We start from the raw sequence: 55,337 nt of genomic DNA, 5'->3' as shown, positions 1-55,337 counted from the left end.
TGCATCAGCAAGGGTATAGCTGGGCAGTCAGCACCTTGACCCGAGAGCTGCACCATCTTTTCGCCCGGATGGGCTTGGCCCATCAACCCATCTCGGCGGCCACGGCGCATCACCTGGACGAGAAAACGCGCAGCGACTGGGGCAGCTACTATGCGCACGCGCCCCAGGTCTTTGCCGGCCGCCTGCACACCATCGTCGAACGGTTCCAGGAGATCGAGGCATGAACGCGCAGGAATTTCTGTCTCTCCTGCGCGAACCCGGCAGGTCGGGCCGCCTTGCGGTGCAGGACGCGTCGCAATCCTTGAGCTACGCGGACCTGGCGCGCAAGGTGGATGCGTGCGCGGAACGCCTCGCGGCTCGCCCGGCGCGCCCGGCCCGTGTCCTGGCCTCGGTCATGGATAACGGCGCAGACTGGATCATTCTTGATCTTGCGTGCCTGCAACTGGGAATCGTGCACGTGCCGCTGCCCTTGTTCTTCACGCCGGCGCAATGGATTGCCACGATCGATGCCGCGGGCGCGGACGTCGTTGCGGGACCGGACTCCCTGGCGCCCATCCTGCGCGAACGGGGTTTCGAGGCGAACAGCGGGCGGCCGGACAGCCCGTCGTTGTTCCATCGTCCGGCGGACGCGGTGACGTTGCCGGACCGTACGGTAAAGATCACCTTCACGTCCGGTTCGACGGGCGCGCCCAAGGGCGTATGCCTGGGCGCCGAGGAAATGCTCGGCGTCGCCAGCGGTCTGGCGGCGGCCACCCGCCCGCTGAACGTGCGCCGTCATCTCACCGCCTTGCCGCTGCCTGTCCTGCTGGAAAACATCGCGGGGGTCTATGCCGCCCTGATCGAAGGCGCGGCAATGATCACGCAGCCCTTGGCCCGGATCGGACTGCAAGGGTCGTCGCGTTTTGACCCCGCCATGTTCCACGCCGCGCTGGGCGCGTCCGACGCGCAAAGCGCCATCGTCCTGCCCCAGATGCTCAGGGCATATACCGGATGGCTGCGCACAACGGACGCTCGCGCGCCGAGCGGTCTGCGGCTGTTGGCGGTGGGCGGTGCGGCGGTGGGGCGCGAACTGTTGGCCGCTGCCCGCGCACAGGGGCTGCCGGCGTATGAAGGGTATGGCCTGTCCGAGGCCTGTTCGGTGCAGACCCTGAACCTGCCGGGCGACGATAGCCCGGGCTCCGCTGGCCGCCCCTTGCCGCACGCGCAAGTGCGGATCGCGCCCGATGGCGAAATCGAGGTCGCCGGCAGCCCCGCGCTCGGCTACCTCGGACATGACACGGCGCTTCCTCGCTGGCTGCCGACCGGCGACCTGGGCCGCCTGGACGACGCGGGCTTCCTGCACGTCCAGGGGCGCAAGAAGAACCTGCTGATCACCGGCTTTGGCCGCAACGTGTCGCCGGAGTGGATAGAAGTCCTGCTGACGAGCCAGGCTTGCATTGCGCAGGCCGTGGTGTTGGGCGAGGGCCAGGCCGAACTGGGCGCCGTGATCTGGCCGCAGCCCGGCTTCGGCGAGGCGCAGCTGCACGCGGCCATCGAACGCACGAACGGCGCGCTGCCTGACTACGCGCGCATCGGTCCCTGGATGCTGGCGCGGGACGAGTTCACGGTGGCGAGCGGCCTGTCCACGGCGAATGGACGCCCGCGCCGCGACGCCATTTCCGCCTTGCACGCAGATCAACTTTTTCCGCGGAAAGCCGCGCAACCCATCCTGTAGAGACGACATGACCTTTTTCGAACAATTGCTGGACGGCACACGGCAGAGCCGCGAGTCGCTGGTGACGATACCCATCATCCAGGACTGCCTGCAGGGCAAGGTCACCTTGCCCGCCTATGCCGCGTTCCTGCGCGAGGCCTATCACCATGTCAGCCACACCGTGCCGTTGATGCATGCCTGCCGGGCGCGGATTCCCGAGCGCCTGGCCTGGATGCGGGCGGAGATCGATGAATACATCGAAGAGGAAACCGGGCACGACGCCTGGATCCTGAACGACCTGCGCGCGCTGGGCGACGACCCCGATGCCGTCCGCCGCGCCGGGCCCGGTCCCCAGACGGAAGTCATGGTGGCCTACGCCTACGACACGATCTCGCGGCGCAATCCCGTCGGATTCTTCGGCATGGTGCACGTGCTGGAGGGCACCAGCGTGACGCTCGCGCTGAACGCGGCCGACCAGATCCAGCGCGCCCTGGGGTTGCCTGCCTCGGCGTTCAGCTACCTGCGCTCGCACGGCACCCTGGACCAGGCGCACACGGCGCACTTCGCCGAGTTGATGAACCGGCTGGACAGCGCCGAAGACCAGTCCGCCGTCATTCACGCCGCCAACATGTTCTATCGCCTGTACGGCGCGATTTTCCGCGCCTTGCCGCGCGCCCAGCCGCAAGAGGAGGCCGCATGAGCCCCAGGGATGCTTCCGTCGTGCTGACCGGGGCCGCCGGCGGCCTGGGCAGCGCCATCGCCCAGCGGCTGTTCGAGGAGGGCGCCCGCCTGCTGCTGGTCGGCCGCACGCCCGGCCCCTTGCTGTCGCTGGCCCGGGCATTGAATGGCGGCGCGGGGGACCGGTCTCGCGTGGATGCCCTGGTCGTGGACGTGACCACCGACGAGGGCCGGCGCGCGATCATCGACGCCGCCGCGGCCCGGCGGGTCAATGTCCTGATCAACAACGCGGCCATTTCTGCGTTTGGCCCCGCGCAAGACCTGAATCCCGAGGTGGCGCGCCGCATCGCCGAGACCAACATCGTGGCGCCGATGTTGTTGACCGCCGGCATGTTGCCGCTTCTGCACAGCCGCGAACGGGCGCAGATACTGAACATCGGCTCGACATTGGGCAGCCTGGGTGTCCCCGGATTTGCGGTCTACGGCGCGAGCAAGGCGGCGTTGCGCCTCTACACCGAAGCGTTGCGCCGCGAACTTGCCGATTCCGCGATCCGCGTCCAGTACTACGCGCCGCGCGCCATCGACACCAGCTTCAACACGCCGCAGGTGCAGGCGTTCAACAGCGCGACCGGTTCGGCCAGCGACTCGCCGCAAGCCGTGGCCCGCTGCGTGGCGCGCATGCTGCAAAGCGAGTCGCGCCAGCGGTATGCGGGCACGCTGGAGGCGATTGCCGCCCGCCTCAACGGCATATGCCCCGAATGGCTTGACGGGGCGTTTGCCAAGCACCGCCGGGCGCTGACGTCCTCGAAATTTCCTTCCGGAGCCTCTTCATGATCCAGAACACCCTTGCACGCCAAGGCCTTGCGGGCATGCTCGCCAGCCTGGCGATCTCATTTTCCGCCGGCGCCGCCTCGCCCGCGCCCGATCTCGACGAGGGAATCCGGGCGCTGCAGACGGACTGGGCCACGATCCAGTACGCCGTCCCCGCAGACAAGCGCGCCGCGCGCTTCGAAGCGCTATCGAAGCAGGCGCACGAACTGACTGCCCAATTCTCCGGGCGTGCGGAACCGCACATCTGGGAGGGCATCGTCCTCAGCTCCTGGGCAGGCGCCAAGGGCGGGCTTGGAGCGCTTGGCCTGGCCAAGCAGGCCAAGGCCGAATACGAAACCGCCATTGCGATCGACAGCAAGGCCCTGGGCGGATCCGCGCTGAACAGCCTGGGCGTCCTGTACTACAAGGTGCCCGGCTGGCCGGTGGGGTTTGGCGACAACAAGAAGGCCGAGGCGCTGCTGAAACAGGCCCTGGCCGTGAATCCGGACGGCATCGACGCCAATTACTTCTATGCCGACTACCTGATGTACCGGAATCGCAAGGCCGAGGCGATCCCCTATCTGGAAAAGGCCTTGAAGGCGCCGCCGCGACCGGGCCGGGAAACGGCCGATGAGGGCCGCAGGGCCGAAGCGCGGGCCCTGCTGGACCAGGCCAGGTAGGCCGTCGATGCGACGCGCCGCCTCGGGCGGTCAGCCCTGGCGGACGTAGCTGCCCGGGGCAGCCATCAGCGCGTCCGAATCGGCGTCCGGCTCGCCCAGCCTCGGATTGGCGGGGCGGGGCGCTCCCGATCGGTGGGCCAGCCATTCCACCCACGTCGGCCACCATGATCCGCCGCACAAGGTCGTCGCGGCCAGCCAGTCATCGGGCCCGGCGCGCAGTCCGTTCTTCGGCCGCGGGCACAGCCGGTGCCAGCGTCCGGGATGCCCCGGTTCGCTGACCACGCCGGCATTGTGGCCGCCGCTGGTCAGGACGAAGCGGATGTCGGCATCGGTCAGGTAGTGGAGCTTGAACACGGAACGCCACGGCGCAATGTGATCATTGACCGTGCCCAGGGCGAATATGGGCGTGCGGATGTTGCGCAGGGCGATCGTGCGGCCGTCGACCTCGTAGCAGCCGGCGGCCAGCTCGTTCTCCAGGAACAGCTTGCGCAGGTACTCGGCGTGCATTCTGTAGGGCATGTGCGTCGAATCCGCGTTCCAGGCGACCAGGTCCGTGGGGTGGGCGCGCTCGCCGAGGAGATAGGTGCGCACCGCGCGGCCCGCCACGTCCTCGATGGGCCGCAGGGACTGGAAGGCGGCCGCCATCTGGTCGGCCGACAGATAGCCCTGCGCCCACATGACGCTTTCCAGGAAGTGGACCTCGCTGGCGTCGATGTACAGGCCCAGCCCGCCCGGCTCGCTGAAGTCGGTCTGCGCGGCCAGCAACGTGATCGTCGCCAGGCGGTCGTCGGCCTGGTTGGCCATGGCCGCCGCCGCGATCGACAAGAGCGTGCCGCCCAGGCAATAGCCCACCGCATGCACCCGTTGGCCGGGTACGCAGCGGTTCACCGCATCCAGCGCCGCCATGAAGCCCAGCCGGCGGTAGTCTTCCAGGGACAGATCCCGGTCCCGCGCGCTGACGTTGCGCCAGGAAATGCAGAAGACCGTGAAGCCTTGCGCCACCAGATACCGGATCAGGGAATTGCCGGGCGACAGATCCAGCACGTAGTACTTCATGATCCAGGCCGGCGTGATCAGGATGGGTTCGGGGCGCACCTCGTTGGTGGACGGCGCATACTGGATGAGTTCGATCAGGTGGTTGCGAAACACCACCGCGCCGGGCGTTACCGCGACATTGACGCCGACCTTGAAGTCCTCCAGCCCGTGTTCCGGCAGGCCCCAGGCCTTGCGCGCAAGATCGTCCGCAAGATGGCCCATGCCGGCCAGCAGGTTCAGGCCGTGCTCGGCAGCCGTGCGTTCCAAGACCTCCGGGTTCGACCAGGGAAAGTTTGCAGGCGCGAACAGGTCGCACCATTGGCGGGCGCAGAACGAAACGAGGTCGGTGTGATGGGAGGAGACGCCGGGGACGCCGCAGGTCGCGTCGGCCCACCACTGCCGGACTTCCCGAAAGCCATGCTGCCACAACTGGAAGGGTTCGGTTTGCCAGGCGGGCGTGGCGCAGCGGCGGTCGGACGGCGCGTCCGGGCACGCGGGCGGGCGCCCGGACATCAGCAGCGCGGCATGCGTGGCCAGTTCCTGGACGGCATCCTGCCATTTCAAGGCCAGTTCCAGTTGCCGGCCAGGGGCCGCGTGCAGATGGAGCAGCCAGTCGGACAACGCGAGCGCAACGGCGTTCGGCGAGATGCCGCCCGTCAGTTGCGCAAGAAAGGCGGCCCTGAAATAGTCCAGCGCCGCCAGGGAGCTTTCGGCCCCCGGCGCGGCATTCGCGCAGGCAATGGGCTGCCCGGCTTCGCGGGGCAGCCACACGTCAAAGGCCGGCTTCACAGGAGAACGTCATTGGAGAACGTCGTTGGAAAACTTCACTGGCGGGCGGGCGTCGTCGGCTGGCGGGGGAGTTGGCCGGCATCAATGGCTGGCGCGCGCCATCGCGCTTCTGGCGTTGCCGTCCGCCAGGAACTTCGCGGTGCTTTCCGCGATCTGCGACATGCGCTCCTGCCATGGATTCTTGCTGTCGCGCAGCGCGGCGGCGGTCGTGGTCGAGGCCTCGCGCGTGATTTTCTCGACTTCGCGCAAATAGCCGAACTCGCGGTTCATCAGATCGGTCATGAATTTCTGCTGCAGGGCGCAGACCGCCGCGAACGAGGTCGCGGCGTCGATTTCGGCGTTGGCTTCCTGCGCAAACGCCAGCATTTCCTTGTCGGTCTTCAATTGCAGGGCGCGCAGTTGCCGCGCGAATTCGAAGTAGCCGGTTGCCGCGGCCATCGCGGAATGAAGGCCGTACTTGTATAGCGCCACATAGGGCTCGTAGTCGGGTTGCATGGAACCATCCTCCAGGTCGATCGGGCCGTTCTACCGAACGATGCGCATCGCCGATAGGCGTTATCCAGTCAGGTTAGGTCGTCCAGCCGCCGGGATGTTGACCAAACTCAACTTCCGCAGGGATGGCCTGCGCGCTGCGGGGCGGTTTGCTCAGCCGCAGCTCATCTGCCGAAGGGCTTCGACGTTCCGGATCTCCAGTTGCCTTCTGCGGACGTTGACCAGCGAAGCTTCCTGCAGACGGCCCAGCACGCGGCAGACGGTTTCGACCTTCATGCCCAGATGGTTGGCGATGTCTTCGCGCGTCATCTTCAAGGTGAAGACGTGCGGGGAATAGCCATTGGCCGACATCTGATCGGACATGCCGATCAGGAAGTCGGCGACGCGCTCTTCGGTCTTCATGCAGCCCAGGGTCAGCAGCAGCCTGCGGTATTGGTCGATGTCGTGGGCGATGAGCCGGTGGAACTGCTGGGCGAAGACAAAGTCGTCGCGGCACTTCGCCAGCACGTCGCCGAAAGGCAGAATGCAGACCGTCGAGTCTTCCAGCGCGATGGCGTCGCAACGGTGCGTGCCGGTTTCCACGGCGTCCAGGCCCAGCAGCGCGCCCGCCGAGGGGAACCCCGTGATCTGCTCCAGCCCGGCCCGGTTGGTGACGCGCACCTTGACGGAACCCGACCGCAGCTCATACAGGTTCTGCAGCGCATCGCCGGCCCGGAACACGGATTCTCCCCGCCGGACCAGCCGCCGGCAGCGTATCGCGGAGACCGGCGCGGTCGACAGGCCGTCGGCGGCCGCGTGGCACAGGCGTGCCAGGGCGCATCGTTCGCAGCCGGAGGGCAGGGTCCCCCGCCACGTCCGGGAACCGGAGAAAACAAGGGGTGTGTCCATGGCCGCACCTCACTGGGTTGGATGATGGAGATATCCCGCCTGATGCCAGGAACCCTCCATTCGTGCCTGGCTGAACGTAGTATCGGATGCACGCTCAGGCCCGGCTATCAGCGCGGATCGCCAGTTTTTGCGCGCGGATGCTGACAGGTGTAGGAATATTCCTACACCGCGCGGTCAGCCGCCCGGCGCATCCTGGTCGTCGACCAGGCGGTGCCGGATCGCATAGCGCACCAGGTCGGCCTGGTTGCGCAGGTTCAGCTTGATCAGGATCCGGCTCTTGTAGGTGCTGACCGTCTTCACGCTGACGAACAACCGGCGTGCGATGTCGGAATTGCTCATGCCGGACGCCAGGTGGCGAAAGACCGACAGCTCCCGATCCGACAGCAGCAGATGCGGCAGCGCGCCCGCATCCGTATGCCGGTCGAAGGCAATGCTTTCGGCGAGCGACTGGCTCAGGTAACGTCCGCCGCCCGCGACTTTGCGCACCGCCTGGACCAGTTCTTCGCTGGCGCTGTCCTTGGTCAGGTAACCGGACGCGCCGGCCTTGATCGCCTGGACGGCGTACTGCTGTTCGCCGTGCATCGTCAGCACCAGGATCGGAACGCTCGGATGCACGCTTTTTATGTGCCGGATAAGGTCTACGCCATCGCGGCCCGGCATGGACATGTCCAGGACCAGCAGGTCCCATTGCCGCTCGCCCAGCAGTTTCATCGCCGCGGCCCCGTCTGCGGCCTCGCCCTGGACGCAAATGTCTCCGGCCTGCTCCAGCAGCCGGCGCAGGCCTTCGCGCAACAGCGTGTGGTCATCCGCCAGCATGACGGTGATCATGTGGCCTCCCATGGCGTGTCGGACTCCCGGGCCGGTATCCAGACCTCCAGCCGGAATCCGCCTTTCTTGCGCGTGTGGATCGTCACCTCGCCGTTGAGCAGCCGGACCCGCTCGCGGATGCCCTGCAGACCCAGCGAGAGGGGCAGCTTCTTGGCCAGGCTTTCCGGCGTGGCGCCCACGCCGTCGTCGCGCACGGTGAGCGCGCAATGCGTGGCATCGCAGGCCAGCCGAACGTGGACGGTAGTGGCCTGGGCGTGTTTGGCGATATTGGTCAGCGCCTCCTGGACGACGCGAAACAGGGTCGTGGCAACCTGCTTGGGCGGCTCCGACGGGCCGATCTGGATGTCGGTCTCGGTGTCGATACCGTATCGCGACACGAAATTGGCGACCAGCCATTCGACCGCCGCGGCCAGCCCCAGGTCGTCCAGCATGACGGGCCGCAGATCGGCCGCGATGCGCCGCAAGGACACAAACGTGCCTTTGATGAGCTTGCGGATCGCCCGCACGCGTTCCCGCGCCTCGGTGTCGCCGGGCGCAAGACCGGCTTCCAGCTGGGACAGTTCCATCGTCAAGGCCGTCAGGCTCTGTCCCAGGTCGTCATGAAGCTCGCGCGCGATGTGCTTTTTTTCCTGTTCGCGCACATGCAGCAAGGCGTTGGACAGGCGGGTCAGTTCATCGCGCGAGGCGCGCAGCGTCTGGTCGATGCGCTGGCGCTCGGTGATGTCGCGCAGGAAGATGGTCAGAAAGACGCCCGAGTCGGTGCACGTCTGCGAAATCGACGCCTCCATCGGGAACTCTTCGCCATTGGACCGCAGGCCCCAGAGCGGGGCGCCGAGTCCCATCTGGCGTTCGGATATGCCGGTGTCCATGAAGCGCTTGACGTGCTTGGCATGGATCGAGCGGAAGCGCGCGGGGATGAGGATGTCCACGCTGGCGCCGATGGCCTGCGCCGCCGTGCACATGAATACGCGCTCCGCCGCGGCGTTGAACATCACGATACGCTGCAACTCGTCGACCGTGATGATCGGTTCGGTGGCGGACTGGATGATATCGAGCAGCGGAGGCGCGCCAGGGGAGAGCGTCATTGCAGGATATGTGTGCCAGGTTCGGCCCGTCGTGCGGGCCATGGATCATTGCAACACACATTTCCGCGAACGGCGACAGCCGTGTGGCATGGTCCGCTGAATGCACTAGTGCTCGTGCATTCAGCGCCGTGCCTGCGGCTGGGTTGGCGCGCGATTCAGTCCACCGACGACAGCAGGGCGTCGCTGGTTCCCCCCGATCCCGCCGCGAGGGTCTGGTCGCGGAACCGGCAGAGCGCGGCATCGCACTCCTCGGCCAGCACGTCGTACTGTTTCAGGAGCAGGATGGTCCTGGGCTTGGAGCCCGCGATGGCCGCGACGTCGTCCACCGCACGGAACCCGCCATATCCCGACATGACGCAGATGACGGAGTAGCCGCGGATCAAGCGGCCCTGCGCCTGCAGGAACGCGCGCATCGGGGCGGCTAGCGATCGCAGCCATACGGGCGCGATCAGGATCACATGGTCGTATTGGTCCAGGGCAGGGCCGTCGAACCGAAAATCCGGGCTGCGCTTGAAAAGGGAATCGACGACGCAGCGCAGATCCCCCGCGAGTCCCGCGCGGGGCTTGGCGTCCCGTACTTCATGGGCCGGCCAGCCGGTCATCGATGCCAGACGCTCGGCCACCGCGCGCCCGGTGCCCGTGCGCGAATAGAAAACAATGCCGATCCGCATGGCGATCGCTCCTTGGCGCAATGGCGGCCTCAGGATTCCTGGGCGAGCAGCGCCCGGAGTATGTCGCGCCGGCTGACCACGCCGACCAGTTTTCCCTTGCTGGTCACCGGGACGCGCTTGATGCCGCGCTTGAGCAGCACATCCGCGATTTCGGCCAGGTCGGCGGACTCGTCGACGGTGATCGCCGGACTGCTCATCACGGCGGACGCCGTCTGTTCGCCCAGTTGCAGGCTGTGCAGGAACTCCAGGTTCAACGCCTCGCCCTCGGCCAGCAGGGACAGCCAATGGTCCATTTTTTTCTGGTGCGCACTGTCCTGGCGCCGCACCAGGTCGCCTTCACTGACCACGCCGAGCAGCGCGCCGTCGTCGCCGGTCACCATCACCGCGCTGATGTCCTGATTCAGCATGGCATGCATAATCTGGGAGACAGGGGTCCTGGCGGATACGCAATAGGGGGCTGCGGTCATGAGGTCGCGCGCTTTCATGGCTTTCTCCAGGGTGACGGGGCGTACCCCGGCATGTGCTTTGGTCCGTTAGTCCGTTATATGGTGACCCTGCGAACGGCAGCCATCTTGATTTTCGTCAAGCAAGAACCTGCCCGCGACGACGTCCGGAGATGACCCATGGCACACAAGCTGCGATTGCACTTTTGCGGCGCCGCCGGCACGGTGACCGGCTCGCGCCACCTGCTCGATGCCGCCGGTCGATTGGTCCTGCTGGATTGCGGGATGTTCCAGGGCGTCAAGCCGCTGCGGCAGCTCAACTGGGCGCCGTTTCCCGTGGCGCCGTCAAAGATCGAGGCGGTGGTGCTCTCGCATGCGCACCTGGACCATTCGGGCTATCTGCCCCGGCTGGTCCGCGAGGGATTCGCCGGTCCAATCTACTGTTCGGAAGCCACCTTGGACCTGTGCCGGCTGCTGCTGCTGGATAGCGCCCATCTGCAGGAGGCCGACGCCGACTACCTGAACCGGCACGGGCTGTCGCGGCACCGGCCGGCGCTGCCGCTCTACACCGTGGCCGATGCCCACCGCGCCATCGCCGCGTTGCGGCCGGTGCCGTTTGGCCAGCTGACGGCGCTGCCGGCCGGCCTGCAATTCCGGTTCACGCGGGCCGGGCATATCCTGGGCGCGGCGATTGTCGAACTTGCCTATCCGGGCGCAAGCCTGGCGTTTTCGGGAGATCTGGGCCGCTATGACGACCCGCTGATGCCGCCGCCCGAATCCGTCGCCGCCTCGGACTATCTGATCGTCGAATCGACCTACGGCAACCGGCGCCACGGTACGGAAAGCGTGTCCGACGCGTTGGCGGCCATCATCGGACGCACCATCAAACGGGGCGGCACCATCGTGATTCCCTCGTTTGCCGTCGGTCGTGCGCAACTGCTGCTGTTTCACCTGTGGCAACTCAAGCAGGCGGGGCGGATTCCGCGCGACCTGCCAATCTACCTGGACAGCCCCATGGCGAGCAGCGCCGTCGATGTCTATCTGCGTCACAGCGCCGACCAGCGGCTGTCGCGCCACGACGCCCTGGCCGCGTACGGCGTGGCCACCTGCGTGGCCGACGTGGAGCAGTCCAAGGCGCTGGACCGCTCGCCGATGCCGAAAATCATTCTGTCCGCGAGCGGCATGGCGACGGGCGGGCGCGTCATCCACCATCTGAAGCACTATGCCAGCGATCCGCGCAATACGGTCCTGTTCGCCGGCTTTCAGGCGATGGGCACCCGGGGCGCGGCGATGCTGGACGGCGCCCGCACGGTCAAGATCCACGGCGAATACGTGCCCGTGCGCGCCGAAGTGGACAATCTGTCGATGCTGTCGGCGCACGCGGATGCGGACGAGATCATGCGCTGGCTGGGCGGGTTTTCCAGGGCGCCCAGGCACACGTTTATCGTGCACGGTGAGCCGGACGCCGCCGATGCGCTGCGCCTGCGCATCAAGGACGAACTGGGCTGGCGCTGTCACGCCGTCGAGCAGGCGGAGACCGCGGTGCTGGATTGATCGCGGCAAGGGGCCTGGCCGCCATGCCGGTACGGCCATCTGTGGCCCGGCACCGCTTGGGCCTTGGCGGCCCTGTCCTCATGGCGGGTCCCGTCGGCGATCCGGCGCGGGCGACCAGGCCGGCCGCTCATCGCGGACGGTCTCGACGACGATCAGGTAGCGGCCCGCGCCGAGGACGGGCGTGCGGTCGCGGCGCAATACCCAGGGCGTCGAGACCAGATCCGCGGCGAGTTCGTATTCCGCATCCAGCAGGCCCAGGCGGTCGATCAACTGGTTGAGGGTGGCGGGGATGCGAATGCAGCCCTTGGACTGCGGGGTGCCGAGCCGGGGCTCCAGGACGCGCGGGTCGGTTGCGTGCATCTGCAGGCGCATAGTGCTGACGCCGTCCGGCGTCCAGCCTTGCCTGGCGTCCTGCCAGCCAAAATCGTACACACGCATGCCTTTCGCGCCATAGCCGAGGATGCCCTTGGCGTTGGGCGTGCCCTCGGCGCGGAAGTCGGGATTGGCCAGCGTGTGGGCAAACACCCCGGCAGGCGTTTCAAAGTGATCGAATTGTCCGACCCGTCCGGTGGAGACCGGCGCGGCGCCGACGTAATGGGGCGGCTCCCCGACGCGCAGCCAGTACAGGATCGCCGCCTGTACCTTGACGTTGCGGTCGACGACCAGGACGTACTGCGGTCCCAGGGCTAACACGCCGGCCGCGTGCAGGGACTGTTCGGCCAGGGCGCCGTACCTGGCCTGTTCGTCTTTCGGCAGCGCGAGCGCGGGCGAGACTTCCTGGCGGAAGGCGCGCTCCACCTCCTCGGGCAACACCTGCGCCAGCACGGGCACCGCGCCAAGGCACACTGCGATTGCGCCGAGAACGCGGCGCGCGCGGGCGGCCGCGCTGGAACGCCATGCGCCGCGAGAAGTCCGCTTGCGCATGGCGGCCTCGGCCTAATTGATGAGGACCACGGGGACGTGCGTGGTGTGCAGCACCTTCAAGGCCACCGACCCCAGCAGCAGGCTGCCCGCCGCGCCCAGGCCTCGCGATCCCATGACGATGTGGTCGCAGCCCTGTTCCGTGGCGTAGGCGGTGATGGTCGTGGCGATCTGCCCCACGCGCATGGCGGGCTGGTACATGACGCCTGCCTTGTCCAATGCCGCTTTCGCCTCGTTGAGCGCGGCCTTGGACTCATCATCGTAGTAGTCCTGGATCATCTCTTTGGAAATGAACGCGCGAACCGTCCCCGACACGATGGGCATCTGCACGTTCAGGAGATGGATGGTGCAGGGGCCGTATTCCCGGACGTGTTCGATCATGTAGTTGACAGCGCGCAGGGAGTTTTCGGATCCGTCGATGGGAATGAGCACGTTCTTCACAATGGCCTCGCGGGTTGGGATGTCTCGGAAGACAGCCAGGGCTGTCCGGTTCCATCATGACGCATACCTTGCCGCAGCCATTGACGGCGGTCAATGTTTGCATCCGTCCTTGCCATGCACGGGCTCATCCATCTGGCTGGCGGGCCGCCTCAGCCGGCCAGGGGCGTCGGCGCAAATCGCAGCGTCCCCGTTTTGGCATTGACAATCGTCAACATTGTCCGGGCACAACCGCGCAAGATGGAATCAAGGCGGGAGGCTATCCCGTCATTTCACGAAGGAGACAGCCATGGCACGCTTGACCCAATACAGCCCGTTCTCGACCGACCCGTTCGCGGATGTGTTCCAGGCATTTCTCAGGCCGATCCGCCAACAGGGCGACGACCAGAGTCCACGCATGGATATCGACATCACCGAGGCCACGGACAAGTATGTGCTGAAGGCGGAGGTGCCGGGGATCGACAAGAAAGATATCTCGGTCACGATCGATGGCAACACGGTGATTATTTCCGCCAACAAGGAGAAATCCAGCGAGGTCAAGGAAGGCGACAACGTCATCCGCCAGGAGAGATACTGGGGCCGCGTGCAGCGGTCGGTGTCGCTCGCCAGCCCGATCGACCAGGCCGGCGCCAAGGCGGTCTGCGAAAACGGCGTGCTCGTCCTGACCCTGCCCAAGACCGCCGGCAGCCAGCACAAGTCGCTACAGATCGAATGACCGCGTGCACCCAGCAACGCCCCGCTGCTTACGCCCCCGGGAGGTCACCATGTTTCGCCGAATTGCCGTCCATTTGGATCATGGCGCCGATTGCCAGCGCCGGATCGACTTCTGCCTGCGCGTCGCGAAGGCGCACGATGCCCACCTGACCGGGATCTACGCGAGCTACGTCGCGCCGGGTTACTTCTACGATGAGGCGGGGCTTTGGGTCCGCTCCATGGACAAGGCCGTGCAGATCAATGAAAAAGCCCGCAGCGCCTTGCAGAAGTCATTCAGCCAGTCGGCCCAGGATGCCGGCGTGGCGGCCTCCTGGCGGCAGGGTGAAGCGGGCACGCCCGCGGAGTGCGCCGCCCGGCATGCGCGCTGCTCGGACATGCTGGTTGTCGGTCAGGCCAACCCTCAGGATCCCGAAGCCGCTACCGGCAACGATTTCGTCGAACAGGTCCTGCTGTCGACGGGGCGTCCGGTCATGGTCCTGCCCCTTGCCGGCACGTTCAACACGGTCGGTACCCGGGTGGTTTACTGCTGGGACCGTGGCCGCGAGGCGGCCCGCGCGCTGGCCGATGCGGCGCCGCTGCTGCGCCATGCCGCGGCCTTGCAGGTGCTGACCCTGGACGAAGGCGCCGACACGCGGGGCGACCGCGAGATTCCCTTCGAGGACCTTGCCGCCTACTGCTCCTGCCACGGCTTTCCGCAGCCCGAGCATGAAGACCGCGACACGCGGGATATCGATATCGGCAATGCCATCCTGACGGCGGCCGCGGACTTCAACGCCGATCTCATCGTGATGGGCGCGTATGGGCACAGCCGCATGCGCGAACTGGTCATGGGCGGCGCCACGCGCTCGCTGCTCAAGGCGATGACGGCGCCCGTGCTGTTTTCCCACTAGGCGCACGCCGCGCGCCTCCGACACCGGGGAATCCATGTACCAGCGCATCCTCGTGGCCATCGACAGCAGTCACGCCGCCCAACGCGCCTTGGCCGAAGCCATCGGGAACGCCCGGGCGTCCGGGGGCCGCCTCATCCTCGTCCACGCCCTGGAGGAACCGGCCGACGCCATAGGCGCGAATCCCTATGCGGCCGAGTACGTGCGCGGGCTGAACGAAGACACGAAGCAGGCCGCGGCGGACCTGCTGGACCGGGCCCGCGACCGCGCGGCCGCGGCCGGGGTGCAGGCCGAGGCCGTGCTGCTGGAGCCGGGCGCGGCGCCGGTGGCAGAGCGGATCGTCCAGTCCGCCCGGGACCGCAAGGCCGACCTGATCGTCATGGGCACGCACGGGCGCCATGGCGTCAAGCGCGTGATGCTGGGCAGCAACGCCCATGGCGTGCTGCGGGTCGCGGACGTTCCCGTGCTATTGGTGCGGACGCCATGAGGGCGATGGTCCTGCGGGAAGCGGGGATGCCGCTGGCGCTGGAAACACGCCCGACGCCCGAGCCAGGCCCCGGCCAGGTCCGGTTGAGGGTGCTGGCGTGCGCGGTGTGCCGAACGGACCTGCACGTCGTGGATGGCGAATTGCCCGACCAGAGCTATCCGCGCATTCCCGGCCATGAAGTGGCGGGCATCGTCGAAGCGGTGGGCGCGGGCGCCGACGCCGCATTGCTGGGCCACTATGTTGGCGCCGCCTGGTTGGCGCGCACCTGCGGCCATTGCGAATTCTGCCTGGCCGGGCAGGAGAACCTCTGCGAGGAGGCGCTGTTCAACGGCTACACCCGAGATGGCGGCTTTGCCACGCACATGCTGGCGGACGCGGACTACCTGTTTGCATTGCCGCGAGCGGGCGTTGCCACGCACGTGGCGCCATGGCTCTGCGCGGGGCTCATCGGGTGGCGGGCGCTGCGCGCCGCCGGCAACGCGCACCGCGTGGGGATCTACGGGTTCGGATCGGCCGCGCAGCTCGTGACCCAGGTGTGCCGGCGTCAGCAGCGGGAAGTCTATGCGTTCACCCGTCCTGGCGACGCCCCGGCGCAGCGGCACGCGCTGGCGCTGGGCGCGGACTGGGCCGGCGACAGCAGCCAGGCGCCGCCGGCGCTCCTGGACGGCGCCATCATTTTTGCCCCCGTGGGCGCGCTGGTCCCGCGCGCCCTGCAGGCCGTGCGCCGCGGGGGCAGGGTGGTTTGCGCCGGCATCCACATGTCCGACATTCCGGCTTTCCCGTATCGCCTGCTCTGGGGCGAGCGCGCCGTCTCGTCCGTCGCCAACCTCACGCGCGAAGACGGCAGGGAGTTCCTTGGCAAGGCGGCAGCATGGGATTTGCGCACCGACATCCGCACCTATCGCCTTGAAGACGCCAACCGCGCCCTGGACGATCTGCGTGCAGGCCGCATCCAGGCGACGGCGGTCCTTGTCCCCTGAATGCGCCAGGCGGGGTACGTGCGGTCAGCGTCTTGATTCACTGGCCGGCCTCGCTTCGCACCGGCGTCACAAGCAGACCTCGCACGGCGCGGGCGTCCCCGTTTCCGCATCCCCCAGCACCGCGTCCAGTCCGGGCTCGGGCCGGAACAGCGTCAGTCCCTTCAGGCCCAGCCGCCACGCCGACATGAACAGGGCCTGCGCCCGCTCGACGCTGCAATCCGTCGGCACCGGGACGGTCTTGGAGATGGCGGCGTCGACAAACGGCTGCAGCGCGCCCAGCATCGCCACATGATCTTCCGGCGCGATCTGCGCCGCGGTGCGAAAGCCCGCCGGCAGGGGCGCGTGGGGATGCAGGCTGCGCCAGAGCCGCCAGGCGTGGTTTTCCACGGTCATGTCGACCGGCGTTCCTCGCAGCGTGACCCGGCGGCGGTATGCCCAGCCATAGGGCGGTTCGATGCCGTTCGAGCAATTGTCCGCGAAGGCCAGGCTGACGCTGCCCGTCGGCGCGTAAGACACCAGATGGCTGTTGCGCAGGCCATGTTGCCGGATTGCCGCGCGCACGCGGACCGGGAGTGCGTCGCCGATGGCGCCCGCCGTCAGATAGTCACGGGGCCGGTAAAGGGGAAACGGCTTGCGCTCGGCCGCCAATGCGGCCGATGCCGCATAGGCGCTGTCCCGCAGGCACCGCGCGACGGCGCTTGCGACCTGCCTGCCCGATTCGCTGTCATAGCGCAGCTGCAGCATCGTAAGCATGTCGGCCAGGCCGGTCACGCCGACGCCCACCCGCCGTTTGGACATCGCCTCGGCGCGCTGGGCGGGAAGCGGCCAGCGCGTCAGGTCGATGACGTTGTCCAGCATGCGTACCTGGGTCCGGACCAGGCCGGCCAGCTTCTCCATGTCCAGTTCCGCGCGGCCGCCCAGGCCGAAAGGGTGCATGACCAGGCGAGTCAGATCGATGGGGCCCAGCACGCAGCACCCGTAATCGGGCAAGGGCTGTTCGCCGCAGGGGTTGGTGGCGCGCAGGGTTTCGAGCGCGCGCAGGTTGTTGCGCCGGTTGATGGTGTCGATATACAGCAGGCCCGGCTCCGCGCTATGCACCGATTCCTGGACGATGGCGTCCCAAAGCGAACGGGCGGGCGCCAGGCCATACTGCCATTGGCCATCGTCCCGCAGAAGCGCGCCCGCCGCGATGGCCTGAGGCCCGGGCGGCGCGGGATGCACCAGGGGCCACGGTTCGTCGCGCTGCACCGCGGCCAGGAACGCATCGGTGACCGCGACGGACACGTTGAAGGTGCGCCATCGCCGGCGCCCATGCTTGGCCCGGGCAAACGCCAGCACGTCGGGATGCGAGCAGGAAAGCACCGCCATCTGCGCCCCGCGCCGGCTGCCCTGGAATTGCAGGCTGGCGCAGGCGCTGTCGTAGCGGTCGATGGCGTCGCATACGGCCGGCGCCGCCGTCCCGCCCGCAGCGGCCACGGGCGCCAGCGCCGAGAAGTCATAACCGACCCCGCCTCCCATGGCCAATGTCGCGCAGGCCTGTTCCAGCCCGGCCTCGAAGGAGAGGGCGCCCGGGCCGCCGCCCACCGGCTGCACGAAGCAGTTCACCATGGTCGCGCAGGTGTCCGTGCCCGCATTCGCCATGATCCGGCCCGCGCCGATCGCGCCGGCCTGCATGTTGGCCAGGAACTGCCTGGCACGGTCGGCCTGCAGCGCCGGGGGCTCGGCGAGGGCGAGCGCCGCCGCCACGCGCGCATAGATGCGCAAGGCGTCCCGCTCCCCGGGCGCCGCATAACGGTCCGCCAGCACCTGCGCGCAAATGGGTTGCACCCGCGGCACGGCGCGGCCCCCGGCAGGTCAGGAGGTGCCTTCCGGAGACCGCACCAGCAGGACCGGCACCGTCGCTCCCCGCAAGATGCCTTCGGCGCTGCTGCCCAGGACCAGGCGACGGGCACCCCGGCGGCCGTGCGTGCCGATGACGATCAGATCGGCTTTCCAGGCGGCGGCTTCGTCCAGCACCCGCTGTTGCACGGTCCGGTCCAGGTTCTCGTACAGCGCCGTGTCCGCTTCGATGCCTTGGGCGCGGACCGTGTTCTGCGCGGTTTCCACCAGCTTGGCGCCGTTCTTGCGCATCAGGTCCAGCAGCTCGCCGGCGTGATAGCTGTAGGCGTCGACCGTCAGCGCAAACGACAGCTCGTCGATGACGTGGATCAGGCGTATGCGCGCATGCGCCAGCTTGGCCACCCGGATGGCTTCTTGCAGGCCGAATTGGGAGGTGTCGCTTCCGTCGATGGGAACAAGGATTCTCTCGTACATGCTGGTCTCCGGTGGATGGGGCGTGCCACCAGTATCAGCGCACGCGCACGCCGGATATTGATTCCGGTCAATCTACGCATCGGGAAACGCCAACTGCCTAGAGGGAAGCCTGTTTCATGCGGCCCGACAGCGCGGCGGCCGTTTCCTTGCGCTCGCTGTAGCGGTCCACCAGATACGGCGAGACGTCCCGCGTGAGCAGGGTGAACTTCATCAACTCCTCCACGACGTCGACCAGGCGGTCATAGTAAGGAGAGGGCTTCATCCGGCCCGCGTCGTCAAACTCCTGGTAGGCCTTGGCCACCGAGGACTGATTGGGAATGGTCAGCATGCGCATCCAGCGCCCCAGCACGCGCATCTGGTTCACGGCGTTGAAGGATTGCGACCCGCCCGAGACCTGCATGACCGCAAGGGTCTTGCCCTGGGTGGGCCGCAATGCGCCCACCGACAACGGTATCCAATCGATCTGCGTCTTCATCAGGCCCGTCATGGCGCCGTGCCGCTCCGGCGAACTCCAGATCATGCCTTCGGACCACTGGACCAGCTCGTGCAGTTCCCGGACCTTGGGATGATCGTCGGTGGCGTCATCCACCAGCGGCAGCCCGGAGGGGTTGTACAACCGGGCTTCGCCGCCAAGCGCCTGCACCAGCCTGGCGGCTTCCTCGGCGGCCAGGCGGCTGTAGGACCGCACGCGCAGGGACCCGTAGAGCAGCAAGATGCGCGGGGCATGCTCGGCGCGCACCGGGGCGTAGAGCTTGCCGGTGTCGGGAGGCGCCAACAGGGCGGAATCGATATTGGGCAGGTCGGTTGCCATCTCAGACACGATTTCCCTCCGCGTCGATGAGCGGCTCGCCGTCTTCCTTGTTGAAGGCGCCGCGCTGCGGCTGGGGCAGGATGTCCAGGACCGTCTCCGACGGGCGGCACAGCCGGGTGCCCAGCGGGGTGGTCACGATGGGGCGGTTGATCAGGATCGGATGCTGGAGCATGAAACCGATCAACTGCTCCTCGGTCCAGGCCGGATCCGACAGCCCGAGTTCGTCGTACGGCGTGCCTTTCTGGCGCAGCAGGTCCCGCGCCGGCATTCCCATGGCATGGAGCAGCGACCGCAACGTATCGGCGTCGGGCGGCGTTTTCAGGTATTCGATGATGGTCGGTTCCGCGCCGCTATTGCGGATGAGCCCAAGCACGTTGCGCGACGTGCCGCAGGCGGGGTTGTGATAGATGGTTATTGAACTCATGAATTGTCTCTGTTGAGGGTGCAGGAAGGGATGTCAACGGGGGCCGCATGCCGCGGCAGGGCGGCAGGCCCTTCCGCGTCATTGCCGCGGGATGCCGGCCTCGTACCATCCCTTGCTTCGATTGACGATGCGCACGACGAGCAGCATGACCGGCACCTCGATGAGCACGCCGACCACGGTCGCCAGCGCGGCGCCCGACTGGAAGCCGAACAGGCTGATCGCGGCGGCGACGGCCAGCTCGAAAAAGTTGGACGCGCCGATCAGGGCCGACGGGCACGCAATGCTGTGTTTTTCGCCCACGCGGCGATTGAGCCAGTACGCCAGGCCCGAATTGAAAAACACCTGGATGAGGATGGGAACGGCCAGCATGGCAATCACCAGCGGCTGGCCGATGATGGCTTCGCCCTGGAACGCGAACAGCAGCACCAGCGTCAGCAGCAGGGCCGCCATCGAAAACGGCCCGATGCGCGCCAGCGCCGCGTCGAACGCCGCCTGGCCGCGACGCAGCAGCGCCCGGCGCCAGACCTGGGCAAGGATGACCGGGATCACGATGTACAGTCCCACCGACACCAGCAAGGTGTCCCACGGCACGGTGATGGCGGACAGGCCCAGCAACAGTCCGACCACGGGCGCGAAGGCAAACACCATGATCGTGTCGTTCAGCGCCACCTGAGAAAGCGTGAAAACGGGGTCTCCGCCGGTCAGCCGGCTCCAGACGAAGACCATCGCGGTGCAGGGCGCCGCCGCCAGCAGGATCAGGCCCGCGATGTAACTATCCAGCTGGTCCGCGGGCAGCCACGGCGAAAAGACCTGGCGGATGAACAGCCAGCCCAGGAACGCCATCGAGAACGGCTTGACGGCCCAGTTGATGAACAGCGTGACGCCGATGCCTCGCCAGTGCTGCCTGACCTGGCCCAGCGCGCCAAAATCCACCTTGAGCAGCATTGGAATGATCATCACCCAGATCAACACGCCCACGGGCAGATTGACCTGGGCGACTTCCATGCGCCCGATGGCCTGGAAGACCGTCGGCATGGACTGGCCGAGGATTACGCCCGACACGATGCACAGGAAGACCCATACCGTCAGGTAGCGCTCGAAAACGTTCATGCCGGGGCGCTGGCGCGGCGCCGATGCCGCGTTGGTGTTCACGTTTGTGCTGGACGACATCGATTCACTCCCCCGATTGGCCGATGCCGCGCAGCTCATGCTGGAGCGACAGCGCATCCAGGCGGTCCAGCGGCAAGGACAGGAAGAGTTCGATGCGCCGCTTGAGCATACGGGCCGCATCGTGAAAGGCCTTGAGGCGTTCTTCTTCGCTGCCTTCATGGGCGGCGGGGTCCGGCACGCCCCAATGCGCGGTCATGGGCTGGCCGGGCCATACCGGGCAGACTTCGCCCGCGGCGTTGTCGCACACCGTGATGATGAAGTCCATTTTCGGGGCGTCGGGCGCCGCGAACTCGTCCCAGCTTTTGCTGCGATAGCCCGCCGTGGGCAGCGAATACGATCCCAGCGTGGCGACGGCCAGCGGATGGACCTCGCCCTTGGGCGAGCTGCCGGCGGAGTAGGCGCGAAAGCGCTCGCCGCCCAGGCCATTGAGCAGCCCTTCGGCCAGGATGGAGCGTGCGGAGTTGCCGGTGCAGAGAAAGAGCACATTGAAAGGAGAGTGCGACATGGGGTGGTCCTAGCAGCAGGGGGAAGCGGAATTCGGGTTGGGGACGCAGCAACCGGCCGGGGCCGGCGCTTGGGTTTTGACTCGGGCAGTGGCTGCCGGCGGACAGCAGGCGGGCGTCTGCGGCTGGCCGGTAGCCGTGCCGTGCGATTCGCCAAAGACGGGAATCGTGCCCAGGGTGTGGAAGTGTTCCCACGCCAGCCCCTGGGGGTCGGTGATCCAGTATTTCTCGCTGCGCGCGTAGCAGCAGGCCGTTTCACCCTGGTCCTGCAGGGACAGGGCGGCGGCATTGGCCCGGGACTTCAGCGCGGCCAGCTCGTCGGCGCTGTCGGCCTGTATCCCGAAATGGTCGACGCCCTGGGTATTGCCGCGGGTCGAGATCGCAAAATTGACCGGTGGATCGTCCAGCATCCACTTTGCGTAATCGGATTCGACGCGGGCCGGCTCGCAGGCGAACAGCCGGGAGTAGAAACCGATGTTCGCGGAGAGGTCATCGACGTGCAGGTGAACGTGAAAGCGCTTCATGGAAAGCTCCTGATCAGCAGGTCGTGCAGGCGCCCGGGACGGACGCCTCGCAAGATTCGCCCTGGCAGCAGTGTTCGGTGAGATAGCCGAGCAATCCGTTCATGCGCGAGAAATCGGCGCGGTAAATCAGATTGCGTCCTTGTTGCTCGACGCTGACCAGGCCGGCATGCGCAAGCTCTTTCAAATGGAAGGACAGCGTGTTTCGCGCGACCTCAAGCTGCTCCGCCAGCACGCTGGGCGTCAATCCGGGCGGCCCGGCCACGACCAGGGCGCGAAACGTCCGCAATCGTTGGGGATGGGCAAGGGCGCCGAGCGCCATGATGGCTTGGTCTTCGTTCATGAGTCGATGATACAACGATTATTGAACTATTAAGCAATTGAAATCTGGCAATTTATTTGTGTATGAATCTCTACATAGATGTAGCGTCCACAACAATTACGCAGTACGCTCTTCTCATGAACTGGCTAATCCTCATCCTTTCGCTGTCTACTGAAAACGCCACCGCCCGCATGCGCGCCTGGCGAGCCCTGAAGTCCTGCGGGGCCGCCGTGTTGCGTGACGGGGTCTACCTGTTGCCCGGTCAACAGGACAGCGATCTGGCGGCCATCGCGCAAGATGTGCGCGATAACGGGGGCAGCGTGTTTCTGCTGCAGGCGGCCGCCTGTTCCCCGGCGGACGAGGGCGAGTTTCGCGCGCTGTTCGACCGTTCGGCCGACTATGCCGAGCTGATGCAGGAAGTGGCGCAGGCCCGCGCCGCGCTCACGACCGCAACTGCCATGGAAACGCTCAAACAGGCGCGCAAGCTGCGCAAGCGGTTCACGCAGATTTCCGGGATCGACTTTTTTGCGGGCGAGGCGCAGCGGCAGGCGCAGGCCGCGCTGACCGCGCTGGAAGAGGGCGCCAGTCGCGCCTTGTCGCCTGATGAACCGCATCCGGTAAGCACGGCCGTTCCCCGTCTGCCCACGGCCGATTACCGAGGCCGGACCTGGGCCACCCGCGCCCGCCCTTGGGTGGACCGGTTGGCCAGCGCCTGGCTGATCCGCCGGCATATCGATCCAGAAGCCCGCATCCTCTGGCTCTCATCACCGGCCGATTGTCCCCGCGATGCGCTGGGTTTCGACTTCGATGGCGCAATGTTTTCGCACGTGGGCGCGCTGGTGACGTTTGAGACGCTGTTGGCGGCGTTTGGCTTGCACAACCCCGCGCTCGAACGCCTGGGCGCCATCGTGCACTACCTGGATGTCGGTGGCGTCCAACCCGCCGAGGCGGCGGGGGTCGAGCAAGTCCTGGCCGGGCTGCGCGACACCATCCCCGACGACGATCAGTTGCTTGCCCTGGCCTGCGGTGTTTTCGACGGTTTGGCGGCCAGCTTTGGAAAAGAGGCCGCAACATGAATACCCGCACGCAGGACACCCTGGCAGCACCGGTCACGCCCGCCGGCGCGCCCGCGGAAACACCGCAGCCCGTCAGCTTTGCCCAGGCCTTCTGGTTCTGGCTGAAGCTGGGCTTCATCAGCTTTGGCGGACCAGCCGGTCAGATCGCCATCATGCACACCGAACTGGTGGAGCGCCGCCGCTGGATCAGCGAACGCCGCTTTCTGCATGCGCTGAACTACTGCATGCTGCTGCCCGGGCCGGAAGCCCAGCAACTGGCGACCTACATCGGCTGGCTGCTGCACCGCACCTGGGGCGGCATTGTCGCCGGCGCGCTGTTCGTGCTGCCTTCGCTGTTCATCCTGATCGGCTTGTCCTGGGTCTACGTGGCCCACGGCGACGTCCCCGTCATCGCCGGGATCTTCTACGGCATCAAGCCGGCAGTCACCGCGATCGTCCTGCATGCGGCGCACCGCATCGGGTCGCGCGCGCTCAAGAGCCCGGTGCTGTGGAGCATCGCGGGCGCCGCCTTCGTGGCGATCTTTGCATTGCATGTGCCGTTTCCGCTGATCGTCGCGGCCGCCGCGCTGATCGGCTTCATCGCAGGCAAGCGCTGGCCTGACCATTTTCGGACTGGCGTGCGTCACGGCGCCGGCGGCCGGGGGTTCGGTCCCGCGCTGGTTGACGACGACACGCCCACGCCCGCGCACGCCCGCTTTCGCTGGACACGCCTGGCGGCCATTCTGGCGACAGGGGCCTTGCTCTGGGCCGTGCCCATGGCCTTGCTGACGGCCACGTATGGCTGGCAGGGCGCCTACACACAGATGGGCTGGTTCTTCACGAAAGCGGCCTTCCTGACTTTCGGCGGCGCGTATGCCGTGCTTCCCTATATCTATCAGGGCGCGGTCGACACGTATGCCTGGCTGACGCCGATTCAGATGATCGACGGACTGGCGTTGGGAGAAACCACGCCCGGGCCGCTCATCATGGTGGTCGCCTTCGTGGGCTTTGTCGGCGGCTACGCCCAGGCGCTCATGGGCCCCGATGCCTTGTTCCTGGCCGGCGCGCTGGCTGCCACTGTCGTCACCTGGTTCACCTTCCTGCCGTCGTTCCTGTTCGTTCTGGCTGGCGGCCCGCTGGTTGAAGCGACCAAGGAAGACCTGAAGTTCACCGCGCCGCTCACGGCCATCACTGCCGCCGTGGTGGGCGTCATCCTCAACCTGGCGGTGTTCTTCGGCTACCACGTCCTGTGGCCCGACGGCCTGGCAGGGCGCTTCGACCTGGGCTCGGCGCTGATCGCCCTGGCCGCGGCCATCGCGCTGTTCAAGTTCAAGCGCGGCGTTATCGAAGTCATCGGGGCATGCGCTGCCATTGGACTGGTAGTGAAACTTGTGCTGTGAGCCCGCACCGCCGCGCCCACGCAACCCTCCCAGGAGCGTCATCATGAATACGTTGACCAAACCACAGGCGCGGGATCCGGTACAGGTTCCCGGTCGGCGCGGCACGCCGCTGCGCAGCGACGCCACCAGGAATTACCTCGGCGGCGATGGCGTCATTCCCCAAGGCGGGCTGTCGGTGGCCCTGGAGCGGGATTTCGGATCGGTGGACGGCTGGCGCGCGGATTTCACGGCGTTGGCCTTATCAAAATGGGAAGGGGCAGGGTGGGCGACCCTGTCGTGGTCCGGGCGCGAGGCCAGGCTGATCAATCATTGGACGGACGACCTCGCCCAACTGCCGGCCGGCGCCACGATCCTGCTGGCGCTGGAGATGTCAGACCGCGCAGCATTTCAGGACGGCTTCGACGGCCAGGCCAGCACCTACGTGGACGCCTGCCTGGCGCAAGTTCGTTGGGAAACCATCGCTCCCGAGTATGCGCGGCTCATCGAGACCGCCAGCGCGCCGCTGGGCGTGTCGCCGTCAGAGGCGGCAGGGCAGGCGGACACCCCCATCATCGACGTGCGGCGGCGCGCGGTCTTCGACAACGCGCAGGACAAGATCCCCGGCGCGCCATGGCGCGATCCTGCCTTGGCCGGGCAATGGCAGCACGACATCGCCCGCGGCCAGCCCGCCATCGTCTACTGCGTCCATGGCCATGAAGTCAGCCAGAGCGTCGCACTGGCGCTGCGGGCGCGCGGGGTGGAGGCGTTCTACCTGGCCGGGGGAATCGAAGGCTGGAGACACGCCGGGCTGCCGATGGGGTGACCGGCTTCAGTAGGCAGCGCGATAGATCTCCAGGGCCTGGGCTTCGTCTATCGGCAGCGGATTGTTCATCAGCAGGCGCTGCTGGGCCATGGCGGCGCTGGCCAAGCCGGGCAGATCCGCCTCGCCGATGCCGACGGCGCGCAGGCCCAGTGGCAGTTCGGCCTGACGGATCAGGTCTTCCAGAAAGGCGATGAAGGCGGCCGCGCCTGCTGCCGCGTCGGCGGCGGGCGGCAGGCCCACGGCCTGTCCCAGCTCTGCGTAGAGGGGCGCCGCCGCCTGCGCGTTGAAGTGCAGCACGGCGGGCAGCACCAGCGCGTTCGACAACCCGTGCGGCACATGGAAAATGCCGCCGATCGGATAGGCCAAGGCATGAACGCCGCCCACGGGGGCATTGGCGAAGGCCTGGCCCGCCAGCATGGCGCCCAGCAGCATGTCCGAACGGGCCTGCATATTGGCGCCGTCGCGGCAGACCGTGAGCAGGTTGGCGGAAAGCAGCTTCAGCGCCAGGATGGCCAGATGATCGGACAGGGGATTCTTCAGGCGCTTGCTGGTATAGGCCTCGATGGCATGCACCATGGCGTCCACGCCGGTGGCGGCGGTGGCTGAAGACGGCAGGCCGACGGTCAGTTCGGCATCCAGGAAGGCCGCATCGGCGTACAACTGCGGCGCGACCACGCCGCTTTTGGTGGTGGCGCCCGTGGTCACGATGGAAATGGGCGTGACTTCCGAGCCGGTGCCGGCCGTGGTCGGCACCTGGATCAGCGGCAGGCGCGAGCCGGTGACCTGATTGATGCCGTACATGGCCGACAGGGGCTGCTCGCTCTTGCACAGCACGGCCACCAGCTTGGCCACGTCCATCGACGAACCGCCGCCAAAGCCGATGACCACGTCGGCATTGAACTGTCGCGCGCGCTCGGCGGCGGCCTGGACCACGGATTCGGGCGGGTCGGCGACGACATCGTCGATGACCAGGGTTTGCCAGCCGTGGTCGGCCAGGCTGTCCAGCGCCGGCGCCAGCGCGCCGCTGCGGTGCAAGAAGGCGTCCGTTACCAGCACGGCTCGCGCGCCGGCATGACGTTCGCGCAGCGGGGCGCCCAAGCGGCGGGCCAGGCCAGGTTCAACAAGGATGTGGGCGACGGTCTGGAAGGAGAAGGCGGACATGGGATCAGGAGAGTTCGTTGATGATGGTTTGCGCCACGTCTTCCAGCGAGGAGCGCGTGGCCATGGCGCGGCCCTGGATACGGCGGTGCGCTTCGTGTTCGGTAATGCCCTCGCGGGCGATCAGCAGGGTTTTCGCGGTGGCGACCTTGCTGACGGCGGCGTAACGGTCTTCCAGCTTGCGCACGTGGGCCAGCGTGGCGGCCTGCTGACGCCAGGCGGTGCGCGCCAGCAGGAGCTGGGTCAGGAGACCGAAGGGCCGGATGGGGCGTTCGATGACGCCGGTGCAGCCGCTTTGCAGCACCAGTTGCAACGTGGCCGGGTTTTCGTATTCGACGATGCCGACCAACGGCGGGCTCAGCTCGTTCAAGCCGTCGGCCAGCTTCTGGATCGCGTCGCGCTGGTCTTCCTCGATGGGCAGGACCACCACGTCGGCGTCGGCGCCGAGCTTTTCGGGCAGTGGCCATTGCTGGGTCGGCACGCACCCGATGCGCTTCAAGTGCGACATCAACAGGCGCGACTCGGCGTCTTGCGGGTGCAGAACCAGCACACGCAGGCCATTGAGTTCACGCAGCGCCGTGATGCTGCGGCCGGGCCGGGTCGGGGGAGCAGTCACGGTAGCGCCAGGGCCTCAGGGTCCAGCGCGTGGTCCACCAGGTACGGCACCGGCCGCACCGCGGCACGCGCGGCATAAATGATTTCAAACTGCCGCTGGGCATTGATGCGGGCGATGCGCGGCCAGAGCGAGGTGTGCTGCGTGTCGCCGTCTATGGTGACCAGGCCCTGCGGCGCCTCGAACTGGGCGCCGTCCAGCGCCCGCACCAGATCGGGCGGGGCCAGGCTGCCGGCCTGGCGCGCGGCCAGGGCAACCAGATGCACCTGGAAATACGCGGCCTCGGCGCCGGCCGTGATCGGGCTGTCTTCACCGAAGCGGGCGCGATAGGCCTGGGCAAAGCGTCGGCTGGGCTCGGTGTCCAGGGTGGCGAAATACGGCGCGGCCGTGATGTGCCCTTCGGCCTGTTCGGCGGTCAGCGCGGCGACGTCGGTCTCGTTGGTGGCGAGGCTGACGATGGGCATGCGGGCGGGGTCCAGGCCCAGTTCGCGGTAGGCGCGATACAGCTTGACGATGTCACGCCCGACCATCGTCGAGTAAATGGCGTCCGGGCAAAGCGCCACCGCGCGCTTGAGCACCTGGGTCACGTCCTCCTGCGGGGCGTTCAGCGGCAGATAGACCTCGTCGACCACCTCGCCGCCCGCCTGTTCATACAGCTCGCGCATGATGCGGTTGGACTCGCGGGGGTAGACATACTGGCCGCCAATGAAAAACACCCGGTTGCCAAAGTGCCGGATGACATAGCTGGCCAGTTGCACCGAGTTCTGGTTGGGCACCGAGCCGCCGTAGAAGCAGTTCGGGGAATACTCGAAGCCTTCGTACAGCGTGGCGTAGAACAGCAGCGCGCGGCGGCTTTCGATGACGGGCAGCACCGCCTTGCGGGTGCTGGACATATGCGTGCCGAAGATCAGCGGCACGCGCTGCACGTCGCACAGCCACTCGGCGGCCTGGCGGTAATCGGGCGGCTGCGCGCCGACCTGGGCACGCACCGGGATCAGCGGCACGCCGGCAATGCCGCCGGCGGCATTGACCTCGTCGATGGCCAGCAGGGTAGCGTTTTCCTGGGTGACCTCGGTGGCCGCCGTCAGGCTTTCGTGCGAAAACAGCAGGCCGACCCGATGGCCATGTGCGGGGCTCACAGCGCCGTCCAGTCGAGCGAACGCTCGAAAGCATGGGCGGCGCGGTACAGCGTCGATTCGTCGAAATGGCGGCCGATCAGCATCATGCCAACCGGCAGGCCATCGCGCAGGGCGCAGGGCACGGAAATGGCCGGGTGGCCAGTGACGTCGAAGGGCGCGGTGTTGGCGTTCATTTCAAGGGCGCGGGTCACGAAGAGGTCGGGCGCCGCGCCGGCGTCGATGAGGCGCGGCGCGCGCATCGGCACCGTCGGCATCAGCAGCACGTCGACGCGGGCCAAAGCCTGATCATAGGCCTGGCGCAGGCGCCGCGCGAGGTTTTGCGCCTTGCCATAGTACTGGCCGCCGTAGCGCGCGTAGAAATACTCGCCGGCCAGCAGGCAGGTCTTGACGTCGTGGGGGAATTCGTCGGCGTGGTCGCGCCAGTGGCGCTGCGCCTGCATCAGGCCGGTCACGTACAGGCCCTTCCAGTTGGTCCCGTAGTTGAAGCCCTTCATCTGCTGGGTCGTGCCTTCGACGGCAATCGGCGTCCAGATCGCGTGGCCCTTGCGGTGCAGGGGCACCGGCAGCTCGATGACCTCGGCGCCCAGCGCGGCCAGTTCGGCGGCGGCCCGGCGCACGCCATCGTCGACCTCGGGTTCGCTGTTGTGCCAGCCAAAGCCTTCGGGCACCACCCCGATGCGCAAGCCCTTGAGCGGCTGGCCCAACGCATCGCAATAGGCGGGGCGCCCGGCCGGCAGGTTCTGCTGGCGCGGATCCAGGCCATCGGCGCCCGCGATGGCGTCCAGCAGCAAGGCGTTGTCGGCCACCGTGGCAGTCATGATGCCGGCGTGGTCCAGCGTCATTTCAATCGGCATGATGCCGGTGTAGGGAATGAGGCCATGAGTGGGCTTCATGCCGTAAATGCCCGAGTACGCGGCGGGAATGCGCACCGATCCGCCCTGGTCGGTGCCGATCGCCATGTCGGCTTCGCCCGCGCCGACCAGGGCCGCCGCGCCCGAGGACGAGCCGCCCGCCGAATGGTCGGGGTTGCGCGGATTGCGCACCGGGCCCGCGGCATTGGTATGGCTGCTGCCCGACACGCAGAAATACTCGCAGTGCGCTTTGCCCACGATGCGGCCGCCCGCGTCCAGGATGCGGGTGGCGACCGTCGCGTCCTGGTCCGGCACATAGCCGCGCAGCGTGGCCGCGCCGTTCATCATGGGCACGCCGGCCAGGCACACGTTGTCCTTGAGCACCACGCGCTTGCCCGCCAGCGGGCCGCCGGGGCGGCCATCGATGTCGGTGCGCACATACCAGGCGTTGAGCGGGTTGTCTTCGGGCTGCTCGCCCGGCGTGCGCGGATAGCGCACGACCGGGGGCTGGTCGATCAAGGCATCGACCTGGTCATAGTCGGCAAACGTGGCCTCCAGAATGCGGTCGTAGGCGCGCAGCGTCGCGTCGTCTAGATTCAGGCCGATGCGGCGCGCGGCCTGGTCCAGCGCTTCCAGAGTGGGACGGGGAAGGGACATCTCGGATTCCGTATCAGGATTGCAGACCGCCGAAACGCCGGGCGATCTCTTGGGGAGTGGTGGTGGCGGTGGGAACGTCGGCGATCAGCTCGCCTTTTTCCAGCACCAGGATTCGGTCGGACAACGCGCACAGAAAATCGATGTCCTGTTCGACCAGCAGGATGGCAATGCCATGCGAGGCGCGCAGGGTCTGCAAGGCCTCGACGATTTCATCGCAGATCGAGGGCTGGATGCCTTCGGTGGGTTCGTCCAGCAGCATGAGCCGGGGCTCGCCGCACAGGCAGCGGGCCAGCGCCAGCAGTTGCTGCTCGCCGCCCGACAGGCTGCCGCCCGGGCGGTCCAGCAGGCGCTGCAGGCGCGGAAAAACCGTCAGCACCGAAGCGATCCGGGCGTCGGCCTCGCGCAGATTCTTCACGCAGCCCATGCGCAGGTTCTCGGCCACGCTCAGCGCTGGGAAGATCTGCCGCCCCTGGGGCACGAAGCCCAGGCCCTGGCGGGCCCGCGCGTGCGGCGCCAGCGCGCCTATCTTTCGTTCGCCCAGCGTCAGCTCGCCGCCGGTGAGCGGCAGTTCGCCCATCAGCGCGCGCAGCAGCGTGGTCTTGCCCATGCCGTTGCGGCCCAGGATGCCGGTGAATTCTCCGGCGGCCATCTGGAAACTGACGCCATGCAGCACCGGGATGCGGCCATAGCCGGCCTTCAATTCATGCGCGTGGAGCATGCGTTTCTCCTTGCTTGCCCAGATAGGCGGCGCGCACGCCTGCGTGCGCCATGATGTCGTCGAAACTGCCTTCCGCCAGCACTTCGCCCTGGTTGAAAACGGTGATGCGGCCCGCGATCAGGCGGATGAAGGCCATGTCATGCTCGACCACGACGACCGTGCTGTGGCGGTTGATGGCCGCGATCACCTCGGCGGTCCTGCGCACTTCCTGGTGCGTCATGCCGGCCGCCGGTTCGTCCAGCAGGACCAGTTCGGGCCGCGATGCCAGGATCATGCCCAGCTCGACCCACTGGCGTTGACCGTGGGCCAGCGCGTTGACGGGCGTGGCGGCCTGCGCCTGCAGGCCGATCTCTGCCAGCACTTGCGCGGCGATCCCGGCCGGCGCGCCCTCGGCGCGCCGCGCGGCCGCCAGCCGCAGGTTCTCGCGCACGTCCAGGCCTTCGAAGACGCTGGGCACCTGGGTCTTGATGCCGATGCCCAGCCGCGCCACTTCGTGCGTGGCCAGGCCGCGCAGAGGCTGGCCCTTGAAGCGGATCTCGCCGCGGGTCGGGCGCAACTGTCCCGACAGCATCTTGAAGAACGTGCTCTTTCCGGCGCCGTTGGGACCGATCAGGCAGCGCACCTCGCCCCGTTCCAGGCGGAAATCGACTTCACGCACCGCGTGCACGCCGCCAAAACTCACGCCCAGGCCCTGGGTTTCCAACAAAAGCGTACTCATGCCTGCTCCTTCGGCGAGCGCACCAGACGGCGGGCGGCGTCGGCCACCGTCGGCGCGAGGCCCCGGGGGATCAACAGCACAAACAAGATGAGGATCACCCCGAGCACGAGGCCCGTATCCACGGTGTGCTGTGCGCCCAGTTGCGTGACCATGGCTTGCAGCGCCACGCACGCGATGACGGGCCCGATCAGGGTGCCGCGTCCGCCGACAATCACCCAGATGATGATCTGCGCCGACTGCGACAAGCCGAAGACACCGGGGCTGACGAACGCGCCCCAGTTGGCGTACAGCATGCCCGCCAGCCCGGCCAGCGCGCCACCCAGCGTAAAGGCGGCCAGCTTGTACAGGCTGGCGTCATAGCCCAGCAGCAGGGCGCGCTGTTCGTTCTCGCGCACCGCGGCGACCACGCGTCCAAAGCGCGACGCCATGACGGCGCGCAGGCCGAAATACGCCGCGATCAGGAGCAGGGCAGCCAGGGTGAAGCTGCCCTCGGGCGACAGCGGTTCGGCCGCGCCGGGCAAGGTCAGCGGCGGGATCGACGGAATGCCGTTGAAGCCGCCCAGCAGGGCCTCGCCGATGCGATAGCTGTCGCCCGACGTGGAATTCATCAGGTTAAAGAGGATCAGCGTCACGGCCAGCGTGATGACGCCCAGGTACACGTCGCTGATCTTGCCGTAGAACATGAAATAGCCGAGCAGGGCGGCAAAGGCCGCCGGCACGGCGACAGCCAGCGCCATGGCCCCCAGGCCCGGCCCGAAGTTGAAGGCGCCGACCGCCCAGGCATAGGCGCCCAGGCCAAAGAAGGCCGCCTGTCCAAAGCACAGGATGCCGCCATGCCCCCAGACAAAAGCCAGGCTCAGGGCCAGCAGGGCCATGACCAGGTAGACGGTCATGGACAGCAGGCTGAACATATCGACGACGGTGGGCAGGAACACCGCGGCCGCGATGGCCACGGCGCCCAGCCCTAGAGAAATCACGGGTACACGCATCAGATTGCTCGCTTGAAGAATCGGCCGGTGATGCCTTGCGGCAGCAGACGGATCAGCACGATGGCGGCCAGCAGCAGCGCCACCTGGCCGTAGACGGGCGTGGCCAGAAACGTCACGCCCTGGCTGATGGCGCCGAAGAAGCCCGAGGCACTTACCGTGCCGGCGATGACCGCGCTGCCGCCGCTGATCACCGTGATGAAGGCCTTGGCGATATAGGCCGCGCCGATGGTCGGAATGACGCCGGTCAGCGGCGCCAGCACGGCCCCGGCCATGCCGGACAAGGCTGCGCCCAGTCCGAACGTCAGCTTGTAGACGCCATTGGGGTTCATGCCCAGGGCGTTGGCCATGGCCGCGTTCTGCATGCAGGCGCGGGCACGCAGGCCGAAGTCGGTAAAGCGCAGCAAGCACCACAGCGCCACCATGACGCCCGCGGCCAACGCGATCAGGAAGAGGGTGTAGCCGCTGGCCTGGCGCGTGCCGATGGCAACGCCGCCCAAGGGCGAAGAGATCCCCACGGTGGTGTTGCCGAAGACCATGGTGGCCAGGCCGATCACCGCCAGCGACAACCCCCATGTGGCGAGCATGGTGTCTATCATGCGCCCGTAGAGGTGACGCACCAGCAGGTGTTCAACCAGCACCCCAAACAGGCCGACGGCCAGCGGCGCCAGCACCAGCATGGAAATCCAGATCGGCACGCCCCATTGATTGGTGGCCAGGATGGCGACATAGCCGCCCAGCATCATGAACTCGCCATGCGCGAGGTTGATGATCTTCATCATCCCGAATACCACCGCCAACCCGACGCTCAAGAGCGCCAGGATGGCGATCGCACCCAGGATATCGATGGCATAGATGACAACGATATCCATGGATCGCTCAGAACTTGATGGCGTACTGACGGTTGTCCGCCGGGTTCTTGATCAGGTCGCAGACGGCGGCCGTGTCGCCGGGCTGCTGCTGGGGAAAGCTCTCCACCAGATTGAGCTTGCGGTCACGCACCTCGGCAATGTGCACGTCCAGGGTGCAGTGGTGGGTTGCCGGATCCAGCGTCACGCGGCCGCTGGGGGCATCGATGGCAATGCCGGATTCCAGCGCTTCGATAACCTTCATCCGGTCCACCGAGCCGGCCTTGCGCACGCCTTCGGCCCAGAGCATGAAGCCCTGGTAGGCGCCCATGGCCAGTTCCGTGATGTAGGGATAATCGGCGCCGTAGCGGGCATGAAAGCGTTTGACGAAGTCGGCGTTGACCGCGCCGGGCAGCTCTTGCAGATAGTTCTGGCAGACCAGGAAGCCATTGCATTCCTCGGGCGACAGCACGATGTGCTCGTTGCCGCCGGCGAAGGTGGTCGAGGCGAGCGGGATCTTGCCCGTCATGCCGGTGGCCTTCCATTGGCGATAGAACGACATGTGCGCACCGCCCACCAGCGCCGACCAGATGAAATCCGGCGAAGCCGCCTGGATCTTCGAAATCGCCGCGCCGAAGTCGGTGACGTCCAGCGGGAAGAACTCGGTCGCCACGGTCTTGCCCCCCACGTCGGCGGCGTACTTGCGCACCCAGTTGGACACGATCTGGCCGTAGTTGTAGTCGGCCGCCACGATGTAGACCTTCTTGCCCCATTTCTTGACCGCGTGGGGCGCAAGCTTCTGCACGGTCTGCGCGGGCGTGACGCCGGCGGCGAAGTAGTTGCGGTCGCACACGCCGCCTTCGTACTGGTTGTCGTAGAAGTACAGCGTGCGATAGCGGTTCAGCACCGGGCGCACGACCTCGCGCGAAGCCGACGTAATGCCCGCGTGCACCACGGCCGCCTTGTCGCGCAGCGCGGCCTGCTGCGCGAACTGGGCATACAGCTGCATGTTCGACTGCGCATCGTAGGCAATGAAGTTGAGCTGCTTGCCCAAGAGGCCGCCCTTGGCGTTGATCTCTTCGGCCGCAAACCGCAGCGCGTCCATCACCGGCTTGCCGTAGATGTCCAGGCCGCCCGACAGATCGTAGATGGCGGCGACATTGATTTTTTCCTCGCCGGCCGCAAACGCGCGCGTGCCCGTGAGCCCCATCAGGGTGGCGGACGCGGCGGTAGCAGCGGTGGACGAGAGGAACTGACGGCGGTTCATGCTCATGTTGGTAGGCCCCTTGAGCGCTTGCGGCGCGCACGGACCCACGCCCGGCGCAAAAGACAGGGACGAGCAGGGGCCAACGCCGAAAGTCGCGTAGACGTGTGTAGGTGTTTGGATGTGCCGAGAAGTCGGCTGGATGTCGACGCCGTTGTCGACGAGAAAAACTGAGCGGCCTGGTGGGAAGTTGCGCCTTTGGAACTTGCCCGGCCGGTCCTCGGGGAAGAGGACAAGGCGAATTCTAGGGGAAGGATTTGGCGCGGAATAGCCCCGGGATTTCCCTAGGCTGGTTTGCGCGGGGCAGGGCATGACGTCCTACGGCTGTGGGCACATCGGTCGCGCACCGATGGCGTATCGATGGTGCATCGACGCCGCATGAAAAAACTTTCCCCCGGTTTTCGCATTTCGGATAGCGCCTGGCCCAATCAGGAACTATTTTTGATTCAGCGCAATAAGAGACTTCTCAATTCCTGACACACCATCGTCCGCCTTGCCCCCCATGTCGGAGAACGAACGTGAGACAGAAGCTGAAGATCGGATTGACCGTGGCGGCGGTTCTTGGGGCTTCGGCCGCAATCGGCGCCTATGTGGCGGGAACCTTCACCACACCCCAAGCCACTGTCGCCAAGTTGGGCGACGGCAAAAGCGGCCCGGCAGGCATGGCCTGGATCCCCGGGAACGAATTCCTGATGGGCAACGACCATCAGATGTCGCAGCCCAACGAACGTCCCGCGCACAAGGTGCGGGTAAGCGGCTTCTGGATGGACGTTAACGACGTCACCAATGCGCAATTCCGCCGTTTCGTCGACGCCACCGGCTACGTCACCACCGCAGAGCAAAAACCGCGTTGGGAAGACCTGCGTCCGCAGTTGCCGCCCGGCACGCCGCGCCCGGACGACAGCGCGCTGGTGCCGGGCGGCATGGTCTTCATCGGCACCGAAACCGAAGTCTCGCTGCGCGACTTCTCGCAATGGTGGCGCTTCGTGCCCGGGGCCAACTGGCGTCATCCGCTGGGGCCGGGCAGCAATATCGACGGCAAGGATGAACACCCGGTCGTGCAAGTGTCGTACGAAGACGCGCAGGCCTACGCCAAATGGGCCGGCAAACGTCTGCCGACCGAGGCCGAATGGGAGTTCGCCGCGCGAGGCGGGCTGGAACAGGCGACCTATAGCTGGGGCAATGAACTGCAGCCCGACGGCAAGGCCATGGCCAACATCTGGGACACCCGGCAGCAGCAACCGTTTCCCGTGGTCAAGGATGAGAAGGTGCAAGTGGGCACGACGCCGGTCGGCAGCTATGCGCCCAATGGATACGGTCTGTACGACATGGCCGGGAATGTCTGGCAATGGACGGCCGATTGGTATCGCGCGGACGCCTTCCAGGTGCAGGCGCAATTCCGCCAGCCCCCGCAGGACCCTGCGGGACCTGCCGACAGCTTCGACCCCGACGATCGCAGCGTGCCGGCCGCGGCGCCCAAGCGCGTGACCCGCGGCGGCTCGTTTCTCTGCAGCGATACCTATTGCATCAGCTACCGCGCCAGCGCCCGGCGCGGCACCGACCCGCTCAACCCCATGTCGCACCTGGGCTTTCGCACCGTCATGACGCCGGACCAATGGAAGCTGGCCAAGACCCGGCAGGGCAGCATCGCCAGCCGTTGATCATCCGCTCCTTGCGAGCGGCCTATCCTGGTGGGGGGGAAGAGGCATGGCGAATCGTGACGGCATTCTGGCGCTTGAACAGGCCGTGTCCCGGGAAGTGCTTGGGCAGGCGCCCGTAATCCGCAAGATCATCCTGGCGCTGCTGGCGGACGGCCACGTCCTCCTTGAAAGCTTGCCTGGCCTGGCCAAGACGCGGTCGGTCAAGGCGCTGGCCGAGCACCTTGCGGCCGAGATGCGCCGCATCCAGTTCACGCCGGACTTGCTGCCGTCGGATATCACCGGCGCGGACGTCCTGCAGCAGGACGCGCAAGGGCGGCACGAGGTCGCCTTCCAGCCGGGCCCGCTGTTCGGCAATCTCATCCTGGCCGACGAGGTGAACCGGGCGCCCGCCAAGGTCCAGTCGGCCCTGCTGGAAGCCATGGAGGAACGGCAGATCACGGTCGGCGGCGAAACGCGCGCCATGCCGCCGCTGTTCATGGTGCTGGCCACGCAGAACCCGATCGAGCAGGAGGGCACCTATCCCTTGCCCGAGGCACAGATGGACCGATTCCTGATGAAGATCAGCTTCGATTATCCGGCGGCCGACGACGAGGCGGCGATGCTCGCGCTGCTGCGCCAGCCGCGCGAGGCGAAGGCGGCGCCGACGCGCCTGTCCCAGGAAGATCTGTTCGCCTGCCGGGCCGACGCCGCGGCCGTCCACGTGTCGGCGGCGACCGACCGCTACATCGTCGACCTGGTCAACAACACGCGGCGTCCGGGCGACCCCGAGCTGGCGCGCTGGATCCAGGTGGGCGCCAGTCCGCGCGGCGCCATCGCGCTGGACCGCGCCGCGCGCGCGCACGCCTGGTTGTCGGGCGCGGACTTCAGCTCGCCCGACGACGTGCGCGAGGTGGCCCACGCGGTGCTGTGCCATCGCCTGCATCTGTCTTACGACGCGGTGGCCGATGGCGTGACCCCCGGCGCGGCGATCGACCGTCTGCTGGACACGGTCGCGGTGCCCGCCTAGGGACCCGCCCAAGGGACGCCAACGTGGAATCGCACCCCGTCCATCCGCCGCTGCACGAGCTCGTCGCCCTGGAAGGGGCGATCGCCGGGCTGTCCTTTCATGCGGCCCAGCCGCTGGGCAGCGTGCTGGCCGGTCTGCATGGCTCGCGGCTGCGCGGCCGAGGGCTGGACTTTGCCGAGCTGCGCCGCTATGTGGCCGGCGACGACCTGCGCCAACTGGACCTGCGGGCCTCGCTGCGCTACGGCAAACCCTATGTGCGCGCCTACACCGAGGAGCGCGACCGCCCCACGCTGGTGCTGGCGGACCAGCGCATGAGCATGTATTTCGGATCGGTGCGGGCCTTCAAGTGTGCCGTCGCCGCGCGAGTAGCCGCGATGGCGGCCTGGATGGCGTTGCGGGCCGGTGACCGCGTCGGCGGCATCGTCTTCGACGATGACGGCCAGCGCAGCATCAAACCCCTGCGCAGCCGGGACCGCGTGCGCACGTTCCTGGCGGAAGTGGTCCGGGCCAACCAGGGCCTGTCGGCCGAGCGTCCTGACCGCCCCCGGACGGGGGGCCTGAACGCGGCGCTGCGCGCGGCCCTGGCGCAGGCGCCGCACGATAGCCTGGTCTGCATCGTCAGCGACTTCTCTGGCGCCGACGACGACACCTTGCGCAGCCTGCGTCTGCTGGCGGCGCACAACGACGTGGTCGCGGCGCTGATCTTCGACCCGATGGCGCAGAACATTCCGGCCCGCGGCCATTTGCTGGTGACCCAGGGCGAGCTGCACCTGGAAATCGCCGTGGGAAGTCAGCGCGAACGCCAGCCGCTGGCAAACTTCTTCAGCGGCCGTTTGCGCGAGGTGGCCGAGCTGCTGCGCCGCAGCCGCGTGCCCTTGCTTACCATCGACACCGCGCAGGACGAGGCCACGCAGTTGCGCAGCGAGCTGGGCCGGCGGGCCACAGGAGGGCGGCCATGAACGCCGAACTGCCCGGCCTGGATCAGTTGCGCGAGCTGCCTTTGCCCGCGCCGGTTTCCTATTGGCCGCAGACATGGGGCTGGGCGGTGCTGGCCTTGCTGTTGGCGGTGGTGGCGGGAGGACTGGCGCTGCGCGGGTTGCGGCGCTGGCGCAGGAACCGCTACCGGCGCAAGGCGCTTTCCGAGTTGGGACAGATCGAGGCCGCCGCCGCGTCCGATCCGCTGGCGGCGCGCGGCCTGCCCGCGCTCCTCAAGCGCACCGCGCTGGCCGCGCAAGCGCCCGGGGGCAAGGCCGCGCCCCTGACGGGCGAGGCCTGGGCGGCATGGCTGGCCCGCAACGGCCCGCCGCTGCCCGGCGATGGCGCGCGTCTGCTGGCGACGCTGGCCTATGGGCCGGACGCGGCCGTGCGCACCCTGGATCCGGCAGAGGTGCGCCGGCTGCTGGCGGCGGCCCGGCACTGGATGGAGCGTCATCATGTGGCGGCTTGAGTATCCCTGGCTGCTGGCGGCGGCGCCGCTCGCCTGGGCCGCCTATCGCTGGCTGCCGCCTTATGTGCAGGCTCGCAGCGCACTGCGCACGCCGTTCTTCGACACCATGGCAAGGCTGACGGGCAAGTCGCCCACGCGCCCCGGCGTGGCGGCCGGCGCGGGGCAGCTATGGCTGAACGTGGCGGTGTGGCTGCTGTTGCTGTTAGCGATTGCCCGCCCGCAATGGGTCGAGCCGCCCCTGACCCATACCGAACCGGTGCGCGACATCCTGCTGGCGGTGGACATCTCGCAATCCATGGATAGCGCCGATTTCCAGGATGCCCAGGGCAGGCCGGCCACGCGCTGGCAGGCAGTCAGGGACGTGGTGTCGGATTTCATCGCCAAACGCGGCGACGACCGGCTGGGGCTGATCGTGTTCGGCACGGGGGCCTATCCCCAGGCGCCGCTGACCCGCGACCATGCAACCCTGAGCCTGCTGCTGGACCAGACCGCCGTCGGCATGGCCGGGCCGAATACCGCCATCGGCGACGCGATCGGGCTGGGCATCCGCATGCTGGACGCGGCCCGGGAGCGCGACAAGGTCATGATCCTGCTGACCGACGGCAACGATACCGCCAGCGCGGTGCCGCCGCCGCGCGCGGCCCGGCTTGCCGCCTCGCACCACATCGTCGTGCATACGATAGGCATCGGCGATCCCCAGGCCAGCGGCGAGGACCGGGTGGACTTCGATGCGCTGCAGGCCATTGCCAACGCGACGGGCGGGCGGTTCTTCCGCGCCGGCGACCTGACCGCGCTGCAAGAGGTCTACGCCGAACTGGATCGCCTGACGCCGCAAGAGGTGAACACGCTGCGGCATCAGCCCAAGCACGAGTACTTCTGGGCGCCTCTGGCCGCGGCGCTGGCCTTGCTGGCGCTCTGGCACGCCGTCGCGGCCCTGCGAATGCACGTCGGCGCGGGCAAGGACAGGGGGAGCGCATCGTGGACCTGAGCGCCTTTCACTTCCTGCGGCCATGGTTCCTGCTGGGCATTGCGCTGGCCATCGCGCTGTGGGCGGCCGGCCGCGCGCACCGGGGCGGGGTCGGGGACAGCGGAATCGCGCCCCATCTGTTGCCCTATCTGACCGTGCGGTCGGCCGGATCGCGCGGTCCTCGGCCGCTGGACCTGGTGGCGGCGATGCTGGCGCTGGGGTCGGTGGCCGCGGCGGGACCCGCCTGGCAACGGGACGAACCCGACTTCCTCGACAACGTGGCGCCGCTGGTCGCCGCGGTCGACCTGTCGGCGACGATGGACGCCACGGATGTGCCCCCCTCGCGGCTGGAAGCCGCCAAGCAAACGCTGCGCGACCTGGCGGCCAGGCGGGCGGGCGCCAAGACCGGCCTTATCGCCTACGCCGGCAGCAGCCACCTGGTGCTCCCGCCCACCGACGACCGGGAACTGCTGGACCTGTTTATCCAGGCGCTGTCCACCGACCTCATCGAACGGGACGGGCGCGACGTGCCGGGCGCCATCGCGCTGGCGGCGCAGGTGCTGGCGACCGAACGCGCCGGCGGCACGTTGCTCCTGATGACCGACGGCGCGTCCGCCGCCGACCCGGTCCGCCGGCAGGCGCAGGCCGCCGGCAATCTGCAGATTCTCGTCATGGCGGTGGGCAGGGCCGACTCGCAGGGAGGCATCGACGAGGCGGCCTTGCGCGACCTGGCCCGTGCCGCCGATGCGCCGCTGGGCAGCCTGACCGCCACCCCGGACGATCTGGACTGGATCACCTTGCACGCGCAACAGCACTTCCAGTCCGTGCAGGACGCCGGCGCCGGTCCGTCCCACTGGAAAGACGCGGGATATTGGCTGTGCTGGCCCTTGGCCTTGCTCGCGCTGCTGGCCGTGCGGCGCGGCTGGCGGGTGCCGTGGCAGGCCTGCGTGCTGGCGGGCGTGTTTGCCTTTGCGGCGCCGCCGCAGGTCCACGCCAACGGGCTGGCCGACGCGTTCCTCACGCCCGACCAGCAGGGCCGCCTGGCGTTCGACCGCGGCGACTTCGGCGCCGCCGCCGGGCATTTCCAGAATCCTTATTGGAAAGGGCGCGCGGCCTATGCGGCCGGCGATTATGCCGCCGCCCTGGCGGCCTTCTCGCAGCAGACCACGCCCGAGGCGTATTTCTATGTTGGCAACACGCAGGTGCGGCTGCGCCGGTATGACGCGGCGCTGGCGGCCTACGACCGGGCGCTGGCGCTTCGGCCCGGGTGGCCGGCAGCGGTGGAGAACCGCGGCATCGTGGCGCGCCTGCTCGCGGCGATGAGCGAGGAGCAGCAGGGCGACCAGGCCGAGCCCCCCGACCAGACCATCGCCGACAAGACCGCCCAGGCAGGCCAACTTGCCACCGTGCAGGTCCAGCAGGCGGCATCGGAGGACATCTGGCTGCGCACGCTGAGCCTGTCGCCCGCGCGCTTTCTGCGCGGCAAGTTCGCGGTCCAGGACGCGGGGGGGCAGCCATGATGCGCCGGGCCTGCCGATGCGGCCTGCTGCCGGAGATGGCGGCGTCGATGGCACTGGTGTTGGCGGTGGCGCTGGCGCTGGTGCTGGGAATCGCGCTGCCGCTTCCGCTGCACGCGCAGGACACGGCGGTTCTGCGTGTGACCGCCCAGGCGCCCGCCCAGGGCCTGACAGGCGCCACGGTCGAACTGCATCTCGAAGTCATGACCAGCACCTGGTTCACCCAACCGCCCCAGTTGCCGAAACTGGAGCTGCCCGGCGTCATGGTGACCCCGCCGTCAGGCCAGGGCGAACTGGTGCGCGACGAGCGGGACGGCGTGGCCCTGAACGGCTTGCGCTACACCTACCTGCTCAGCGCGCAGTCCGCCGGCACCCTGCACATACCTGCCTTGCGCGTATCGGCCCACCTGGGCCCGGGCGGCGCCGCCATCACGGCCGAGAGCGCGCCGCTGTCCATCGCGATTTCGGGCGAAGCCCGGCCGGACAAGGTCGTCGGGGAACTGACCGTGACGCAGTCCTTTGCGCTGGCCCCCGATCCCCTCGTCCAGTGCGGCCGCATTACCCGCAGCGTCACGCAGCGCGCCGACGGCGTGCAGCCCATGCTGCTGCCGCCTGCTCCGTTGGCGGACGTGGCGCATTTCAAGCGCTATCCGCGCGAGCCCGAGGTCATCACGCTGACGGACGGACGCGGCGGCTTCGTCGGCGCGCAACGGATCGACCGGGCCGACTATGTGGCGCAGGAGGCGGGCAGCTTCGCGTTGCCGCCGCTGACATTGCACTGGACCGACGGACGCAGCGGCGCGGCGCAAAGCCAGACCTTGCCCGGCCGCCAGGTGGACGTTGCCGCCGCGCCCGCGGCCCCGCCGCCTTTCTCGCTGAGCGAGGACCTTGCCAAGCTGCGCCACGGCGCCCGCTGGGCGCTGCCAGCGTGGGCGATGCCCGTGCTGGCCGGCCTGGCCGCCGTGGGACTGGCGCTGTGGCTGGGCTGGTCCTGGTGGAAACGGCTGGCGCTGGCCCTGGGCGCCGCCGTCCAGCGCGGCAGGCAACGCTGGCGGGCAAGCGAACCCTGCTATTGGCGGGCCTGGCGCCGCGAGGCGCGCGCGTCGCGCCCCGTGCTGAGCGATTTCTACCGCTGGATGCGGCGCAGCGGCGGCGCGGTGGCGCTGCGGGCGGCGCTGGCCCCGATGAACGAGCGGGACCGCGAGTTTGCGCAAGCCACGCTGCGCCAGGTGTACGGAACGGGCGCAGGCGGGGACGGCTGGCGGGCTCGCCTGGCCTCCCGCAGCCGCGCATGGCGCAAAGCCTGGCGCCGGTCCACGCCGGCCCGCCACGCCTTGCCTGTGGAACTCAATCCTGTGAACCAAGGGCGCGATCCGCGCACGGGGAGAAGCTGATGCGGCGTTTCAATGAACTCGAACCGGTGCGGCGCTGGCTCGCAATGATGTGGCTGCTGGCGCTGTGCCTGCTGGCCGGCTGCGCGGCGCCGCAATCCCATACGCATGCCGACCTGCCTTCCTGGGCGGACGGCCCCTCGCGCGACGCCATTGTCGAATTCGTGAAGGCCGTGACACAGCCGGGCAGTCCGGATTTCGTGGCGCCGGAAGCCCGCATCGCCGTCTTCGACAACGACGGCACGCTCTGGAGCGAACAGCCTCTGTACTTCGAGGTGCTGTTCGCATTGGACGAGGTTCGCGCGCAGGCACCTTCCCATCCCGAATGGCAGGTGCGCCAGCCGTTCAAGGCCGCGTTGCAGAACGACCAGGCCGCGCTCGCCAAGTCGGGCTCGCACGGCATGATGGAGATCATCGTTGCCACCCACACCGGCATGAGCGTCGACCAGTTCAGCCAGCGCGTCGATCGCTGGCGGCAGACCGCGCACCATCCCCAGACCGGCATGCTCTACAGCAGCATGACCTACCTGCCGATGCGGGAGCTGCTGGACTACCTGCGCGCCCGCGATTTCAAGACGTACATCGTCTCCGGCGGCGAGACCGAGTTCATGCGTCCTTGGACGCAGGCGGCGTACGGCATCCCGCCGGAACAGGTCATCGGCACCGTTCTCGCTACCGATTTCGTGTCCGACGGGGCCACGTTCCAGCTCATGCGCCAGCCCAAGCTGGAGTTCAACGACGACGGCCCCGGCAAGCCGGTGGCGATCCAGCGCCAGATCGGACGCCGGCCGATCCTGGCGTTCGGCAACTCGGACGGCGATCTGCAGATGCTCCAGTGGACCATGGCCGGCCCCGGCAAGCGCTTTGCCGGCCTGGTCCATCACACCGACGCCAAGCGCGAATGGGCGTATGACCGCCAATCCCACGTCGGCCGCCTTGACAAGGCCCTGGACGCAGCGCGCGTCCAGGGTTGGACGATTGTTGATATGGAAAAGGAGTGGAAGCGAATCTACCCGTCTGAAAAACCTTGATTGTTTCTGTTGACTAGGTGCCCGTGCGCGGGCAAGGAGAGCAGCGATGAAAGCAAGACGATGGTGGGGAGCGGCCTTGATGGTCGCCAGCAGCCTCGCGCTGGCGGGCGGGGTCTATGCCCAGAGCGCGCCGCCCAAGGCCCAGGAGTCCGGCAAGAAGCCCAACATACTCGTCATATTCGGCGATGATGTCGGTCAGACGAACATCAGCGCCTATGGCAAGGGCGTGGTCGGTTACACCACGCCTAATATCGACCGCATCGCCAAGGAAGGGCTGATCTTCACGGACTACTATGCCGAGAACAGTTGCACGGCAGGCCGCTCGACGTTCATCACCGGTCAGGTCGCGCGTCGCACGGGACTTTCCAAGGTGGGTATGCCCGGCGCGCCGGTCGGCCTGCAGGATCGTGACATCACGATCGCACAGGCGCTGAAATCCCACGGCTACGCCACCGCGCAGTTCGGCAAGAATCACCTGGGCGACCGGGACGAGTTTCTGCCCACCAAGCACGGCTTCGATCAATTCTTCGGCAATCTCTATCACCTGAATGCCGAGGAAGAGCCCGAGCGCCCGTATTGGCCCAAGAACTCCAACGACCCCATCATCAAGAGCTATCAGCCGCGCGGGGTCATCAAGGCCAGTGCCGACGGGAAGATCGAGGATACCGGCGCGCTCACCGCCAAACGCATGGAAACCATCGACGATGAGACCGTGGGTGCGGCGCTGGACTACCTGGACAAGCACGGCAAGGCCGAGAAGCCGTTCTTCCTCTGGATGAACACGACCCGCATGCACGTCTACACCCATATCCGCCCGGAGCATCGAGGCAAGAGCGGCATGCCCGGCAACGACTATGCCGACGGCATGTGGGAGCATGACCAGGACGTGGGCAAGCTGCTGAAAAAGCTCGACGACCTGGGGATCGCGGACAACACCATCGTGATCTACACCACCGACAACGGACCCAATCAGTTCAGTTGGCCGGACGCTGCCACGACGCCGTTCCGCAACGAGAAGAACTCGAACTGGGAAGGAGCGTACCGGGTGCCCGCGATGATACGTTGGCCGGGTCACATTCCCGCCGGCGAAGTCAAGACGGGCATTGTGTCGGGGCTCGACTGGTTTCCCACGCTGCTCGCGGCAGTCGGGGACCAGGACGTCAAACAGCGCCTGCTGAAAGGCTGGACTCCCGACGGGGCCGGCCGGAGCTACAAGGTGCACCTCGACGGCTACAACCAGCTTGATTACCTGACAGGCAAGGCGCCCGAAAGCGCGCGGGAAGACTTCTTTTACTTCAACGACGACGGCATGTTGGTCGCGATGCGGTATCAGGACTGGAAGGCGGTCTTTTGCGAGCAGCAGGCGCCCGGCGGGTTCGCGGTGTGGAAAGACCCGTTCGTGTGCCTGCGTGTGCCCAAGCTCTTCAACCTGCGCATGGACCCCTATGAACGCGCGGATGTCGTCTCCAACCAGTATTACGACTGGCTCGTGAAGAACGATTACCTGCCGCTCATCGCGTCGATGAAGGCCGGGGAGTTCCTCAAGACGTTCATCGAGTATCCGCCCAGCCAGCGGCCTGCCACGTTCAGCGTGGACCAGGTCCAGGAGGAAGTGGATCGCGCGATCGAAAAGCAGTTCGAAGAGGCGGCCAAAAAGCAGGCCAAGTAGGACGGGGCGCGGCGGCGGTCCTGTCCGCCGCCGCGCATCGCCAACGTTGAAGGGTAGAGGGGTTATGAACGCTTCGGTGCGAAAGATGCCGGTCCACGCAACGGCCGGCGCGCGGGCGAGGGCGGTCGGGGGCCTGTGGGCGCCGGCGGTCCTGCTCGTCGTTTCCGGCATGGCTGCCCTGATCTTCCAGATTCTGTGGATCAAACAGCTCTCCTTGATCGTGGGCGTGGAGGTCCATGCCATCGCCCTTGCCGTCAGCGCCTTCTTTTTCGGCCTGGCCGTGGGCAGCGCCTGGCTGGGGCGCGTGGCTGACCGCAGCGCCAACCCCTTGCGGCTGTATGCGGGCATCGAACTGGGCGTGGCCTTGCTTGCCCTGGGGGTGACCTGGGCGCTCTCGCATGGCGCGGCGCAGTTTGCGCGCGCCGAACAGGCCTGGTCCTGGGGGGCCTGGCTGACGCTGCTTGCCGTGGTGGCCATCCCGCCGATGCTGATGGGCGGGACGCTGCCCGTGCTGTTGCGGGCCTGCGGCGCGGCCCAGGTCGGCAGGGCCGGCGGAATTCTGTATGCCGCCAATACCGCGGGCGCCATCGCCGGCGCGCTGCTGCCTGCCTTCGTGCTGATTCCCGCCTACGGCGTGGGGCGCACGGCGTGCGCCGCGGCCGCCTTGAATCTTGCGGCCGCGGCGGGCGCCTGGGCGCTGCAGCGCCGCGCGCCGGCCCCCGCGCCGCGCGCCCCGTCCGCCGCGCCTGCCCGGGCCTTGTCGGGCGAAGCCTGGCTGGCCATCGGGCTGTACAGCGCGGCGGGCGCCATCGCGATGGGCTATGAAGTGCTGTGGTCCCAGATGGTGGTGCCTTTCATGAGCACCCGGGCTTTCGCGTTCTCCGTGGTGCTGGCCGTCTATCTGTCCGGCCTGGCGCTGGGCGCCGCGTTATACGCGCGCTGGGAGCATCGCCTGCGCGACCCCTGGCGGGTATTTGCGCTGCTGATCGCCGGCGCGGGTCTGGTGGCGCTGTTGGAAGTGGTGCTGCTGGGCCCGTGGCTCATCGATGCCCAGTCGATGGCCGAGGCCGCGGTGCGGCAATGGAGCGACAGCGGCTTGGCCGGCATGAGCGCCCGGTTCGCGGTCGTCGCCTCCTGGGTGGTGCTGTTGCCGACCCTGCTGCTCGGCGCGGCCTTTCCGGCCGTGCTGCGCATCGCGGTTCCTGCCGACCGGCGAGGGCAGGGCGCGGGGCTGGTCCTGGCGGGAAATACGCTGGGCGGGATCGCCGGCACTTTGGTCGTGGCATTCGTCCTGTTGCCGCGCCTGGGCACGGTGCACGCGCTCGCGGTCCTGGCCGCAGCCGCCTGCGCCGTCGGCATCGCGGCGGTCTGGCGCACCGGCGCGCCGATGACCCGCGCGGTGGCGGTTGCCCTGTTTGGCGCCGTGCTGATCCTGGGTTGGGCGCTGCCGGCGGATCACCTGGCGCGGCGGCTGCCGGGGGCCAAAGACGGCAAGCTGGTCTTTTACGACGAAAGCCGGGGAGGCACGGTCGCAGTCGTGGAACGCGGCGAAGGCGAGCAGCGGTTCCGGCGGCTCTACATCCAGGGCGTTTCCAACTCCGGCGACGCCATGCCGTCGCTGCGCTATATGCGGCTGCAGGCGCTGCTGCCGCTCGTCGTCCACGCGGGCGAGCCGCGCTCCGCGCTGGTAATCGGCTATGGCACAGGCATCACGGCCGGGGCCTTGTCGCGATACCCGGGCCTGGAACGGCGCGTGGTCGCGGAATTGCTGCCCGGCGTCCTGCGGGCCGGCGCGCTGTTCAAAGGCAGCTATGACGCGGCAGCCGATCCGGGCCTGGATCGCCGTCTGCGCGACGGACGGCGCGAATTGCTCACCAGCCAGGAGCGCTATGACCTGATCACGCTTGAACCGCCGCCGCCCTCGGCCGCGGGCGTGGTCAACCTCTATTCGCAGGATTTTTATGAACTGGCGGCCACGCGCCTGAATCCTCAAGGGGTGGTTGCGCAGTGGCTGCCGCTTCCCACGCAGAACCTGGACGACACCCGGGCACTGGTGGCCAGCTTCATTGCCGTGTTTCCCCATGCCACGCTGTGGACGACAGAATTGCACGAGATGCTGCTGGTCGGCTCCCTGCAGCCAATGCCCCTGGACGCGGCGCGGATAGCAGGGCGCATGGCCGACCCGCGGCTACGCCAGGCCCTTGCGGATGTTGGCGTCGGTTCGCCCGCCGCGCTGCTGGCGACGTGGGTGACGGACAGGGAAGGTTTGGCGCGCTTTGCGGGGCAAACACCGCCCGTAACGGACGATCGTCCCGCCATCGAGTACGCCGCCTGGGTCAGGCCGCGCGAAATCGTGCATACGCTGCCCGCCTTGCTGGCGCTGCGTGGCGAACCGCCTCTGGGCGGCGGCGCCCCGGCCCTGACCGCCGACATCAAGCAGGAACGCGCCGTTCTCGATCTGTTCTATCGGAGCGCGTTGGCCGCCTACCGCGGGGACCGGCAGGAGTGGGGCCGGCATGCGGACGCGTTGGCGCAACGGGCGCGGGACAATCCCTATCTGCGCTGGTTCATGGCGGGGACCGACACCAGATGAACAATGCAAAGGGCTGGCGCCAGCAGCAACCTGCGCCGTTAACCATCACGATGCACCGGGTGACCGAATGAACTACTCGCTTCTTCTTGCCGGATTGGCAGTCGCGTTCTTCGTATTGCTGCTGGCGGCCATGCAGCTCGGGAAATGGGTGGCCGGGCGCAACGAGGAGAAGGGCGCCTCGGGCGTCTCCATCATCGAAGGCTCGGTCTTCGCGCTGCTGGGTTTGCTCGTGGCCTTTACGTTCTCGGGCGCCGCCCAGCGGATGGCCGACCGCCGCGATCTGCTGGTCCAGGAGGTCAACGCCATCGGGACGGCGTGGCTGCGCATCGACATGGTCAACGCGGCCGAGCAGCCGCGGCTGCGCGATCAATTCCGCCGCTATGTCGACGAGCGCATCAACTACTATCGCAGCGTGGCCGATGTGGAGCAGCGCGACGTCGTCGCCGGCCGCGTCGGGGCGCTGCAAAAGGAAATCTGGGGCACGTCGATGCAGGCCGCGCGCGCAAGCCTGCCGCCCTTTGCCGCGTCCTACGTCGGCGCGGTCAACGAAATGTTCGATGTCGCCACCTCCCAGACCGTGGCGCAGAAAGTGCATCCTCCCGTGGCGACCTACGCCTTCCTGGGTTTCCTGACCCTGGTGGCGGCCGGCCTGGTCGGCCTGAACCTCGGCGCTTCCAAGCGCGGGACGTTACTGCACCAGGTGGTGTACGCCGTCGTCATGACGGCGGCCCTGTACATCATCATCGATTTCGAGTTTCCCCGTATCGGCACGATACGCATCGACCAGAGCGATGCCTTGCTGCTGTCGCAGAGGCAATCCATGGTCGATCCCGACGGCGGCACGCGCTAGGAGAAGCCCATGGCCACCGGTGGCGAGCGCTTGGCGCAGCGGGCAGCCGTAGGTTTCGGGGCATGGACGCTGGCGGCGGCGTGCGGCGCGCCAGCCGCCGCCTGGGCCCAGGAGGGCGTGCGCCTGAGCAATGACGACCTGCAGAAGCGCGCCAACGGCGTGCTGGCGCTGATGTCGTTCTCCATTGTTCCCGACATCACGACCAGCTCGCTCAACATCGGCAGCGGCGGGGGCTCGACCTCGGGATCCACCCAGTTCTTCATGACGCAGCTGGGGGGAGGGGACACGATTTCCGATTCCGTACCCATCTATCTGGAAGGCGTGCTGGCCGGCAGCCGATACGATCCGACCTTCGTCGCCTCGCAGGGCGCCGAAACGCGGCGCATCCCCGCCAAATGGAACAGCGTCTCGGCCACGGGAGGTATCGGCTGGGATTTCAAGCTGACCGATGAACTCAAGCTGCGTCCCATCTTCAACATCGCGCTGGGCAATGTGACCAGCGACCTGCGCGCCGCAAGCTGGTATGTGGGGCAGCGCACCGGCAGGGATGTCGACTTCCTGGACCGGGGCTCCCTGAACGCGTATGGGCTGGGGGGTTCCATCATGCTGGATTACGAACACTACCGGCCGGGCTACGAGGTCGACGTGGAACTGCGCTATTCCGATATCCGCCTGAGCAGCTTCGACAGCTCCGCGGCGGTAAGCGGCAATGCCATCGCGCAATCCGCCAATCTATGGGCGCGCTATCGGGCGCCCACGGGCATCGTCGCGCTGCAGCGGCCGCTGCGCTACGTGCTGGAACTGACCCACTCCGAATTCCTGGGCGATCAAAAGGGAATCCTCGGGTTTGACCGCCTCACTTCCGTGGGCGCGGGCCTGGAACTGGATTCAAGCGCCTACAACCTGTTCATCACCCGCACGCGCCTGGTGGGCCGCTACGTGTTCGGCAACAACGTGTCCGGCTTCTCGGTCGGGCTGGCGGTGAGCTTCTGATGGACGGGGCTACAGAATCAGGGCCGGGGGCTCGAGCGGGCGAGGGTGGCGCTGGGCAACTCGCCGAACGTGTTGCGGTAGTACTCGGCAAAGCGCGACATGTGCCGAAAACCCCACTTCAAGGCGATGTCGGAGACCGTGGCGTCGGGGCCGCAAGTCAGCAGATCGCGCAATGCGCCGTTCAGCCGCGCCGTCATGAACCACCGCCCGGGCGGCATGCCGACGCTGCGGCGAAAAATCATCTCGAGCGAGCGCAGGGTGTAGCCGCTGCGCCGGGCCACGTCCGTCAGCGCGACGTCGGTGGCTTCGCCGGACAGGACCAGCCGTTCGCACGCAGCGATCAAATGGTAATGGCGTTGTTCCACGGCCATTTTTTCCGGCTTGCATGGCGGCGGCGCCGCGGAGAGGGCGTCCACGTAGCCTGTCAGCAACGACTCGCATACCTCTTCGGCCAGCGCCGGCGCCATGCCGCCATCGGCCTGAAGCCGCCGCGCCAGCCCCAGCGCATCGCTGGTGAGCGTGGTCAACGCCAGCCGTCCGCCCCGTCGCAGATGTATCGAATGCAGCCCATGCCTGCGCAGCCGCAAGGGCCGGCCCGTACGCGCAATCGCGATCTGCTGCATTTGTCCTTCGGGCGCCGTGAAGTTCACCCAGCGGGAATGTCCGCTGGCGTGATACAGAAGCTCGATGCCTTCCGGATAGACCTGTATCTCTTCGGAGTGGATCGCGGCCGTATTGCAGCGGGTCCATTCGCCGCCTTCCGCCATGAATCCGATGCAGATCCCGTCCGTGGGCATGGTGCCATGGGCGATCACCGGGAATTCGTAGCGGCCTGTCTCCAGCCGCACTTCGCCGAGCGTCAATCGCTGATGCTCCATTTCCGCGAGCTTGGACGAGATCAATCGGTGCTCGAAGCTGCCGCCATACACGACATCGAAAGCCTGCAAAGGCTCGAGCCCCGCATAGACGTGCTGCATGTAGACGGCTTGAATCGGCATTGCAAAAACTCCTCGGAGAATTCGCTTTTCGGATAACCCCCACAGACGGGGCGGGTTCTCTTATTGATTGCAAACTTCAGACCGGGTGAATCCATGACGCAAGACTACCGGCAGGTCAAGGAGCGCATACGCAGCCTCGAAGTCGAGGCGGAACACTTGCGCCGTCAGGCGTTGCAGCTGCTAGTGGCGGACATTCGCCAGAAAATTCGAGAATACGGAATCACGCAAGGTCAGTTGTTCGGCCCTGATCTTTCCGATCTGGTGCGGTATCGCCATCCCGAAACGGGACAGACATGGAACGGCATCGGCAGGCCGCCGAACTGGATACGAGGGCAAGACCGCAAACGTTTTCTTGTGGTCTGAGTCGTGCGGGGAGGTGCGGGCGTGCGGCGGATCCAGAAACGCGACCGATTACGGTGCCATCATGAGCCCCGTTGGGCAGATAAGTCAGTAACGGCTTGTGTCTGCTGCCTTGGCTGTACTGGGCGGCGCGCGACGTGCCAGCCGGGAGAGGCGTCTTGTCGAAGCGTTGCGGCAGGGGCGAATACCCGGTAGCTTGGCCTATCCGTTACTTTACATAATACACATTATGCGCACTAACGATAATTATCCAAACGCGCCAACATCGCGCGCTTCACATGCCATTCCTCCAGAGAAACTCGGCGTTTGGTTCACTCACGCAACGTTCTGCTTCGATACGGCGTTGACGGCGAACTGGTAGTCGCCGCCAACGCATCCGTTAAATGACTCAGTCGATCATGGCGCCGGCAGTACGAACGACCTTGCCCAATCGGTCATACTCTTCATTTGAGAACTGTTTCAGTCCTTCGCGAGACGTCGGTGCGGGCTGAGCCCCCCTAACCTCCAATTGGGATCGCACTTCGGCTTGAGACAGAATTTTGTGCACGGCGGCGTTCACACGATCCAGTACCGCAGTCGGTGTCCCTTTGGGTGCATACAGTGCGTCCCAGGCAAAGAATGAGTACCCCGGAACGCCCGCCTCGGCCACGGTAGGAATGTCAGGCACGGAGGCTACGCGTTCGCTGGTGGTGACCGCAAGCGCTCGCAAGCGATTCGCTTTAATTTGCGGTGCGACGTTTGGCATCACGTCGATCAGCAGGGAAAGCCGGCCACCCATCAGGTCGGTCATTGCCGCCGCTCCTCCCTTATAGGGAATGTGAACAATGCTTACGCCTGCCATCTGCTTAAGCTGTTCACAGGCCAGGTGCGAGGTCGTGCCGTTGCCGGCTGATCCACAGGTGAGCGAACCAGGCTTCGCACGCGCGGCGTCGAGCAGTTCTTGAAGCGAGCGGTAAGGCTCATTGGGATTGACCACGACCGCGGCGGCGATCGTGGTCAGGCGCGAAATCGGTTCGAAATCGTCACGGGAGAATCCTGTCGTCTTGTAGAGCCAGTGATTGATCGCCTGCGTGCCATTGGTAGCGTACGCCAGCGTATAGCCGTTGGGTTCCGCGCGAGACGCAGTGGCCGTCCCGATATTGCCGCCGGCACCTGGCTTGTTCTCGATCACGATGGTCTGGCCCAGTTCGCGCGCCAGCGGCTCACTGATCAGCCGCGCCAGCGTGTCTCCCCCGCCGCCCGCCGGGAACGGTACGATCAGGTTGATTGGCCGGCTGGGCCAAGAATCGCCACCGATCGCGCTGCTGACCGGTGCGGCCGATGCGATAAAGGATGCGATGCTGATGGCCCACAGGGCCCTTTTCGACTTGCCGAAACTCATATCGTTGTCTCCATAGGTTTCCGATGGCCTTATCCTGGCCTTTCGGTGTGCAGAATCCTCGGCGAAATGTCCGCCGACTCTGATTCAATAAATGCCCGCCACGCCGCTGGTGGCGGCGCGGCCATACCGCGCAGCCAAATCGGTTGCTGCCCGAGCAAGCAACGTGGCGTCCACGCCCACGGCAGTGAACAAGCTGCCGCATTCGATGTACCGTGCTGCGAGTTTCTGGTCGCTGACCAGGATGCCCGCCGCCTTGCCATGCAGCCGGATGCGCTTCAATCCGGCCTCGATAACCTCTTGCATTGCCGGATCACCAGGCCGTCCCAGATACCCATAGTCGGCCGCGAGGTCCGCCGGTCCGATGAAAACGCCGTCCACGCCGTCAACGGCACAGATTTCGTCCAGGGCCTCGATCCCGCGCCGGGTTTCGACCTGAACGAGCGTGCACATTGCGCCATTAGCCTCCTCCAGATAGGCAGGCAGTCGTTGCCAGCGCGAAGCCCGTGCCAGTGCACTCCCCACGCCCCGTATACCGGACGGCGGATACCGCATCGCCGCCACCGCCGCGGCGGCTTCATCGGCGCTCTGTATCATCGGCACCAGCAGCGTTCTCGCGCCCAAGTCGAGTAGGCGTTTGATCTCGACGGGATCATTCCAGGCTGGGCGCACCACGGGTTCCAATGGATAGGCGGCTAATGTCTGCAGCTGCGCCAGAATGCTGTCCAACGTATTGGGCGCATGTTCGCCATCGATGAGCAGCCAGTCAAAACCCGCACCCGCCACCACTTCCGCGGCATAGCCATTGGCCAGCCCCAGCCACAGACCGATTTGGGATTCGCCGCGCGCCAGCGCGGCTTTGAAAGTGTTGTTCGGTGTTTTCATGGCCATCATTTGAAGCAGCAGCTCACGGCACCCAGCGGGCCGTAGTCGACATGAAAGACATCGCCGCGTTCGGCATAGACGGGACGCGTGAAGGATCCGCTCAGCACGATCTGATCGCGCTCCAGGCCCACGTCGTGGCCGGCAAGCCTGTTGGCCAACCACACCACACCGTTCGCCGGATGGTTCAGGACGCCGGCGGCGAGGCCGGTCTCCTCAATCACGGCATTGCGCGAAAGGATGGCGCCAACCCAGCGCAGGTCGACATCATTGACGCGGACCGGACGACCACCCATCACGACCCCGGCGTTGGCGGCGTTATCGGCGATGGTGTCGAAAACTTTGCGCGGCCGATGGGATTCGGGGTCTATCTGATGAGATCGCGCATCAATGATCTCCAACGCCGGAATCACGTATCGCACCGAATCCAGCACGTCGAACAGCGTGACGTTCGGCCCCCGCAGCGGCTTGTCCAGAATGAATGCGAGTTCGACCTCCAGTCGCGGCACGATGAATCTATCACGGTCGATCACCGCCCCGTCAGCAAACAACATATCGTCGAGCAGCGCACCGAAATCGGGCTCGTCGATCTGCGACGACAATTGCATGGCACGAGAGGTAAGACCGATCTTGTGACCCACCAGTCGGCGGCCTTCGGTTAGTTTGAGTTCGACCCAACGGCGCTGAATCGCGTAACCATCCTTGATATCCATCTCGGGATGATCGAGAGATATTTGTCGGATCTGGGTGCGGGAGCGTTCCGCCTCGTGTAGGCGGCGCGCAATGGCATCAATGAGGGTGGCGTCAAGAGCCATGAATGACCTCTATTAGGAAAGGGATTCGGGTATCAGCGCGCAAGCGCCTCAGGAGGCAGGTGGCGGTGGCTTGCCCGGCTGGCGAAGCGCCAGCCTGATTCGCCATGCACAAGCTCGTCAGTGCAGAAGCGGATCGCGACCAGACGTGGTGCTGCGTCCTGCGTACCCCCGTCGGTTCGGCTCTCGTAAGCAAGCAGATAGAAGCGCACGCGCGCGCGGCCGGGATCGGTAAGCTCCGCCTGTAGGTTGGTGACGATGTGCGCCGTCTGGCGAGCGGGGTCACGTGTGGCAAGCGCCGCCGCCACTTCGTCGGGACCGGTCAGCGCGCGCCCTTGCCGGTGCCAGGTTCCATCGCTGGCCATCAGCTTGGCAACATCGCCGTGACGCCGCTGGTCCAGCGCTTCAAAGAAAATCAGCACCTGCGCAGCGGCGTCCTCGCAGCGTGGGGGGGTCTTATCGTTCATGCCGTCAACTCCGAGTTCGCGGACGACCCGGCGGGGGCTGAGGCGTCACAGGATTGGTAGCCGGCGAGCGGCGCTTGCGCGTTCTGCTCGACAGATTTTCGAGCGGCTCGGAAGTCCCGACCGGCATCGATGCCGACCGCCGCGACCGTTACGCCGCTGGTATCCACGCCGAGGTAAAGCCTGCCGCCGCCGGGCGTGGCGCGCCACAGTGTGTGCTGCGCCAGATTCGGGAAACCTGCGATCTGGATCATGTGTTCATATTGTTCGGACCAAAGCAGCGGCACCGGCATGTAAGCGACCGTCTGCCCCAGCATTGCGCGCGCTGCCGCGACGCCCTGATCCTGAGCGTTCTGCCACGACTCGAGACGCAGCCCCTGCGGCGCGCGGGGATGCGCCAGCACCGCCACATCGCCAGCCGCATAGATGTGCGGATCCGAGGTCCGGCAAGCGGCATCGACACGAACGCCCTGCCCGCAGTCCAACCCTGCCTCGCGGGCAAGCGCGTCGTTGGGTTGCATGCCCACGCCCACCAACACCAGATCGGCCACGATCACGCTGCCGTCGTCGAGGCGCACGCGAATGCCGTCGGCATCGTCGTTGAGCGCTGTCACGCCATGCCCCAGCCGTACGCGGACGCCGGCGGCCTCGTGGCGTTCAAGTAGCCACTCCGACACCGGCGACATCAGGCTGCGGCCGCAAAGGCGTGGGCTGGCCTCGATCACGGAAACCGAACAGCCCAACGAACACGCCGTAGCGGCTGTCTCCAGCCCAATCCAGCCGCCGCCTATGATTACGGTTCGCGGCGCTTGGGCGAATGCCCGCCGCAGCGCCAACGCATCGTCAAGCGTGCGCAACGTGTGCACCCGCGGGCTGTCGAGCCCCGGCAGACGCGGGCGGCAGGGACTTCCGCCGGTTGCCAGCAGCAACTTTTCATAGCTGATTTTTTGCCCGTCGCCAAACAACACGGCG

Annotated in this window: 58 protein-coding genes (2 of these 58 only partly in view); 26 read left to right on the top strand and 32 right to left on the bottom strand. The window is 67.0% G+C overall.

Annotated elements, in window-relative coordinates:
- The 5 genes in view from BXA00_RS23970 to BXA00_RS23950 are tightly spaced (at most 35 nt apart) and all read left to right on the top strand, a layout consistent with a single transcriptional unit that may run on beyond the window.
- Window positions 1-224, top strand: partial view of a thermostable hemolysin gene (locus BXA00_RS23970; RefSeq protein WP_231952147.1) — the 3' end only. Its footprint begins 337 nt before the window's first position; 224 of the gene's 561 nt are visible here — the last part of the coding sequence; its start codon lies off the left edge, out of view; it ends in the stop codon at window positions 222-224.
- Window positions 221-1,714 (top strand): AMP-binding protein, encoded by a 1,494-nt coding sequence (locus BXA00_RS23965; RefSeq protein WP_076520882.1) that lies wholly within the window; start codon window positions 221-223, stop codon window positions 1,712-1,714. The genes BXA00_RS23970 and BXA00_RS23965 overlap by 4 nt, the downstream gene beginning before the upstream one ends.
- 7 nt (window positions 1,715-1,721) lie before the next feature.
- Entirely contained in the window at window positions 1,722-2,393 is a 672-nt protein-coding gene (locus BXA00_RS23960; RefSeq protein WP_076520881.1) for a TenA family transcriptional regulator, read from the top strand.
- Entirely contained in the window at window positions 2,390-3,205 is an 816-nt protein-coding gene (locus BXA00_RS23955; RefSeq protein WP_076520880.1) for an SDR family oxidoreductase, read from the top strand. The genes BXA00_RS23960 and BXA00_RS23955 overlap by 4 nt, the downstream gene beginning before the upstream one ends.
- 35 nt (window positions 3,206-3,240) lie before the next feature.
- Window positions 3,241-3,861, top strand: a complete 621-nt coding sequence (locus BXA00_RS23950) for a tetratricopeptide repeat protein (RefSeq protein WP_197685603.1) — start codon at window positions 3,241-3,243, stop codon at window positions 3,859-3,861.
- 30 nt (window positions 3,862-3,891) lie between these two features.
- Here BXA00_RS23950 and BXA00_RS23945 read toward each other — a convergent pair whose 3' ends face one another.
- The 7 genes from BXA00_RS23945 to BXA00_RS23915 form a co-directional block, all read right to left on the bottom strand.
- The gene (locus BXA00_RS23945) at window positions 3,892-5,685 is read right to left on the bottom strand and encodes an alpha/beta hydrolase (RefSeq protein WP_076520878.1); all 1,794 of its coding nucleotides are present in this window, start codon (window positions 5,683-5,685) and stop codon (window positions 3,892-3,894) included.
- Between the two features lie 81 nt (window positions 5,686-5,766).
- Window positions 5,767-6,180, bottom strand: coding sequence for a hypothetical protein (locus BXA00_RS23940; protein WP_076520877.1), 414 nt, complete (start codon window positions 6,178-6,180; stop codon window positions 5,767-5,769).
- Window positions 6,181-6,330: 150 nt separating this feature from the next.
- Window positions 6,331-7,065: a helix-turn-helix domain-containing protein gene (locus BXA00_RS23935; protein WP_083714327.1), complete on the bottom strand. Its 735-nt coding sequence runs from the start codon at window positions 7,063-7,065 to the stop codon at window positions 6,331-6,333.
- Between the two features lie 174 nt (window positions 7,066-7,239).
- Window positions 7,240-7,893 (bottom strand): response regulator transcription factor, encoded by a 654-nt coding sequence (locus tag BXA00_RS23930; protein WP_076522094.1) that lies wholly within the window; start codon window positions 7,891-7,893, stop codon window positions 7,240-7,242.
- Window positions 7,890-8,978: a PAS domain-containing sensor histidine kinase gene (locus BXA00_RS23925; protein WP_076520876.1), complete on the bottom strand. Its 1,089-nt coding sequence runs from the start codon at window positions 8,976-8,978 to the stop codon at window positions 7,890-7,892. The genes BXA00_RS23930 and BXA00_RS23925 overlap by 4 nt, the downstream gene beginning before the upstream one ends.
- Window positions 8,979-9,133: 155 nt before the next feature.
- Window positions 9,134-9,649, bottom strand: coding sequence for a flavodoxin family protein (locus BXA00_RS23920; RefSeq protein WP_076520875.1), 516 nt, complete (start codon window positions 9,647-9,649; stop codon window positions 9,134-9,136).
- A gap of 29 nt (window positions 9,650-9,678) precedes the next feature.
- Window positions 9,679-10,134 carry a CBS domain-containing protein gene (locus BXA00_RS23915; RefSeq protein WP_076520874.1) on the bottom strand — a complete coding sequence of 152 codons (456 nt, stop codon included), beginning with the start codon at window positions 10,132-10,134 and terminating at the stop codon, window positions 9,679-9,681.
- Window positions 10,135-10,272: 138 nt separating this feature from the next.
- On the opposite strand from BXA00_RS23915, the gene BXA00_RS23910 reads away from it, so the two are divergent.
- The gene (locus tag BXA00_RS23910; RefSeq protein WP_076520873.1) at window positions 10,273-11,646 is read left to right on the top strand and encodes an MBL fold metallo-hydrolase RNA specificity domain-containing protein; all 1,374 of its coding nucleotides are present in this window, start codon (window positions 10,273-10,275) and stop codon (window positions 11,644-11,646) included.
- Between the two features lie 78 nt (window positions 11,647-11,724).
- Here the strand turns inward: BXA00_RS23910 and BXA00_RS23905 are convergent, their stop codons facing one another.
- Window positions 11,725-12,570: a L,D-transpeptidase gene (locus tag BXA00_RS23905; RefSeq protein ID WP_076520872.1), complete on the bottom strand. Its 846-nt coding sequence runs from the start codon at window positions 12,568-12,570 to the stop codon at window positions 11,725-11,727.
- A gap of 12 nt (window positions 12,571-12,582) precedes the next feature.
- Window positions 12,583-13,008, bottom strand: coding sequence for a universal stress protein (locus BXA00_RS23900; protein ID WP_076520871.1), 426 nt, complete (start codon window positions 13,006-13,008; stop codon window positions 12,583-12,585).
- Between the two features lie 286 nt (window positions 13,009-13,294).
- Between BXA00_RS23900 and BXA00_RS23895 the strand changes: the two genes are divergently transcribed.
- Genes BXA00_RS23895 through BXA00_RS23880 form a run of 4 tightly spaced genes read left to right on the top strand, consistent with a single transcriptional unit; the run spans window position 13,295 to window position 16,073 of the window.
- Window positions 13,295-13,720, top strand: a complete 426-nt coding sequence (locus tag BXA00_RS23895; RefSeq protein ID WP_076520870.1) for an Hsp20/alpha crystallin family protein — start codon at window positions 13,295-13,297, stop codon at window positions 13,718-13,720.
- A gap of 49 nt (window positions 13,721-13,769) precedes the next feature.
- Window positions 13,770-14,609, top strand: a complete 840-nt coding sequence (locus BXA00_RS23890; protein ID WP_076520869.1) for a universal stress protein — start codon at window positions 13,770-13,772, stop codon at window positions 14,607-14,609.
- A gap of 34 nt (window positions 14,610-14,643) precedes the next feature.
- Window positions 14,644-15,093, top strand: coding sequence for a universal stress protein (locus BXA00_RS23885; protein ID WP_076520868.1), 450 nt, complete (start codon window positions 14,644-14,646; stop codon window positions 15,091-15,093).
- On the top strand, window positions 15,090-16,073 hold the full coding sequence (locus tag BXA00_RS23880) for a zinc-dependent alcohol dehydrogenase family protein (protein ID WP_076520867.1): 984 nt from the start codon (window positions 15,090-15,092) through the stop codon (window positions 16,071-16,073). Before BXA00_RS23885 ends, BXA00_RS23880 begins: the two co-directional genes overlap by 4 nt.
- A 66-nt stretch (window positions 16,074-16,139) precedes the next feature.
- On the opposite strand, the gene BXA00_RS23875 is transcribed toward BXA00_RS23880, so the two are convergent.
- The 8 genes from BXA00_RS23875 to BXA00_RS23840 all read right to left on the bottom strand — a co-directional run bounded on the left by BXA00_RS23875 (window position 16,140) and on the right by BXA00_RS23840 (window position 22,158).
- Window positions 16,140-17,900: an adenosylcobalamin-dependent ribonucleoside-diphosphate reductase gene (locus BXA00_RS23875; RefSeq protein WP_076520866.1), complete on the bottom strand. Its 1,761-nt coding sequence runs from the start codon at window positions 17,898-17,900 to the stop codon at window positions 16,140-16,142.
- 27 nt (window positions 17,901-17,927) lie between these two features.
- A complete protein-coding gene (locus BXA00_RS23870) occupies window positions 17,928-18,386 on the bottom strand; it encodes a universal stress protein (protein ID WP_076520865.1) in 459 nt (152 codons plus the stop codon).
- A 97-nt stretch (window positions 18,387-18,483) separates the two neighbouring features.
- Window positions 18,484-19,206, bottom strand: coding sequence for an arsenical resistance protein ArsH (gene arsH / locus BXA00_RS23865; RefSeq protein WP_076520864.1), 723 nt, complete (start codon window positions 19,204-19,206; stop codon window positions 18,484-18,486).
- The gene (gene arsC, locus BXA00_RS23860) at window positions 19,199-19,621 is read right to left on the bottom strand and encodes an arsenate reductase (glutaredoxin) (protein ID WP_076520863.1); all 423 of its coding nucleotides are present in this window, start codon (window positions 19,619-19,621) and stop codon (window positions 19,199-19,201) included. The genes arsH and arsC overlap by 8 nt, the downstream gene beginning before the upstream one ends.
- A gap of 78 nt (window positions 19,622-19,699) precedes the next feature.
- The gene (gene arsB / locus BXA00_RS23855; RefSeq protein WP_076520862.1) at window positions 19,700-20,791 is read right to left on the bottom strand and encodes an ACR3 family arsenite efflux transporter; all 1,092 of its coding nucleotides are present in this window, start codon (window positions 20,789-20,791) and stop codon (window positions 19,700-19,702) included.
- 4 nt (window positions 20,792-20,795) lie between these two features.
- Window positions 20,796-21,296, bottom strand: coding sequence for an arsenate reductase ArsC (locus BXA00_RS23850; protein WP_076520861.1), 501 nt, complete (start codon window positions 21,294-21,296; stop codon window positions 20,796-20,798).
- A gap of 9 nt (window positions 21,297-21,305) precedes the next feature.
- Complete coding sequence (locus tag BXA00_RS23845; protein WP_076520860.1) at window positions 21,306-21,818, bottom strand: ArsI/CadI family heavy metal resistance metalloenzyme; 513 nt, start codon at window positions 21,816-21,818, stop codon at window positions 21,306-21,308.
- 13 nt (window positions 21,819-21,831) lie between these two features.
- Entirely contained in the window at window positions 21,832-22,158 is a 327-nt protein-coding gene (locus BXA00_RS23840) for a helix-turn-helix transcriptional regulator (RefSeq protein ID WP_076520859.1), read from the bottom strand.
- 116 nt (window positions 22,159-22,274) lie between these two features.
- On the opposite strand from BXA00_RS23840, the gene BXA00_RS23835 reads away from it, so the two are divergent.
- From BXA00_RS23835 to BXA00_RS23825, 3 genes are read left to right on the top strand one after another with little or no spacing between them, the layout of a single operon-like run.
- Entirely contained in the window at window positions 22,275-23,213 is a 939-nt protein-coding gene (locus BXA00_RS23835; protein WP_076520858.1) for a chromate resistance protein ChrB domain-containing protein, read from the top strand.
- Entirely contained in the window at window positions 23,210-24,592 is a 1,383-nt protein-coding gene (gene chrA, locus BXA00_RS23830) for a chromate efflux transporter (RefSeq protein WP_076520857.1), read from the top strand. Before BXA00_RS23835 ends, chrA begins: the two co-directional genes overlap by 4 nt.
- Before the next feature lie 43 nt (window positions 24,593-24,635).
- The gene (locus tag BXA00_RS23825) at window positions 24,636-25,394 is read left to right on the top strand and encodes a Fe-Mn family superoxide dismutase (protein ID WP_076520856.1); all 759 of its coding nucleotides are present in this window, start codon (window positions 24,636-24,638) and stop codon (window positions 25,392-25,394) included.
- Between the two features lie 6 nt (window positions 25,395-25,400).
- Here BXA00_RS23825 and BXA00_RS23820 read toward each other — a convergent pair whose 3' ends face one another.
- From BXA00_RS23820 to BXA00_RS23780, 9 genes are read right to left on the bottom strand one after another with little or no spacing between them, the layout of a single operon-like run.
- Window positions 25,401-26,555, bottom strand: a complete 1,155-nt coding sequence (locus tag BXA00_RS23820; protein WP_076520855.1) for an iron-containing alcohol dehydrogenase — start codon at window positions 26,553-26,555, stop codon at window positions 25,401-25,403.
- A gap of 4 nt (window positions 26,556-26,559) precedes the next feature.
- Window positions 26,560-27,168 carry an ANTAR domain-containing response regulator gene (locus BXA00_RS23815; protein ID WP_076520854.1) on the bottom strand — a complete coding sequence of 203 codons (609 nt, stop codon included), beginning with the start codon at window positions 27,166-27,168 and terminating at the stop codon, window positions 26,560-26,562.
- Window positions 27,165-28,304 (bottom strand): transporter substrate-binding domain-containing protein, encoded by a 1,140-nt coding sequence (locus tag BXA00_RS23810; RefSeq protein WP_076520853.1) that lies wholly within the window; start codon window positions 28,302-28,304, stop codon window positions 27,165-27,167. The genes BXA00_RS23815 and BXA00_RS23810 overlap by 4 nt, the downstream gene beginning before the upstream one ends.
- Window positions 28,301-29,812: an amidase gene (locus BXA00_RS23805; protein ID WP_076520852.1), complete on the bottom strand. Its 1,512-nt coding sequence runs from the start codon at window positions 29,810-29,812 to the stop codon at window positions 28,301-28,303. The genes BXA00_RS23810 and BXA00_RS23805 overlap by 4 nt, the downstream gene beginning before the upstream one ends.
- A 13-nt stretch (window positions 29,813-29,825) precedes the next feature.
- Window positions 29,826-30,530, bottom strand: coding sequence for an ABC transporter ATP-binding protein (locus BXA00_RS23800; protein ID WP_076520851.1), 705 nt, complete (start codon window positions 30,528-30,530; stop codon window positions 29,826-29,828).
- On the bottom strand, window positions 30,514-31,248 hold the full coding sequence (locus tag BXA00_RS23795; RefSeq protein WP_076520850.1) for an ATP-binding cassette domain-containing protein: 735 nt from the start codon (window positions 31,246-31,248) through the stop codon (window positions 30,514-30,516). The genes BXA00_RS23800 and BXA00_RS23795 overlap by 17 nt, the downstream gene beginning before the upstream one ends.
- A complete protein-coding gene (locus tag BXA00_RS23790) occupies window positions 31,245-32,237 on the bottom strand; it encodes a branched-chain amino acid ABC transporter permease (RefSeq protein ID WP_076520849.1) in 993 nt (330 codons plus the stop codon). The genes BXA00_RS23795 and BXA00_RS23790 overlap by 4 nt, the downstream gene beginning before the upstream one ends.
- Entirely contained in the window at window positions 32,237-33,106 is an 870-nt protein-coding gene (locus tag BXA00_RS23785) for a branched-chain amino acid ABC transporter permease (protein ID WP_076520848.1), read from the bottom strand. Before BXA00_RS23785 ends, BXA00_RS23790 begins: the two co-directional genes overlap by 1 nt.
- A 7-nt stretch (window positions 33,107-33,113) precedes the next feature.
- Entirely contained in the window at window positions 33,114-34,355 is a 1,242-nt protein-coding gene (locus BXA00_RS23780) for an ABC transporter substrate-binding protein (RefSeq protein ID WP_076520847.1), read from the bottom strand.
- A gap of 509 nt (window positions 34,356-34,864) precedes the next feature.
- Here BXA00_RS23780 and BXA00_RS23775 point away from each other — a divergent pair.
- The 12 genes from BXA00_RS23775 to BXA00_RS23720 all read left to right on the top strand — a co-directional run bounded on the left by BXA00_RS23775 (window position 34,865) and on the right by BXA00_RS23720 (window position 49,471).
- Complete coding sequence (locus BXA00_RS23775) at window positions 34,865-36,007, top strand: formylglycine-generating enzyme family protein (RefSeq protein WP_076520846.1); 1,143 nt, start codon at window positions 34,865-34,867, stop codon at window positions 36,005-36,007.
- Window positions 36,008-36,053: 46 nt separating this feature from the next.
- Window positions 36,054-37,013 carry a MoxR family ATPase gene (locus tag BXA00_RS23770; protein WP_076520845.1) on the top strand — a complete coding sequence of 320 codons (960 nt, stop codon included), beginning with the start codon at window positions 36,054-36,056 and terminating at the stop codon, window positions 37,011-37,013.
- A gap of 23 nt (window positions 37,014-37,036) precedes the next feature.
- Window positions 37,037-37,972, top strand: a complete 936-nt coding sequence (locus tag BXA00_RS23765) for a DUF58 domain-containing protein (RefSeq protein ID WP_076520844.1) — start codon at window positions 37,037-37,039, stop codon at window positions 37,970-37,972.
- Window positions 37,969-38,460 (top strand): DUF4381 domain-containing protein, encoded by a 492-nt coding sequence (locus BXA00_RS23760; RefSeq protein WP_076520843.1) that lies wholly within the window; start codon window positions 37,969-37,971, stop codon window positions 38,458-38,460. The genes BXA00_RS23765 and BXA00_RS23760 overlap by 4 nt, the downstream gene beginning before the upstream one ends.
- Window positions 38,447-39,448, top strand: coding sequence for a VWA domain-containing protein (locus BXA00_RS23755; RefSeq protein WP_076520842.1), 1,002 nt, complete (start codon window positions 38,447-38,449; stop codon window positions 39,446-39,448). The genes BXA00_RS23760 and BXA00_RS23755 overlap by 14 nt, the downstream gene beginning before the upstream one ends.
- Window positions 39,439-40,947: a VWA domain-containing protein gene (locus BXA00_RS23750; RefSeq protein WP_076520841.1), complete on the top strand. Its 1,509-nt coding sequence runs from the start codon at window positions 39,439-39,441 to the stop codon at window positions 40,945-40,947. Before BXA00_RS23755 ends, BXA00_RS23750 begins: the two co-directional genes overlap by 10 nt.
- A gap of 47 nt (window positions 40,948-40,994) precedes the next feature.
- Window positions 40,995-42,338, top strand: a complete 1,344-nt coding sequence (locus tag BXA00_RS23745; protein WP_076522093.1) for a BatD family protein — start codon at window positions 40,995-40,997, stop codon at window positions 42,336-42,338.
- Window positions 42,338-43,366, top strand: a complete 1,029-nt coding sequence (locus tag BXA00_RS23740) for an HAD family phosphatase (protein ID WP_076520840.1) — start codon at window positions 42,338-42,340, stop codon at window positions 43,364-43,366. The genes BXA00_RS23745 and BXA00_RS23740 overlap by 1 nt, the downstream gene beginning before the upstream one ends.
- A gap of 46 nt (window positions 43,367-43,412) precedes the next feature.
- On the top strand, window positions 43,413-45,035 hold the full coding sequence (locus BXA00_RS23735; protein WP_076520839.1) for an arylsulfatase: 1,623 nt from the start codon (window positions 43,413-43,415) through the stop codon (window positions 45,033-45,035).
- 85 nt (window positions 45,036-45,120) lie between these two features.
- Window positions 45,121-47,628 carry a fused MFS/spermidine synthase gene (locus tag BXA00_RS23730; protein WP_231952146.1) on the top strand — a complete coding sequence of 836 codons (2,508 nt, stop codon included), beginning with the start codon at window positions 45,121-45,123 and terminating at the stop codon, window positions 47,626-47,628.
- A 67-nt stretch (window positions 47,629-47,695) separates the two neighbouring features.
- The gene (locus BXA00_RS23725; protein WP_076520837.1) at window positions 47,696-48,478 is read left to right on the top strand and encodes a hypothetical protein; all 783 of its coding nucleotides are present in this window, start codon (window positions 47,696-47,698) and stop codon (window positions 48,476-48,478) included.
- 9 nt (window positions 48,479-48,487) lie between these two features.
- The gene (locus tag BXA00_RS23720; RefSeq protein ID WP_076520836.1) at window positions 48,488-49,471 is read left to right on the top strand and encodes a hypothetical protein; all 984 of its coding nucleotides are present in this window, start codon (window positions 48,488-48,490) and stop codon (window positions 49,469-49,471) included.
- A gap of 17 nt (window positions 49,472-49,488) precedes the next feature.
- Here BXA00_RS23720 and BXA00_RS23715 read toward each other — a convergent pair whose 3' ends face one another.
- Window positions 49,489-50,469: a helix-turn-helix transcriptional regulator gene (locus BXA00_RS23715; protein ID WP_076520835.1), complete on the bottom strand. Its 981-nt coding sequence runs from the start codon at window positions 50,467-50,469 to the stop codon at window positions 49,489-49,491.
- Window positions 50,470-50,562: 93 nt separating this feature from the next.
- Here BXA00_RS23715 and BXA00_RS23710 point away from each other — a divergent pair, with 93 nt between their 5' ends.
- The gene (locus tag BXA00_RS23710) at window positions 50,563-50,832 is read left to right on the top strand and encodes an H-NS family nucleoid-associated regulatory protein (RefSeq protein ID WP_076520834.1); all 270 of its coding nucleotides are present in this window, start codon (window positions 50,563-50,565) and stop codon (window positions 50,830-50,832) included.
- 385 nt (window positions 50,833-51,217) lie between these two features.
- Here the strand turns inward: BXA00_RS23710 and BXA00_RS23705 are convergent, their stop codons facing one another.
- The 5 genes from BXA00_RS23705 to BXA00_RS23685 form a co-directional block, all read right to left on the bottom strand.
- Window positions 51,218-52,210 carry a tripartite tricarboxylate transporter substrate binding protein gene (locus tag BXA00_RS23705; RefSeq protein ID WP_076520833.1) on the bottom strand — a complete coding sequence of 331 codons (993 nt, stop codon included), beginning with the start codon at window positions 52,208-52,210 and terminating at the stop codon, window positions 51,218-51,220.
- 84 nt (window positions 52,211-52,294) lie between these two features.
- On the bottom strand, window positions 52,295-53,092 hold the full coding sequence (hpaI, locus tag BXA00_RS23700) for a 4-hydroxy-2-oxoheptanedioate aldolase (RefSeq protein ID WP_076522092.1): 798 nt from the start codon (window positions 53,090-53,092) through the stop codon (window positions 52,295-52,297).
- A 5-nt stretch (window positions 53,093-53,097) separates the two neighbouring features.
- Window positions 53,098-53,904, bottom strand: a complete 807-nt coding sequence (gene hpaH, locus BXA00_RS23695) for a 2-oxo-hept-4-ene-1,7-dioate hydratase (RefSeq protein WP_076520832.1) — start codon at window positions 53,902-53,904, stop codon at window positions 53,098-53,100.
- A 32-nt stretch (window positions 53,905-53,936) separates the two neighbouring features.
- Window positions 53,937-54,368 (bottom strand): nuclear transport factor 2 family protein, encoded by a 432-nt coding sequence (locus tag BXA00_RS23690; protein WP_076520831.1) that lies wholly within the window; start codon window positions 54,366-54,368, stop codon window positions 53,937-53,939.
- Window positions 54,365-55,337, bottom strand: partial view of an NAD(P)/FAD-dependent oxidoreductase gene (locus BXA00_RS23685; RefSeq protein ID WP_076520830.1) — the 3' portion only. The gene runs 272 nt beyond the window's last position; 973 of the gene's 1,245 nt are visible here — the last part of the coding sequence; its start codon lies beyond the right edge, outside the window — the gene reads right to left on this strand; the stop codon is at window positions 54,365-54,367. The genes BXA00_RS23690 and BXA00_RS23685 overlap by 4 nt, the downstream gene beginning before the upstream one ends.

It is taken from the genome of Achromobacter sp. MFA1 R4, from assembly GCF_900156745.1.
Lineage (GTDB): Bacteria > Pseudomonadota > Gammaproteobacteria > Burkholderiales > Burkholderiaceae_B > Achromobacter.
The sequence above is the reverse complement of the archived record's forward strand: the minus strand, read 5'-3'. Positions and strand labels throughout refer to the sequence as shown.

Coding starts and splice junctions, on each gene's coding strand:
- BXA00_RS23770 (WP_076520845.1), top strand. CDS start 36,054: ATGGCGAATCGTGACGGCATTCTGGCGCTTGAACAGGCCGTGTCCCGG.
- BXA00_RS23845 (WP_076520860.1), bottom strand. CDS start 21,818: ATGAAGCGCTTTCACGTTCACCTGCACGTCGATGACCTCTCCGCGAAC.
- BXA00_RS23725 (WP_076520837.1), top strand. CDS start 47,696: ATGAACTACTCGCTTCTTCTTGCCGGATTGGCAGTCGCGTTCTTCGTA.
- BXA00_RS23930 (WP_076522094.1), bottom strand. CDS start 7,893: ATGATCACCGTCATGCTGGCGGATGACCACACGCTGTTGCGCGAAGGC.
- BXA00_RS23850 (WP_076520861.1), bottom strand. CDS start 21,296: ATGTCGCACTCTCCTTTCAATGTGCTCTTTCTCTGCACCGGCAACTCC.
- BXA00_RS23800 (WP_076520851.1), bottom strand. CDS start 30,530: ATGCTCCACGCGCATGAATTGAAGGCCGGCTATGGCCGCATCCCGGTG.
- BXA00_RS23915 (WP_076520874.1), bottom strand. CDS start 10,134: ATGAAAGCGCGCGACCTCATGACCGCAGCCCCCTATTGCGTATCCGCC.
- hpaH (WP_076520832.1), bottom strand. CDS start 53,904: ATGGCTCTTGACGCCACCCTCATTGATGCCATTGCGCGCCGCCTACAC.
- BXA00_RS23895 (WP_076520870.1), top strand. CDS start 13,295: ATGGCACGCTTGACCCAATACAGCCCGTTCTCGACCGACCCGTTCGCG.
- BXA00_RS23955 (WP_076520880.1), top strand. CDS start 2,390: ATGAGCCCCAGGGATGCTTCCGTCGTGCTGACCGGGGCCGCCGGCGGC.
- BXA00_RS23965 (WP_076520882.1), top strand. CDS start 221: ATGAACGCGCAGGAATTTCTGTCTCTCCTGCGCGAACCCGGCAGGTCG.
- BXA00_RS23720 (WP_076520836.1), top strand. CDS start 48,488: ATGGCCACCGGTGGCGAGCGCTTGGCGCAGCGGGCAGCCGTAGGTTTC.
- BXA00_RS23870 (WP_076520865.1), bottom strand. CDS start 18,386: ATGTACGAGAGAATCCTTGTTCCCATCGACGGAAGCGACACCTCCCAA.
- BXA00_RS23960 (WP_076520881.1), top strand. CDS start 1,722: ATGACCTTTTTCGAACAATTGCTGGACGGCACACGGCAGAGCCGCGAG.
- BXA00_RS23925 (WP_076520876.1), bottom strand. CDS start 8,978: ATGACGCTCTCCCCTGGCGCGCCTCCGCTGCTCGATATCATCCAGTCC.
- BXA00_RS23740 (WP_076520840.1), top strand. CDS start 42,338: ATGCGGCGTTTCAATGAACTCGAACCGGTGCGGCGCTGGCTCGCAATG.
- BXA00_RS23910 (WP_076520873.1), top strand. CDS start 10,273: ATGGCACACAAGCTGCGATTGCACTTTTGCGGCGCCGCCGGCACGGTG.
- chrA (WP_076520857.1), top strand. CDS start 23,210: ATGAATACCCGCACGCAGGACACCCTGGCAGCACCGGTCACGCCCGCC.
- BXA00_RS23745 (WP_076522093.1), top strand. CDS start 40,995: ATGGCACTGGTGTTGGCGGTGGCGCTGGCGCTGGTGCTGGGAATCGCG.
- BXA00_RS23755 (WP_076520842.1), top strand. CDS start 38,447: ATGTGGCGGCTTGAGTATCCCTGGCTGCTGGCGGCGGCGCCGCTCGCC.
- BXA00_RS23950 (WP_197685603.1), top strand. CDS start 3,241: ATGCTCGCCAGCCTGGCGATCTCATTTTCCGCCGGCGCCGCCTCGCCC.
- BXA00_RS23790 (WP_076520849.1), bottom strand. CDS start 32,237: ATGCGTGTACCCGTGATTTCTCTAGGGCTGGGCGCCGTGGCCATCGCG.
- BXA00_RS23730 (WP_231952146.1), top strand. CDS start 45,121: ATGCCGGTCCACGCAACGGCCGGCGCGCGGGCGAGGGCGGTCGGGGGC.
- BXA00_RS23760 (WP_076520843.1), top strand. CDS start 37,969: ATGAACGCCGAACTGCCCGGCCTGGATCAGTTGCGCGAGCTGCCTTTG.
- BXA00_RS23780 (WP_076520847.1), bottom strand. CDS start 34,355: ATGAGCATGAACCGCCGTCAGTTCCTCTCGTCCACCGCTGCTACCGCC.
- BXA00_RS23880 (WP_076520867.1), top strand. CDS start 15,090: ATGAGGGCGATGGTCCTGCGGGAAGCGGGGATGCCGCTGGCGCTGGAA.
- BXA00_RS23905 (WP_076520872.1), bottom strand. CDS start 12,570: ATGCGCAAGCGGACTTCTCGCGGCGCATGGCGTTCCAGCGCGGCCGCC.
- BXA00_RS23835 (WP_076520858.1), top strand. CDS start 22,275: ATGAACTGGCTAATCCTCATCCTTTCGCTGTCTACTGAAAACGCCACC.
- BXA00_RS23920 (WP_076520875.1), bottom strand. CDS start 9,649: ATGCGGATCGGCATTGTTTTCTATTCGCGCACGGGCACCGGGCGCGCG.
- BXA00_RS23885 (WP_076520868.1), top strand. CDS start 14,644: ATGTACCAGCGCATCCTCGTGGCCATCGACAGCAGTCACGCCGCCCAA.
- BXA00_RS23795 (WP_076520850.1), bottom strand. CDS start 31,248: ATGAGTACGCTTTTGTTGGAAACCCAGGGCCTGGGCGTGAGTTTTGGC.
- arsC (WP_076520863.1), bottom strand. CDS start 19,621: ATGAGTTCAATAACCATCTATCACAACCCCGCCTGCGGCACGTCGCGC.
- BXA00_RS23690 (WP_076520831.1), bottom strand. CDS start 54,368: ATGAACGATAAGACCCCCCCACGCTGCGAGGACGCCGCTGCGCAGGTG.
- BXA00_RS23705 (WP_076520833.1), bottom strand. CDS start 52,210: ATGAGTTTCGGCAAGTCGAAAAGGGCCCTGTGGGCCATCAGCATCGCA.
- BXA00_RS23785 (WP_076520848.1), bottom strand. CDS start 33,106: ATGGATATCGTTGTCATCTATGCCATCGATATCCTGGGTGCGATCGCC.
- BXA00_RS23940 (WP_076520877.1), bottom strand. CDS start 6,180: ATGCAACCCGACTACGAGCCCTATGTGGCGCTATACAAGTACGGCCTT.
- arsB (WP_076520862.1), bottom strand. CDS start 20,791: ATGTCGTCCAGCACAAACGTGAACACCAACGCGGCATCGGCGCCGCGC.
- BXA00_RS23935 (WP_083714327.1), bottom strand. CDS start 7,065: ATGGACACACCCCTTGTTTTCTCCGGTTCCCGGACGTGGCGGGGGACC.
- BXA00_RS23840 (WP_076520859.1), bottom strand. CDS start 22,158: ATGAACGAAGACCAAGCCATCATGGCGCTCGGCGCCCTTGCCCATCCC.
- BXA00_RS23825 (WP_076520856.1), top strand. CDS start 24,636: ATGAATACGTTGACCAAACCACAGGCGCGGGATCCGGTACAGGTTCCC.
- BXA00_RS23820 (WP_076520855.1), bottom strand. CDS start 26,555: ATGTCCGCCTTCTCCTTCCAGACCGTCGCCCACATCCTTGTTGAACCT.
- BXA00_RS23735 (WP_076520839.1), top strand. CDS start 43,413: ATGAAAGCAAGACGATGGTGGGGAGCGGCCTTGATGGTCGCCAGCAGC.
- BXA00_RS23890 (WP_076520869.1), top strand. CDS start 13,770: ATGTTTCGCCGAATTGCCGTCCATTTGGATCATGGCGCCGATTGCCAG.
- BXA00_RS23715 (WP_076520835.1), bottom strand. CDS start 50,469: ATGCCGATTCAAGCCGTCTACATGCAGCACGTCTATGCGGGGCTCGAG.
- BXA00_RS23805 (WP_076520852.1), bottom strand. CDS start 29,812: ATGTCCCTTCCCCGTCCCACTCTGGAAGCGCTGGACCAGGCCGCGCGC.
- hpaI (WP_076522092.1), bottom strand. CDS start 53,092: ATGAAAACACCGAACAACACTTTCAAAGCCGCGCTGGCGCGCGGCGAA.
- BXA00_RS23710 (WP_076520834.1), top strand. CDS start 50,563: ATGACGCAAGACTACCGGCAGGTCAAGGAGCGCATACGCAGCCTCGAA.